Annotated in this window: 61 protein-coding genes, 2 tRNA genes and 1 pseudogene (1 of these 64 running past the window's edge); 12 read left to right on the top strand and 52 right to left on the bottom strand. The window is 32.1% G+C overall.

The genetic code is table 11. From position 1 onward, the window contains the following. The 17 genes from QZU90_RS09510 to QZU90_RS09430 all read right to left on the bottom strand — a co-directional run. On the bottom strand, window positions 1-223 hold part of the coding region annotated (locus tag QZU90_RS09510) for a 4Fe-4S dicluster domain-containing protein (protein ID WP_296856837.1) (this coding region is incomplete at its 3' end). The annotated region extends 1,006 nt beyond the left edge of the window; 223 of 1,229 annotated nt are visible. 1 nt (window position 224) lies between these two features. Further along, on the bottom strand, window positions 225-1,259 hold the full coding sequence (locus QZU90_RS09505) for a 4Fe-4S binding protein (RefSeq protein WP_296856836.1): 1,035 nt from the start codon (window positions 1,257-1,259) through the stop codon (window positions 225-227). Window position 1,260: 1 nt separating this feature from the next. Beyond that, window positions 1,261-2,388 (bottom strand): nickel-dependent hydrogenase large subunit, encoded by a 1,128-nt coding sequence (locus tag QZU90_RS09500; protein WP_296856835.1) that lies wholly within the window; start codon window positions 2,386-2,388, stop codon window positions 1,261-1,263. Between the two features lie 124 nt (window positions 2,389-2,512). After that, window positions 2,513-2,974: an NADH-quinone oxidoreductase subunit B family protein gene (locus QZU90_RS09495; protein ID WP_296856834.1), complete on the bottom strand. Its 462-nt coding sequence runs from the start codon at window positions 2,972-2,974 to the stop codon at window positions 2,513-2,515. A gap of 89 nt (window positions 2,975-3,063) precedes the next feature. Next, the gene (locus QZU90_RS09490; RefSeq protein WP_296856833.1) at window positions 3,064-3,447 is read right to left on the bottom strand and encodes a DUF1959 domain-containing protein; all 384 of its coding nucleotides are present in this window, start codon (window positions 3,445-3,447) and stop codon (window positions 3,064-3,066) included. Between the two features lie 60 nt (window positions 3,448-3,507). Continuing rightward, a complete protein-coding gene (locus QZU90_RS09485; protein WP_295607454.1) occupies window positions 3,508-3,834 on the bottom strand; it encodes a DUF2104 domain-containing protein in 327 nt (108 codons plus the stop codon). 17 nt (window positions 3,835-3,851) lie between these two features. Further along, window positions 3,852-4,109, bottom strand: a complete 258-nt coding sequence (locus QZU90_RS09480) for a hydrogenase (RefSeq protein WP_295607452.1) — start codon at window positions 4,107-4,109, stop codon at window positions 3,852-3,854. A gap of 98 nt (window positions 4,110-4,207) precedes the next feature. Continuing rightward, on the bottom strand, window positions 4,208-5,068 hold the full coding sequence (locus QZU90_RS09475; protein ID WP_295607449.1) for a respiratory chain complex I subunit 1 family protein: 861 nt from the start codon (window positions 5,066-5,068) through the stop codon (window positions 4,208-4,210). 51 nt (window positions 5,069-5,119) lie between these two features. Continuing rightward, window positions 5,120-5,335, bottom strand: a complete 216-nt coding sequence (locus QZU90_RS09470) for a DUF788 domain-containing protein (protein WP_295607447.1) — start codon at window positions 5,333-5,335, stop codon at window positions 5,120-5,122. Between the two features lie 81 nt (window positions 5,336-5,416). Beyond that, entirely contained in the window at window positions 5,417-6,085 is a 669-nt protein-coding gene (locus tag QZU90_RS09465; RefSeq protein WP_295607444.1) for a hypothetical protein, read from the bottom strand. Between the two features lie 127 nt (window positions 6,086-6,212). Beyond that, window positions 6,213-6,890 carry an EhaG family protein gene (locus tag QZU90_RS09460; protein ID WP_295607441.1) on the bottom strand — a complete coding sequence of 226 codons (678 nt, stop codon included), beginning with the start codon at window positions 6,888-6,890 and terminating at the stop codon, window positions 6,213-6,215. Between the two features lie 4 nt (window positions 6,891-6,894). Next, window positions 6,895-7,500 (bottom strand): EhaF family protein, encoded by a 606-nt coding sequence (locus QZU90_RS09455; protein ID WP_296856832.1) that lies wholly within the window; start codon window positions 7,498-7,500, stop codon window positions 6,895-6,897. A 54-nt stretch (window positions 7,501-7,554) separates the two neighbouring features. Continuing rightward, window positions 7,555-7,815, bottom strand: a complete 261-nt coding sequence (locus QZU90_RS09450; RefSeq protein ID WP_296856831.1) for an EhaE family protein — start codon at window positions 7,813-7,815, stop codon at window positions 7,555-7,557. Further along, window positions 7,815-8,141 carry a DUF2108 domain-containing protein gene (locus QZU90_RS09445; protein WP_296856830.1) on the bottom strand — a complete coding sequence of 109 codons (327 nt, stop codon included), beginning with the start codon at window positions 8,139-8,141 and terminating at the stop codon, window positions 7,815-7,817. Before QZU90_RS09445 ends, QZU90_RS09450 begins: the two co-directional genes overlap by 1 nt. Before the next feature lie 37 nt (window positions 8,142-8,178). Beyond that, window positions 8,179-8,454 carry a DUF2109 domain-containing protein gene (locus tag QZU90_RS09440; RefSeq protein ID WP_296856829.1) on the bottom strand — a complete coding sequence of 92 codons (276 nt, stop codon included), beginning with the start codon at window positions 8,452-8,454 and terminating at the stop codon, window positions 8,179-8,181. Window positions 8,455-8,567: 113 nt separating this feature from the next. Beyond that, window positions 8,568-9,068 (bottom strand): hypothetical protein, encoded by a 501-nt coding sequence (locus QZU90_RS09435; protein ID WP_296856828.1) that lies wholly within the window; start codon window positions 9,066-9,068, stop codon window positions 8,568-8,570. Further along, the gene (locus QZU90_RS09430; protein ID WP_296856827.1) at window positions 9,068-9,382 is read right to left on the bottom strand and encodes an energy-converting hydrogenase A subunit A EhaA; all 315 of its coding nucleotides are present in this window, start codon (window positions 9,380-9,382) and stop codon (window positions 9,068-9,070) included. The genes QZU90_RS09435 and QZU90_RS09430 overlap by 1 nt, the downstream gene beginning before the upstream one ends. 234 nt (window positions 9,383-9,616) lie before the next feature. Between QZU90_RS09430 and QZU90_RS09425 the strand changes: the two genes are divergently transcribed. The 4 genes from QZU90_RS09425 (at window position 9,617) to cgi121 (ending at window position 12,762) form a co-directional block, all read left to right on the top strand. Next, entirely contained in the window at window positions 9,617-10,555 is a 939-nt protein-coding gene (locus QZU90_RS09425; RefSeq protein WP_296856826.1) for an SDR family oxidoreductase, read from the top strand. 59 nt (window positions 10,556-10,614) lie between these two features. Further along, window positions 10,615-12,156, top strand: a complete 1,542-nt coding sequence (locus tag QZU90_RS09420) for a (R)-citramalate synthase (RefSeq protein ID WP_296856825.1) — start codon at window positions 10,615-10,617, stop codon at window positions 12,154-12,156. 83 nt (window positions 12,157-12,239) lie between these two features. Then, the gene (locus tag QZU90_RS09415) at window positions 12,240-12,470 is read left to right on the top strand and encodes a hypothetical protein (RefSeq protein WP_296856824.1); all 231 of its coding nucleotides are present in this window, start codon (window positions 12,240-12,242) and stop codon (window positions 12,468-12,470) included. Next, window positions 12,388-12,762 carry a KEOPS complex subunit Cgi121 gene (cgi121, locus tag QZU90_RS09410; protein WP_296856823.1) on the top strand — a complete coding sequence of 125 codons (375 nt, stop codon included), beginning with the start codon at window positions 12,388-12,390 and terminating at the stop codon, window positions 12,760-12,762. The genes QZU90_RS09415 and cgi121 overlap by 83 nt, the downstream gene beginning before the upstream one ends. A 161-nt stretch (window positions 12,763-12,923) precedes the next feature. Here the strand turns inward: cgi121 and QZU90_RS09405 are convergent, their stop codons facing one another. The 5 genes from QZU90_RS09405 to QZU90_RS09385 all read right to left on the bottom strand — a co-directional run bounded on the left by QZU90_RS09405 (window position 12,924) and on the right by QZU90_RS09385 (window position 17,190). After that, on the bottom strand, window positions 12,924-13,862 hold the full coding sequence (locus QZU90_RS09405; protein WP_296856822.1) for a DegT/DnrJ/EryC1/StrS family aminotransferase: 939 nt from the start codon (window positions 13,860-13,862) through the stop codon (window positions 12,924-12,926). A 19-nt stretch (window positions 13,863-13,881) separates the two neighbouring features. Continuing rightward, complete coding sequence (locus tag QZU90_RS09400; RefSeq protein ID WP_296856821.1) at window positions 13,882-15,078, bottom strand: Nre family DNA repair protein; 1,197 nt, start codon at window positions 15,076-15,078, stop codon at window positions 13,882-13,884. Between the two features lie 194 nt (window positions 15,079-15,272). Next, complete coding sequence (gene guaA, locus QZU90_RS09395) at window positions 15,273-16,199, bottom strand: glutamine-hydrolyzing GMP synthase (protein ID WP_295607747.1); 927 nt, start codon at window positions 16,197-16,199, stop codon at window positions 15,273-15,275. 115 nt (window positions 16,200-16,314) lie between these two features. Next, entirely contained in the window at window positions 16,315-16,557 is a 243-nt protein-coding gene (locus tag QZU90_RS09390) for a hypothetical protein (RefSeq protein WP_295607750.1), read from the bottom strand. Between the two features lie 63 nt (window positions 16,558-16,620). Continuing rightward, entirely contained in the window at window positions 16,621-17,190 is a 570-nt protein-coding gene (locus QZU90_RS09385) for a GMP synthase subunit A (RefSeq protein ID WP_295607753.1), read from the bottom strand. 215 nt (window positions 17,191-17,405) lie between these two features. On the opposite strand from QZU90_RS09385, the gene QZU90_RS09380 reads away from it, so the two are divergent. Both QZU90_RS09380 and QZU90_RS09375 read left to right on the top strand, forming a co-directional pair. Beyond that, the gene (locus QZU90_RS09380) at window positions 17,406-17,552 is read left to right on the top strand and encodes a hypothetical protein (protein WP_296856820.1); all 147 of its coding nucleotides are present in this window, start codon (window positions 17,406-17,408) and stop codon (window positions 17,550-17,552) included. A gap of 89 nt (window positions 17,553-17,641) precedes the next feature. Next, complete coding sequence (locus tag QZU90_RS09375; RefSeq protein WP_296856819.1) at window positions 17,642-19,120, top strand: Ig-like domain repeat protein; 1,479 nt, start codon at window positions 17,642-17,644, stop codon at window positions 19,118-19,120. A 156-nt stretch (window positions 19,121-19,276) separates the two neighbouring features. Here QZU90_RS09375 and QZU90_RS09370 read toward each other — a convergent pair whose 3' ends face one another. The 11 genes and pseudogenes from QZU90_RS09370 to QZU90_RS09320 all read right to left on the bottom strand — a co-directional run bounded on the left by QZU90_RS09370 (window position 19,277) and on the right by QZU90_RS09320 (window position 31,398). Then, window positions 19,277-20,215, bottom strand: coding sequence for an NAD(P)/FAD-dependent oxidoreductase (locus QZU90_RS09370; protein WP_295607759.1), 939 nt, complete (start codon window positions 20,213-20,215; stop codon window positions 19,277-19,279). 118 nt (window positions 20,216-20,333) lie between these two features. Next, complete coding sequence (gene gatE / locus QZU90_RS09365; protein ID WP_296856818.1) at window positions 20,334-22,271, bottom strand: Glu-tRNA(Gln) amidotransferase subunit GatE; 1,938 nt, start codon at window positions 22,269-22,271, stop codon at window positions 20,334-20,336. Window positions 22,272-22,282: 11 nt separating this feature from the next. Further along, window positions 22,283-23,590 carry a Glu-tRNA(Gln) amidotransferase subunit GatD gene (gatD, locus tag QZU90_RS09360; protein ID WP_296856817.1) on the bottom strand — a complete coding sequence of 436 codons (1,308 nt, stop codon included), beginning with the start codon at window positions 23,588-23,590 and terminating at the stop codon, window positions 22,283-22,285. A gap of 231 nt (window positions 23,591-23,821) precedes the next feature. Further along, window positions 23,822-23,894: transfer RNA gene (locus QZU90_RS09355), tRNA-Ala, on the bottom strand. Between the two features lie 542 nt (window positions 23,895-24,436). Then, the gene (locus QZU90_RS09350) at window positions 24,437-24,868 is read right to left on the bottom strand and encodes a very short patch repair endonuclease (protein WP_296856816.1); all 432 of its coding nucleotides are present in this window, start codon (window positions 24,866-24,868) and stop codon (window positions 24,437-24,439) included. A gap of 130 nt (window positions 24,869-24,998) precedes the next feature. Beyond that, complete coding sequence (gene nadE, locus QZU90_RS09345; RefSeq protein ID WP_296856815.1) at window positions 24,999-25,718, bottom strand: NAD(+) synthase; 720 nt, start codon at window positions 25,716-25,718, stop codon at window positions 24,999-25,001. Between the two features lie 246 nt (window positions 25,719-25,964). Further along, on the bottom strand, window positions 25,965-27,458 hold the full coding sequence (locus QZU90_RS09340; RefSeq protein ID WP_394350211.1) for a 2-oxoacid:acceptor oxidoreductase family protein: 1,494 nt from the start codon (window positions 27,456-27,458) through the stop codon (window positions 25,965-25,967). Between the two features lie 12 nt (window positions 27,459-27,470). Then, window positions 27,471-28,637: a 3-methyl-2-oxobutanoate dehydrogenase subunit VorB gene (locus tag QZU90_RS09335; protein ID WP_295607769.1), complete on the bottom strand. Its 1,167-nt coding sequence runs from the start codon at window positions 28,635-28,637 to the stop codon at window positions 27,471-27,473. Continuing rightward, window positions 28,638-28,892 (bottom strand): ferredoxin family protein, encoded by a 255-nt coding sequence (locus QZU90_RS09330; RefSeq protein WP_296856814.1) that lies wholly within the window; start codon window positions 28,890-28,892, stop codon window positions 28,638-28,640. A gap of 138 nt (window positions 28,893-29,030) precedes the next feature. Further along, window positions 29,031-30,704, bottom strand: coding sequence for an AMP-binding protein (locus QZU90_RS09325; protein ID WP_295607773.1), 1,674 nt, complete (start codon window positions 30,702-30,704; stop codon window positions 29,031-29,033). 155 nt (window positions 30,705-30,859) lie between these two features. Continuing rightward, window positions 30,860-31,398 (bottom strand): annotated as a pseudogene (locus QZU90_RS09320) (helix-turn-helix domain-containing protein). Between the two features lie 449 nt (window positions 31,399-31,847). Between QZU90_RS09320 and QZU90_RS09315 the strand changes: the two are divergent. Continuing rightward, window positions 31,848-32,216 carry a hypothetical protein gene (locus QZU90_RS09315; protein WP_296856813.1) on the top strand — a complete coding sequence of 123 codons (369 nt, stop codon included), beginning with the start codon at window positions 31,848-31,850 and terminating at the stop codon, window positions 32,214-32,216. An 83-nt stretch (window positions 32,217-32,299) separates the two neighbouring features. Here QZU90_RS09315 and QZU90_RS09310 read toward each other — a convergent pair whose 3' ends face one another. The 11 genes from QZU90_RS09310 to QZU90_RS09260 form a co-directional block, all read right to left on the bottom strand. Next, the gene (locus QZU90_RS09310) at window positions 32,300-33,673 is read right to left on the bottom strand and encodes an MATE family efflux transporter (RefSeq protein ID WP_296856812.1); all 1,374 of its coding nucleotides are present in this window, start codon (window positions 33,671-33,673) and stop codon (window positions 32,300-32,302) included. 193 nt (window positions 33,674-33,866) lie between these two features. After that, window positions 33,867-34,901: a TIGR01177 family methyltransferase gene (locus tag QZU90_RS09305; protein ID WP_295607782.1), complete on the bottom strand. Its 1,035-nt coding sequence runs from the start codon at window positions 34,899-34,901 to the stop codon at window positions 33,867-33,869. A gap of 116 nt (window positions 34,902-35,017) precedes the next feature. After that, window positions 35,018-36,253: an NAD(P)/FAD-dependent oxidoreductase gene (locus QZU90_RS09300; RefSeq protein WP_295607785.1), complete on the bottom strand. Its 1,236-nt coding sequence runs from the start codon at window positions 36,251-36,253 to the stop codon at window positions 35,018-35,020. A 109-nt stretch (window positions 36,254-36,362) separates the two neighbouring features. Continuing rightward, window positions 36,363-38,162: a PH domain-containing protein gene (locus QZU90_RS09295; RefSeq protein WP_296856811.1), complete on the bottom strand. Its 1,800-nt coding sequence runs from the start codon at window positions 38,160-38,162 to the stop codon at window positions 36,363-36,365. Between the two features lie 357 nt (window positions 38,163-38,519). Beyond that, window positions 38,520-39,794 (bottom strand): proteasome-activating nucleotidase, encoded by a 1,275-nt coding sequence (gene pan / locus QZU90_RS09290; protein ID WP_296856810.1) that lies wholly within the window; start codon window positions 39,792-39,794, stop codon window positions 38,520-38,522. A gap of 351 nt (window positions 39,795-40,145) precedes the next feature. Next, window positions 40,146-40,649: a multiprotein bridging factor aMBF1 gene (locus QZU90_RS09285; protein WP_296856809.1), complete on the bottom strand. Its 504-nt coding sequence runs from the start codon at window positions 40,647-40,649 to the stop codon at window positions 40,146-40,148. A 224-nt stretch (window positions 40,650-40,873) separates the two neighbouring features. Continuing rightward, complete coding sequence (locus QZU90_RS09280) at window positions 40,874-41,266, bottom strand: DUF356 domain-containing protein (protein WP_296856808.1); 393 nt, start codon at window positions 41,264-41,266, stop codon at window positions 40,874-40,876. A 322-nt stretch (window positions 41,267-41,588) separates the two neighbouring features. Next, entirely contained in the window at window positions 41,589-42,815 is a 1,227-nt protein-coding gene (locus QZU90_RS09275; protein ID WP_296856838.1) for a hypothetical protein, read from the bottom strand. 59 nt (window positions 42,816-42,874) lie between these two features. Beyond that, window positions 42,875-43,372 (bottom strand): hypothetical protein, encoded by a 498-nt coding sequence (locus tag QZU90_RS09270; RefSeq protein WP_296856807.1) that lies wholly within the window; start codon window positions 43,370-43,372, stop codon window positions 42,875-42,877. Window positions 43,373-43,665: 293 nt separating this feature from the next. Further along, a complete protein-coding gene (locus QZU90_RS09265) occupies window positions 43,666-44,805 on the bottom strand; it encodes a TIGR04083 family peptide-modifying radical SAM enzyme (RefSeq protein ID WP_296856806.1) in 1,140 nt (379 codons plus the stop codon). A 72-nt stretch (window positions 44,806-44,877) separates the two neighbouring features. Beyond that, window positions 44,878-45,096: a TIGR04165 family Cys-rich peptide gene (locus QZU90_RS09260; protein WP_295606213.1), complete on the bottom strand. Its 219-nt coding sequence runs from the start codon at window positions 45,094-45,096 to the stop codon at window positions 44,878-44,880. A gap of 346 nt (window positions 45,097-45,442) precedes the next feature. Here QZU90_RS09260 and QZU90_RS09255 point away from each other — a divergent pair, with 346 nt between their 5' ends. Next, entirely contained in the window at window positions 45,443-46,222 is a 780-nt protein-coding gene (locus tag QZU90_RS09255; protein WP_295606211.1) for an ABC transporter permease, read from the top strand. A gap of 39 nt (window positions 46,223-46,261) precedes the next feature. Then, window positions 46,262-47,158 (top strand): ABC transporter ATP-binding protein, encoded by an 897-nt coding sequence (locus tag QZU90_RS09250; RefSeq protein ID WP_295606207.1) that lies wholly within the window; start codon window positions 46,262-46,264, stop codon window positions 47,156-47,158. Between the two features lie 363 nt (window positions 47,159-47,521). Here QZU90_RS09250 and QZU90_RS09245 read toward each other — a convergent pair whose 3' ends face one another. The 6 genes from QZU90_RS09245 to QZU90_RS09220 all read right to left on the bottom strand — a co-directional run bounded on the left by QZU90_RS09245 (window position 47,522) and on the right by QZU90_RS09220 (window position 51,621). Beyond that, a complete protein-coding gene (locus QZU90_RS09245; protein ID WP_295606204.1) occupies window positions 47,522-48,202 on the bottom strand; it encodes a glycosyltransferase family 2 protein in 681 nt (226 codons plus the stop codon). A gap of 77 nt (window positions 48,203-48,279) precedes the next feature. Beyond that, the gene (locus QZU90_RS09240; protein ID WP_295606201.1) at window positions 48,280-49,251 is read right to left on the bottom strand and encodes an NAD(P)-dependent oxidoreductase; all 972 of its coding nucleotides are present in this window, start codon (window positions 49,249-49,251) and stop codon (window positions 48,280-48,282) included. 55 nt (window positions 49,252-49,306) lie between these two features. Then, the gene (locus tag QZU90_RS09235) at window positions 49,307-49,852 is read right to left on the bottom strand and encodes a hypothetical protein (RefSeq protein WP_295606198.1); all 546 of its coding nucleotides are present in this window, start codon (window positions 49,850-49,852) and stop codon (window positions 49,307-49,309) included. A 114-nt stretch (window positions 49,853-49,966) separates the two neighbouring features. Beyond that, a complete protein-coding gene (gene galU / locus QZU90_RS09230; RefSeq protein ID WP_295606195.1) occupies window positions 49,967-50,812 on the bottom strand; it encodes a UTP--glucose-1-phosphate uridylyltransferase GalU in 846 nt (281 codons plus the stop codon). Between the two features lie 201 nt (window positions 50,813-51,013). Next, window positions 51,014-51,100: transfer RNA gene (locus QZU90_RS09225), tRNA-Leu, on the bottom strand. Window positions 51,101-51,207: 107 nt separating this feature from the next. Beyond that, window positions 51,208-51,621 carry a DUF371 domain-containing protein gene (locus QZU90_RS09220; RefSeq protein ID WP_296856805.1) on the bottom strand — a complete coding sequence of 138 codons (414 nt, stop codon included), beginning with the start codon at window positions 51,619-51,621 and terminating at the stop codon, window positions 51,208-51,210. A gap of 108 nt (window positions 51,622-51,729) precedes the next feature. Between QZU90_RS09220 and QZU90_RS09215 the strand changes: the two genes are divergently transcribed. The 3 genes from QZU90_RS09215 (at window position 51,730) to QZU90_RS09205 (ending at window position 53,557) form a co-directional block, all read left to right on the top strand. Beyond that, window positions 51,730-52,668, top strand: a complete 939-nt coding sequence (locus QZU90_RS09215) for a DUF1848 domain-containing protein (RefSeq protein ID WP_296856804.1) — start codon at window positions 51,730-51,732, stop codon at window positions 52,666-52,668. Window positions 52,669-52,695: 27 nt separating this feature from the next. Further along, the gene (locus QZU90_RS09210; RefSeq protein ID WP_296856803.1) at window positions 52,696-53,034 is read left to right on the top strand and encodes a DUF3795 domain-containing protein; all 339 of its coding nucleotides are present in this window, start codon (window positions 52,696-52,698) and stop codon (window positions 53,032-53,034) included. 187 nt (window positions 53,035-53,221) lie between these two features. After that, window positions 53,222-53,557, top strand: coding sequence for a DUF123 domain-containing protein (locus QZU90_RS09205; protein ID WP_296856802.1), 336 nt, complete (start codon window positions 53,222-53,224; stop codon window positions 53,555-53,557). Between the two features lie 59 nt (window positions 53,558-53,616). Here the strand turns inward: QZU90_RS09205 and QZU90_RS09200 are convergent, their stop codons facing one another. Continuing rightward, window positions 53,617-56,316, bottom strand: a complete 2,700-nt coding sequence (locus QZU90_RS09200) for a right-handed parallel beta-helix repeat-containing protein (protein ID WP_296856801.1) — start codon at window positions 56,314-56,316, stop codon at window positions 53,617-53,619. A 602-nt stretch (window positions 56,317-56,918) separates the two neighbouring features. Beyond that, window positions 56,919-57,671, bottom strand: a 753-nt coding sequence (locus QZU90_RS09195) for a nitrogenase iron protein (RefSeq protein WP_296856800.1), incomplete at its 5' end; no start/stop codon positions are given.

The raw sequence follows: 57,671 nt of genomic DNA, 5'->3' as shown, positions 1-57,671 counted from the left end.
TAATGTGAATAGCATCATAAGGGCATGCGTTGGTACATAAGACACAACCAAAACAATGCTCGTCCAATTTAATGAACTTGGTATTTTCATCCTGATAAACTGCATCAATCGGACAAACATTCAAGCATGGCTTGTCAATACAATTGATACATTTCTCATTATCAATCTCATACTCTATATGAACATCCCTTAATGGTCTTGGAATTGGATCAACAGTAACCATCTTAAGCCCTCCTTTCTGCTAATTGAGAAGCCTTTACAGAAATGTGAATAACTTCCTCATCATTATCATTTGTATCAAGGTTAAATTTAGCCAAGAAATATTTGATGACACCAAATGGACAGGTTTGATAACATATACTGCATCTTAAGCATTTTTCCTTGTCCCTTACAATGGTATCGTTTTCATTATCGAAAGTGATTGCTCCAGTAGGACAGTCTGGTATGCACATTTGACATTTCTTACAATTGTCAGCGTCCCAAGTGATAATTCTAATCTTCAATCTATTGATGGCATCTTCCAAGACTTCGTGAACAACCTCTTCATCATTTAGAATGGTTAATGACTTATCAAAGATAGGCTTGAAATCCAATTCATCTAAAAATAGCTTATCAGTACCTAATTGGATTAAATCATCCTGTTTGGATTCAATGTATTCCTCTAATGTGCTTACTGCCAAATTTATAATTTTCTTTTGCTCTTCAAGATTGTTTACAAAGACCCCTCTCATTGCTCCTTTTACAGGACAGGTCTCTAAACATTTTCCACAGGAAATACATTTGGATTGATTTACAACAACCCTATCATCAATCTCTTCAATTGCTCCAACTTCACAGGCATCCATACACTTATGGCATCTTATGCATAGGTAATCATCTACAATGTATTTTCTCTTTGATGGTATGATATTGAACTCTTCACGAATGAAATGGTTTTCACCACATTCCAAGGTTTTTGGAGTTGAAGGGCAGACTTCAGCACAGAAACCACATCTTATACAAGCCGGTTTATTAATTACTGGATAAATCAAACCAATGGATTCCTCATTGTCTGAATCCCTAACCAATTTGATTGCATTTGGTGATGGGCAAGATGCAGTGCAGCTTCCACAACCAATACAATTTTCCTTGATCACTTCAGGAAAATCCCTGAATCTGTCTGGCTTGTGTGCTATGTCTTCCTTGGATTTTGCATCGAAAAATCCATCAATCCAGGTTTTTCGAGCAAATTCATAAATATACCAAATAAGTGAGGACATTTCATTTCACCTCAAAGAAGTCTTTTACAGTAGATTTGCCAGTATCAACATCAGTTATAGCCACTCTTTCAGTACATGCTATGCAAGGATCTGATGACGCATAAGTAGCTACTGCATCAGCAACTGTAGCTACATCCTTAAGCATATATTTTGCACAGGAGTCAATATTCATGATACTTGGAGTTCTGATTGAAATGCGCTTAATCAAATCTCCATTGGTTTCAGCCATATATCTTACCTCTCCACGAGGGGCTTCATTTCTCCATTCCCCATATCCTGAAGGAATGTCTACAGGAGTTCTTATATCTCCTTTAGGCATATTTTCAATAGCCTGTTTCACTAAATCAATAGATTGTTCAACCTCATAAAGCCTATTTAATGTACGGGCATAGTTATCTCCCTCTTTTCTCCAAATAGGCTTGAAGTCGAATTCATCCTTATAAGTATAATGCTCTTCTCTTAAATCATGCTTAATGCCTGAAGCTCTTCCAATAGGACCTACAGCATGTCCTTTAATAGCTTCCTCCTTAGTCATCACTCCAACGCCTTTTGCCCTTAATGCGACTATTGGAGCCTCTTCAAATAATGCAACATGCCTATCAAAGCCATCTTCAATTTTCTTTAAGTTCTCAAGTATTGCATTGAAATGGCGCTCATCAGCATCCATTCTGACTCCACCAACAACATTCCATCCTAGATTGACCCTATTTCCAGTTAACAATTCAAGAGAATCCATTGCATGTTCCCTTAAAGCCAAAACATGCATAAACAATGTCTCATGGTCAAGAGTCTTGAAGAATGTTGAATTTGCAAGCAAGTGGGATTGGATCCTGTCCAATTCATTAGTAATGACCCTTAAGTATTGAGCTCTTAAAGGCGCTTGAACTCCAGAAATTGATTCTAAAGTTTCTGCAAAGGTTTGTGTATGCTCATATGAACAGATACCACAGATTCTTTCAGATAAGTAAATGCATTTTTGCCAGGTTTTTCCTTCCATAATCTTTTCAATACCTCTATGAACATAACCATAATCAATCTCAGCTTTAATAACCTTTTCACCTTCAGTTTTGAGTTTAAGTCTTAAAGGTTCCTTTAAACCTGGATGAATTGGTCCAATTGGTAATATCATAATATCTGACTCCTATTTACTTATCTAATTCATTAATCAACAATAAATTTTTTATTTACTTATCTAATTCATTAATCAACAATAAATATAATTTAACTCTAAATTCAATTTAAATATAATATATTTAATCTTTCCTAGCGTCTTGAGCTCTTCCTTTAGCTGCAAGAGCACCTGGAGCGACAGTTAAAACTGCCTCTAAGATTTCACTTGGCCTTGGAGGACAACCTGGAATAGCTGCATCCACTGGGATGAAGTCTGAAACAGGAGCAAGAACCCTTCCTCCCTCTTGTGCAAAGACATCTCCAGACTGCGGACAGTTTCCAACAGCAACTACAATCTTAGGTTCAGGAGTTTTTGCATAAATCCTTCTTAAATTGTCTCTCCATTGTTCTGTAACTGCACCAGTCACTAAAAGAACATCAGCTTCACGAGGATTATTGTGAACATAAATTCCATACTGTTCAAGATCGTATCTTGGGGAAAGAAGTGCAACTAGCTCTACATCACAGCCATTACATCCTCCACAGTTTACAATACAAACGTGAATTGAACTTTTTCTCACAATATCTTTAAGTTTTTTAAGCATTTCAATTACCTTAAATCTCGTTCTTTATAATAATTTTATAAACATCATTCTTTTGATAATAATTCTTTCGATAATAATTCAATCGACAATTATTCTCGCAATAATTCAACTATTTGAGCCCTACCTTCTTCTATGGCATCTTCATACTTCTTGCCATGCTTTACAACATCCTTGGTTAATTGATGGCAGATTCTATCTGCATCTTCCTCAGATATTAGTTTAGCAACATCACTTAACCAATAAAGTCTTAAATCAAGATGCATTTGCCTTTTTATCTTTTCTCTATTTGCTATTTCAAAGGTAGCATGCATATTTTCCAAATCACTCATATCAAAGCGATTCATAAGAATATCTTCAAATTCATCTTTAGAAATTCCAAATTCTTCAGATAATGGAATAGTAATGTCTTTTTCCCATTTAAAGCTATGAAGAACTCTTAATTTCATCATTTCATATTTTTCTTCACTATTCATATAAATCACCATATAAATGATTTGATTTTAAATTTAACTACTTAATTTTAATATTTCTAATTAAAATAATACTCCAGATGTTGAAATCCAGACTACTGCTGCAATAAGAATGCCTATTGCAGTTTCCTTACGACCATAACCTGGCCTTCTTCCTAATGCAAGCCCTATAAAGAAGAATGCAATAGTAAGCAATATTTCAGAGCTAATATGTGGATTTAATCCATGGTTAAATAATAAAAACCATCCAATAATAGATAAAACCAAGGTCAATACATCTATTTCAGATATTATATAAGGTTCCATATGCTTTTTATAGCTTAATAAAAGACCAACTATGGATCCTATAATGAAAACCAAAATATAAATCATAATATATAATTCTTCCATAATCTCACCTAGTTTACCTAAATTGGCTTATATAAACAAATAAATGTGATACAAATAATCAAAAATGTAATGATAAAAGCTATTTTCTCTAGATTTTCAGCCAAATGAGCATATTTTTCCTTATTTTGCACCAATATGAATGGAACAAAAACAAGTCCTATTATAGCTAAAGGAAGCGCTAAAATACTTTGATAGAAAGCGGCAAGTCCTGCCACTACAAAAATGCCTAAAGCTACCAATGAAGTCAATACTCTCATTCCTTTTTCATCATTCATTTTTAAGCCTTCTTTATTCGTTTTTACTTAATTAAAAGTAATTAAGTCTTTTTAATTTTTTTAATTTATTTTTTATAAATTTAATTTTTTTAATAATTTTAAATAATAATCATGATAATTGAACCAACGGTACAGATAACTGCAATGGATATTTGAGCCATTACAGAATGGTTTGGATTTAACATAGGAGTTGTAGCATTGATAAATCCAGTAATTATACAGATTACAATCATTCCAATCAAGTATCCAACAACGGAAATCGGTCCAAAGAATATTGTTAAGAATAACCATAACAAAATATACCATGCGATTGATTCTGAAAACATTATGTATCCTCTAAGCATACCAAAGTGTTCAGTTTCAAATCCAGATATGATTTCCTTTCCTTTTGTGATTGCAAAAGGAGAATATGGAGATTTTGTAACAATCAATGTGAAGAACATAATCGCTGCAAGAGGCAATTGCAATACCAAAGGACCATTTGCTGCTTGATAAGCTATGATTCCACTGATATCCATAGTTCCAGTCAATAGGAATATGATTGCAATCACTGCAAAGAGCGGCAATTCACCAGCTGCTGAGAAAACAGCCCTTACACAACTTAACTTACCATATGGAGAACCGGATGATGATCCTGCATTATGCTCTACAATCTTATGGATTGCATAAACACCAAATATGATCATTAAGGAACCTTGAGCCACTGGCCCTACAATAACTGCAGTAACCCAAACAGCAGCTAAAATAACTGTAATACCTACATAAAACGGCATTGCAGCAGTTTTTGGAAATGAAGTTTCCTTAAAGAAAAATTTCAATGAATGCAATAAGTACTGTATAATAGGAGGTCCTGGTCTCAATTGGACTCTTGCCATAACCTTTCTATGGAAACCTAATAAAAGACTACCTGCAAGGAAAGCAATTACAACATTGATTAAAATTTGAGCCATTAAATTCATGATATCTGCAAAGAGATTCTAAATTAGTTAAATATGAATTGATAATCTTAACTAATAACCTGTAAATGGTTCTTCTCTTCTTTCCTCCTCTTCCTCTTTTATTGGTTTGGACATTGTTAAAAGTCCAAATGAAAGTACTAAAAATGGTATACAAACAATAGCTATTGCATAGACTATCCAATCAGCAGGATTAAATATTAAAGCGTAAAGGATAGCTAATACTGACACAATCAAGATAATATAACTAGCTATTTTCATTTTATTCATTTTATCGACCTTCTATTAATAATAAATTAATAAACATGATTTTTAATAATTGGATTTCAATTTAATTTCTTCTATTTTAAATTATAATATAGTTAATAAGATTTCAACAAATCTAACAATAATAAACAATGAACTTAAGTGGATAATCAATATGAATGGAGATCCAGGAGTTCTAAACATTTCTGCCTTACTTGCAAAGAAAGGTGCTATACCGCTTTCACCACAAACCCCTATTAGCATTACAAGCGCTCCAAATATCATCATTGGACTTGCAGGGATTGCTGCGAGCTCAAATAGGCTTAATGTACCGGTAGCAGCTAAAATCATAGCTGCACCACCAAAGAGTGGCAAACCGCACATCATAGCAATCAAACCGTATTGATAAGCGGAATTTAAAACCTCAACTTGCTTTACAGCAGAAACAATACCAATGTTAACAATACCAATTAATGCCATAAATAAGGTAAAGTTAAATAAATCTCCAGTAATCATAGCTCCTGCAGTAGCTATACCGCAGATAATAGCCAGGAATCTTCTATGCTTGAATTCCTTTTTGCCAACTGCAACCTTATTTTCATCAAGAGAACCAAACATTGCTTCAACTTGAGTTTCAGTTCGGCTCATGGCTATCAATGCTGTAAATACAAGTATAGTTACAAACAAGAATATGTGGAGAGGGTTTAAATAAAGAACAATATCTCCTAAAGGAATTGTTCCCATCACGTCTCCGCCTAAACTCTCTATAAGCATTTAAATCTCCTTTTTATTTTAAGTTCATTTGATTTTGAATATTTAATTTGAATACTTGATTCAAAATTTTGATTTGATAATAAATTTATAAATATAATATTTTAAATTTTAAATTCATTTGGAATAATCATTTTCTTCCGTATTCCTCTCTCATCATTATTCCAATCAATCCAATCTTGGATGACACTTTCAAGAGCAATCCTAAAGCAGCTAGGAATAAACTGAGTAACCAGTATTGAGGCAAGATAAAGAAGAATAGGAATCCAATAATCCATAAGCACCAAGAGATACCGGATATTGCTCCCACTCCATCGAGAACAACTATTGGCAATCCTCTTACCTTTCTGCTTAAAACATAAATTACAATACCTCCTCCAGCTACTGCACCACCAGTAAATCCTGATAGGAACACACCATAACCTATTAATAACAATGCAATGAAATTAGGAGCAGTAGTCATAATCTCCATATCTATATTTAATGGCATTGGTGCAAATGAGGTATCTACATCTTTCTTCCTCATTTCACGAGATATTAAAATCTCGGATATTGCCATGATCTCTGCCAATTCAACTACTAGACCAGGAAGAATCAATGCTTCAGACAAATCAGTCCCCACTGCAGCTACAACAATAAGCATAGCCAAACCGACAATGTCAGTCAATATAAGAACTTGAATATCCCTTTTCTCCATTGCAATTCCCATCAAGCCAATGAAAGCTACAATCAAACCGCCGTATAATGCAGTTGAATACATTGAGCTATAGAATGCAGGAACAAATTGTGGAATTATACTTGCAACCATATAATCACCTGAACTCCTTTTTAGCTTGCTTTTCACGAGCTTTGCGATTGCTCATCTCAACTTCACTAGCTATCTTGTCAGAACTTGCAATAGCTCTTTTTACATCTTCCTTAATGTCTCCCTTACCTTTTTTCTCCTTTCTATCCATGGTAAAGTTAATGGCAAGCCATGAGGCTATAATGAATGCCATCATAAGAATTGAGGATTCCAAGATAGTGTCAAAACCTCTTGTATAGTAAAGGATTTCATCTATCACTCCACCTGGAGATGCACATATACTTGTTCCAAAGTATGGGGAAATGCCTTTTAGCATTTCAGCAATTGGAGTCATATATGAATTGATCCAACCTAGATTTTGTGAATTATCAGGATATTGGGCTTCAGTAACACCAGGACTTTCCAAAATCTCTCCACCCCTATCATATGGAGCAATAGCCAAACCTGCATCCATTTGACTTTGAGGAGCTGGACGAGTGTAGATTTGGTCTGTATCCAATCCTACAGGAATCAGGAATCCTGCTATTAAAAGCAACCCTAAAATTAGAGCGAATAATCTAGGAATATTCTTCGGATTTGCCAATTTATTCCATAATTTAGCTATTTTAGGCATTTTGGTCTCCTCCCAGCATTAATTGAAACTGATTTTTAAATAAATTGATAAGCATTATACATCAGCCCCTATCTCTTCTAAACGAGAAATAGCTCTAAACAAGATCAAGGTTACGATAATTGTTGTTGCAATTAAAGTCAAAAGAGCTAATGTAGAATTGTAAGTAAGTAAAATCAATGAAACTCCTACAGATGCCACTTCAGTATTGATTGTTCTTATGATTGGGTCTTTCACTCCAGGACCCCAAACGGCAGCAAGGCTTCCAAAAATGGCAAGCGCTAAACCTACATAAACCCAAAGAGCAAGATTGAACATTATTTACCACCTTCAGAGTTTCTTGTTTCATTTTCATTGCTTTGAATCATTTTAGGAAGTGTGGAATAATCCTTTAATTTTGATTTGCGCACTTCATTTATCTTAATCAAGGCAAGCAAGAATACAATAATAGATAATGGATCAAGGACAGCAGTTAAAAAAGCAACATCCAAATATTTAAAGCTGACAATAGCTAAAAACAAGCCTGCTTCCAAGATTGAAACCATGATTACCTTATCTAATGGTTTCTTTAAGAGGACAACTCCAATAGCGCCTATTATCATCAAAGCAATTGATATTGTTGTCAAGTCAATAAATTCCAACATTTAAATCCCATTTTCTATTATTTGAAAAATAATAATCTTAATTTTCCTTATGCTCTTCCATATTCTTATCATAGGTTATTTCATCTTCCAAATCCTTTAAGCTGTATGCAATTGCATTTGCACCAATTGTAGAAGAGATAAAGAAAGTTGCAGCTAATACAAGACCAAATGGAGTTTGAATATACAATGCAATCAATGCAGAAACACAGAATCCTATTACATTTATGTAAAGTAATTTTTCTGCTCTATCTTTGGTTATTACAGCTCTTAAAGCCATTAAGATTGCAATAACTCCAATAATTTCAATAAACATATTTTAACCTTGTATTTCTTTAATTTTTTAATCTAATCGATTTTATTAATTTATTTTATTAATTTATTTTATTAATTTATTTTATTAATTTATTTTATTAATTTACATCTTAATTATTCATATTTAGTATATCTGCCAAAGGATTTTGCTATTTTTCCAATTAATCTGGAACTTGTAGGATGGTGAATTCCTTGAATAGTGAATATTGCAATTACCATACCGCAAATAAACATCTCTGGAGTGATTCCAATGAATGAGAATATGAATATGAGTAGTGTCATGGTCAAAGCGCCAGTTGTTCCAGCATAACCAGGATCTGCACATAATCTATTTCCAATGTATACAAGCAATGCAGCTATTAAACCGCCTTGAATTCCAAGAATGTAAACTCCTATTGAAGCAATCAATGTTCCTGCTGATGCATCTGGGGAACATAAGATGTTTCCTTGGAAGAATCCTCCTGCCAAATCCCCTTTCCTATTTTTTATGGAATATCCTACAGTTTCCGCCCCTTTAACACCTGGAGCCTCAGGAAGTCCAAGGAATGTATCCACTATCACAAAATTAAGCCAAGAGATGATGGTTGCTAAAATCAAACCAAGTATTAGATTCATTATTTGCTACCTCCTTGAGGATTTGGAAAAACATAATCGAATAGATACTTTACAAAAATAGCTGAAAACACTCCCACTATAATTGCAATTAACAATCCGTTATAAATCCAAAACACATTTAATGAATAAAAAATAGCTAGAATTCCTATAGCAAATACAGGAGTTGGAAATAGTGCGCTTTTGGTCCATGAAAACCTGATTGACTTTTCTGGAAGAAGTGGCAATTTTAAAGCTAACGCTAAAGCTACTGCTACTATGATAGCCACTATATAATTCATAAGTAATTGAAATCCATTAGCACCTATACTAATCATAATTATAATTATGTTATAATATAATATATATCTTTTATTACTTATTGCCAAGCCGAAAAAATGGCACGAATTATTGATTATTTTTAAAATTAAAAAACATTTGTCATATTGCAATTTATAGTAAATTACAAAATATTAAAATAGTATTAAAATTATAAATCTATACTAATATAGAGAATAAAATTAAAACAATGATATGATATCATTTTACATTATAAAATAAGGACTGATATAATGGAAAATAAGGAAATTGTAGTAACAGGAGGATGTGGATTCATAGGATCACATATTGTAGGAGAACTATTGGAAAACAATAAGGTCACCATTATTGACAATTTATCCTCTGGAAAAATGGAAAACTTGGAAAATCCAAATCATGAAAATTTAACTTTAATCAAAGAAGATCTTTTAGACTGTAATTTAGATGAGATTTTAAAAGGCAAGGATTATGTATTCCACCTTGCAGCAAAGGTAAGCGTACCTGGAAGCGTAGCAGAACCTTTAGAATATAATGAGACAAACATTGACGCCACCTTAAAATTGCTTATTGCATGTAAAAACAACAACATCAAAAAGATTGTCTTCTCATCATCATCTGCAGTTTATGGGGAAAATCCAAACATGCCACTAAAGGAAACTGAACTTCCTATGCCTTCATCCCCTTATGCTGCTCAAAAGGCAAGTGGCGAATTATATTTGAAATCATTCCATGAAAGCTATGGATTGAATTATGTAGCACTAAGGTATTTCAATGTCTTTGGTCCTAGACAAGATGAAAACTCACCTTATGCTGCAGTTATTCCTAAATTCATTTCTGCAATACTAAAAGGGGAAAGACCAGTCATTTATGGAGATGGAGAACAGAGCAGAGACTTTATATTTGTAAAGGAAATTGCTAAAGCAAACATTGTAGCTTGTGAATCTGACTACAATGGAATAGTCAATGTTGCATTAGGAAAATCAATGACCATAAATCAGTTATTTGATATTGTCAGCGATGTTTTGGAATCTGATTTGAAAGTGGAATATTTAGATGAACGTCCAGGAGACATTAAACACTCATTGGCAGACATAAGCAATCAAGAAAATATTAACTTTAATCCAGATAATGATAAATTTGAAGAGCAATTAAGGGAAACTGTAAAATGGTTTAAAGAAGAAATGGAAAAATAATCATCAGATAAAATAAAAAAAATTTATACTAACATTATTTAATCAAAAGAAGTGGAAAAATGAAAATAGAAGTATTAGACACCACATTAAGGGATGGAGAACAGACCCCTGGAATCTCATTAAATGCAATTAAAAAATTAAGGATAGCTACCAAATTAGATGAAATAGGAGTCAATTCCATTGAGGCAGGATCTGCAATTACATCTGAAGGTGAAAGGGAAGCAATAAAATTGATTACATCACAAGGATTGAATGCAGAGATTGTGAGCTTTTCAAGAACATTGCTTAAGGATGTGGATTACTGCCTAGAATGTGATGTTGATGCTGTAAATGTTGTAGTTCCCACTTCTGATTTGCATTTGAAATACAAGCTTAAGAAATCACAAGATGAAATGCTTGAAGATGCAGTCAAAGTGGTCGAATACGCTAAGGATCATGGACTTTCTGTAGAGCTTGCAGCTGAAGACTCAACAAGAACTGATATTGAATACTTAAGGAAAATATTCAAGGCTACAATTGATGCAGGAGCAGATAGGATCTGTCCATGTGACACTTTAGGAATGCTTACACCACTCAAATCATTTAATTTCTATAGGAAATTCACTGATTTAGGAGTTCCTGTAAGTGCACATTGCCATAATGACTTTGGTCTTGCAGTTGCTAACACATTATCAGCTATTGATGGGGGAGCTACCAGATTCCATGGAACCATCAATGGACTCGGTGAAAGAGCTGGAAATGCAGCTATTGAAGAGGTTGTAGTCTCCTTAAACACATTGTACAAATATAGTGAAGATGATGAAGAAAGCAAATACACCACTGACATTAAGATAAATCAACTTTACAGCACTTCCAAATTGGTTTCAAGATTAAGCAATGCTTATCTTGCTCCAAACAAGCCTATCGTAGGTGAAAATGCATTTGCACATGAATCAGGAATTCATGCAGATGGAGTTATAAAAAACAGTGCCACATATGAACCTATTATGCCAGAGCTTGTAGGCCATAGGCGTAAGTTTATCGTTGGAAAGCATGTTGGAACCAAAGGATTGGACAACAGATTGAAGGAATTGGGCATTGAAGTGAACAGTGCACAATTGAATGAGATCTTCCTTAAGGTAAAGGACCTTGGAGACAAGGGAAAAACCGTTACCGACACTGATTTGGAAGCTATTGCAGAGCATGTCCTAAACATCGAGCAGGAAAAGAAAATCAATCTTGATGAACTTACAATCGTTTCAGGCAATAAGATCAGACCAACTGCTTCAATTAAGATGAACATTGAGGATAAGGAAGTCATAGAGGCAGATGTAGGTATCGGTCCTGTTGATGCAGCAATCAATGCAGTGAATAAGGGAATCAAGAACTTTGCAGACATAAAGCTTGAGGAATACCATGTAGATGCAGTTACAGGTGGTACAGATGCATTGATTGAGGTAATTGTAAAGCTCTCTTCAGGAGATAAGATCATATCTGCAAGAGCAACTGAACCGGACATTATCAATGCTAGTGTTGAAGCTTATGTTGATGGTGTGAACAGATTGCTTGAAAACAATCATTTTTCCTTAGACAAAAAACAAGCCAAGAAAAATAAAAAATAAAAAATAAACTATTTTAAATTATTATTTAATTTTAATCATCTGATTATCTTAATCTTTTTAATCTAACATTATAGAGCGATAAAATGAAAGAATACAATAATGAATTAGCTAATTTGGATAATGTTGAAATATTAGGATTCACTGGAAAGATAGAAAGCATTCCTAAGACATTAGAACAAGTCGAAACCATTAGAAACAGCTGTTGTGATGTTGGCATTATTCAACTTATGAATGCTGATAGCGGGAAAGGAACACCTTCAGCAAGGAGTCATTCATGCAATCAATGCATTCAAAAGAGGGGAAAATTTAGCTAAGGATTTAGGTATTGAAATATTGATTAGAACTTCAGCCCAAAGACAAATTTCCAAGGCATTTGACATACTTGGCCTTAAGGAAGGTGAGATGAATATAGCGGTTGTTCTAATCGATTGTCCAGATTACTTTATCGATGAATTATCGGATATGTTTGTAAGAAATGATGCTGTTTTAGAAGCTGACGAATCAATATTAACAAACTTATATGATATTCCTGAAAAAGAGTTAAAGAATATGCATATAAGCGACATACTAATTGATAAAACTACTAGATTAATAGTTGATCAATGAAAAAAAATAACTAAAAAAAGTTTAAAAAAATTATAAAAAAAGTTATTGAATAAAAAATTATCTATTTTTAAATATAATCAAAAAACATTATTAAAGAATCTATTTTTAATTATTGTCAAAGCACTTTAAAGTTTTGATAATTTCATCCAAATTATCTTGATTTAGACATTCAATATCCAAATTCTTAATTTCAATCTATTGTAATTTGGACATTTTGTTATCATTCCATGACTGTCTAAAACAAATTCCTGACGTAATTTATAGGATAATGATTTAGGGTCTTCTGTTTCTAGAATGACATTGATTCCCCTTTTATCCTTGTGGAATACATTGAAACTTGTTTCATATTCAATAGCTTCCTTAAGATAGGAGCATGATTCAATTGTCTTTTTTAGGTTATCTTTAGCGAAATCCAATTCATTGTAGATTCCACATGCAGTTATATTGCTTGCCTTATTTGTTTTTAAAAGAAGCTTTGACTTATCAAAAAACCCATCATCATTTGTTGTTATGAATCCTCCATCTTCAACATTTACTATTTTTGGAGAACCTGTAGATCCAATAATGATATCTGAATAATTTCCATTTGCCAATCTGTTCTCATAGTCTCCAATAGCTCCAGATGCATCCTCTACAACAAGGATATTGTTTTCATGAGCAAAATCATAAATTGCTTTCAAGTCTTGTTCAGCAGTATAAGCTGCAAAACTTGTTAAAAATAGAGCAGATTTATTGTTTTCATCATCTAAATCAATGACATTATCATTTGATGAGGAAATAATTGATTCATTGAGCTCATTTAAATCTATCAATCCTTTATCTGTCTTTACTGTAATCAAATCCTTCTTTAAAAATATAGCTATTTGCTTAAATCCATTCCATGCTCCTTGATCTGGAATTAAAATAGCACCATCAATGGAATTCATGGCAGCAAGAATAGCGGAATTTCCACTATTTACCAATTTAGCATGACTTTGATTAGTGATTTTGACTAATTTCTCTTCAGCCAAACTGTGATAATCCTGATTATCCTCGCCCCTTGCTACATTAGACATGGCCATTTGAGTTTCCTTTGATGGTTTTTTAAATTTAAGATTCATATTTTTACCTAATATAAAGTTATTGTTGCAAATCCGGAGATTTCTTGAAGAAGGAATCCAAAGTTGTCTGCTGCGAATGCAATAATTCATTAAGCAAATTGCTTTGCTTCACATATTTGCTGATTGGAATCTTTAATTTGGTTCCACAGTAAACAAGAGACTCTTTTAGTGATTCAAACTCCTTGTACTCACCATTCATTGCATATTTAATATTCTCTCTAACATTAAACACTCCTAATGGCACATAACCTGAATAAGCTTCTCTAAGTATAATAACACCAGATTGGAGCTTAAGTTTAGCCAATTTATCCAATACTGCCATTTTAGCAGTGTAATAACATCCACCTACACAAGAATACTCAGTTTTATCAGCATTTGTTTCATAATCTGAGAAAATCATTTCCTCTTTACCAAGTATCTTAATAAATGCTTCAAACCATTCGTATTGCCATTCTGTAGGTGTTAAAATAATGGCATAATAATTTTTCAAGCTTGAAAATTCATAAACCCTATAGGAATCCATTATATCATAATGTCTGACTTCCTTCAATAGGTTGTCTGCAATTGTACTGTCACAAGCTGTAATTGACCATCTTGTTGGAACCAATCTTCGATTCTTTTTAAGACCAAATGCACCAACAGAGAACGCCTTTTGCATTGCTGAAAATGGAACATCCTTATTATGGAGATTCATCACTGCTTCACGAGCCTTTAAATCAGTGTCATAAAAGCTTTTTTCAAGTTGCTTATCCCATTTAACTGCATCAATATCGAATTTTTCAATCAAAGCGCTTGGACCATGAGGTGTGCTTTCTTCACTGAACATTGCCCCACTTGGCCTTGATCCAAAAGTGGCTTCGCTGTCAATGGATTTTGATGCAAGGGAAATGTCCTGAAGCTTTTCAACAAATGGATTCTCCAAATCCTTAATGTCAATCAATTGTTTTCCACGGACAAGATTTAATCTGTAACCAATAATGTCATCTTGAGTTTTATTTTCACCTATCCACTGCTCTGGAGAGTCCATTATATATGTATCTCCAAGTTGAGGAACCATCATAGGTCCAGCATACACTTTAGGATAGCTCCATCGACCTATAAAAACAGATGGTGGTGTACTGCCATCTAAATCCTTTCCAACATCAACTGATTTCATTTGTATATTCTCAGTTAATTTTGCTAAATAAGCATTTTTAGTAGTCTTAGATGTTCTCATAATAATACCTTAAATAAAATAAATGATGATGATTGCTAATTAAGTATGATGAAAAATAAAATAGTTAAAATTAGTTTTAAAAACTAATTTAACTTAAATTAAGAGAATTTACACTAATAGAATTCATAAGTAATTAGTTAATAATTTATAGAAAATTAATTTAATTAATCAATTAATAAATAAAAAATTAATTATTAACAGAATTCAATAGTGCTTGGTGGCTTATCACTAATGGATAAAGCAACATGAGTAACTTCAGAAACTTCAGAAGTGATTCTTCTGGAAATGGTTCTGACTACATCCCAAGGCATTTCAGGGACGGTTGCAGTCATTGCATCAATTGAACTGATCAATCTGATTACAATAAGATAGCCGAAGTCTCTTTCATCACCTTTTACACCAGTAACCTTAGTGTCGGTAAGCACTGCAAAGTATTGCCATAATTCCTTATCCAATCCAGCTTTTTCCACTTCTTCTCTTACAATAGCATCTGCAGCTCTACAAACAGCTAAATTATCTCTTGTTAAAGCTCCAACAACTCTTACACCAAGTCCAGGACCTGGGAAAGGTTGTCTTTGTACAATGCTATCTGGAAGACCTAATTCTCTACCGACTTCTCTTACTTCATCTTTGTATAAATCTCTAACAGGTTCAACTACTTTTAAAACCATACCGCTTGGCAATGCCATGTTGTGGTGAGTCTTGATTTCTCCTTCAGTTTCAATCCAATCTGGAGCAATGGTACCTTGAACCAAGTATTTAGCATCAACTGCTTGTGCTTCTCTTTCAAAGACTTCAATGAATACTCTTCCAATGATTTTCCTTTTCTCTTCAGGGTCATCTACACCTTCAAGTTCAGATAAAAATTCATCAGATGCATCAACATACTTGAAGTTAAGTCTTTCTTCAAAAACAGCACAAACCTGTTCTGCTTCTCCTTCTCTAAGCAATCCATGGTTAACGAATATTGCAGTTAAGTTGTCACCGATAGCCTCTTGAGTAAGAACTGAACAGACAGAACTGTCAACTCCACCGGATAATGCAATAATAGTTTTTTCATCACCAATTTCATCTTTGATTTTAATAATAGCATCTTCAATAAATTCTTTTGGGCTTAACATAAAAATACCTTAAAAATTATTTAAAAAAATATTTAAAAAACTATTGTTTAGTAAATTTGTTTATGAAATTTAATTTTTGAACAATATGAAAAATATTATTTAAGAATCCTTAGATTTATTCGAAATCTTCGATAAATTCCATAATGATAGCTTCTAAACCTTCGTCTTTGCCATCCATTACAGCATCCATCATATCTTCGTATTTGACATATTTTTCAATTTTAATAGCTTTTTCACCAATACCGGTGATTCTGAAATCTTGTTCTCCATCACCGATAGGAATAGTGATGTTTTTGAATTTTAAGTTAGCTTTGTTGTCAATTGCCTTTTTCTTAAAGTCATCTAAATTATCAAACATTTTATCAACCCTTTTTTTAAAATTAAAATAAAAAAATAAATATAATCTAAATCTTTATTTAATTTACTCATTTTTATAATTCTGACAAATCTCATAAAAATTCTTAAAGATGAATTCCCCTTTAGGAGTATGATGAACCTCTGGATGGAATTGAATTCCATATATCTCTTTTTCCTTATGTTTCATAGCTTCTATATCACAAAGGGATGAACTTGCAATAATGTCAAATTCTTCAGGAAGAGTGTGAACTTCATCCTTATGGGAGCTCCAAACATCAAGAGGAGATTCGAGTCCTTTAAAGAGACTGGAAGTATCTAAAAGATCAATTTTTACTTGAGCATAACTTTCAGTGTCTGAAGTGGAAACTTCACCACCAAAGGTTTTAGCTATTAACTGATGACCTAAACAAATGCCAAGAATTGGAATATCAAAGTGCTTAATGAATTCTGCAGCATTTCCAACATCATCAATAGAAGGACCTCCACCTAAAATCAAGCCTATAGGCTCTTTTGCTTCAATCTCTTCAATGGATAAATCATTGCTGACCAATTGAGAAGGAATCTTAAGATATTGTAAGCTTCTTTGGATTCTATGGTTGTATTGTCCCTTGTTATTAATAACTAAAATTGTCATATAATCTCTCAAAATCATTTTTTTTTTCGAATAAATTCCTAGTATAATATTACAATTAAAGCAAAAAAATTAAATGCTTTATATATAGTATAATATTATATTAATTTAATATATATTTAATATAATATATAAATTTAATACATTTTTCACTATATTTTAAAATTAAATAACAACTTAAATAAATATAAATACTATTAAAAGATATATAAAAGATTATGAAAATCGATGAATTAATTACTTATTTGATAATTATTATTGTAGTAGCAGTTTTAATTAAATTATTTGCATGGCTACTGCCTATCCTTGTTGTTTTAGCAATAGCTTATGTCTTATATATTTTTATAACTGAAAAAGAATATTAATTTTTAACTAAAATAACAATGTTTTATTTGCTATTTTAATTAATACATTTAATACAGAATATTATTAAAACTCCTGAAGGGGGTATTAAATGAATAAAAAAATGTTCAGATTCTTATGTGCTATCTCAATTATACTTTTTATAATTAACATTGGCATCATATCTGCAAGTGAAATAGATCAAAGCACATGTTCTTTTTCAAATCAAATTCTGAGTGATGGCTCTGGAATGGATGAAATCCACACTGTTGAACCTGATGGATGCTCTACAGACACAACTCCTGAAGAGACAGAAGTCCAAGGGGGCAATGCAAATCCAACACCTGAAGAGACAGAGGTCCAAGAGGGCAATGCAAATCCAACACCTGAAGAGACAGATTCAACTGACTCAACAGGCGATGAACCTCAAGAAGTGATATTGGAAAAAACATCATTAAGCTCTGCAGATTATGTCATAAAGAACAATTATTTAAATGTTTATTTGAAAGACAGCTCCAATAATGCTATTTTAAATCAGAAAGTTACACTTACCATAAACGGAAAAACCCTTTCTGCAATTACCAACAATAAGGGAATAGCTAGATTCAATATAACAAATGCTGCTAAAAAATATCAGATTACATTGAATTTTAAAGGAAATGACAAATACGAGTCTTCATCAAAAACATTGAATTTAAGAGTTATTGCAAAACCAATCTATACAAAAATAACCATTGCACAATATGGTATCTTTAGAGGCAATTACTTGAATGTATACTTGAAAACAACTGCTGGCAAGGCAATAGCAAATCAAACCATTAAAATAACAATCAATGGAAAAACCTATACAAAAATAACCAATAAGAACGGTTTAGCTAAATTAAAAATTAGCTTAAAATCTAACATTTATAGCGTTAGCATTAAGTATGCTGGGAAAGGCAATTACATACCTGTAAGCAAAAGCACTAAAGTCAATGTTCTTTCAAGCAAACTTATAGGAAAAACCAATTATGGGAAAGTATATTTCATTGGAGTTATTGGAAACCGCAGCTCTAATATAAAAATAGCTTATGTTGTAGGATTGCATTCCATGGAACATAAAATTCATGATTCACTTTATAAACAGATGATCAATAAAGTGAATATGAAATATAAATATTATATTTATAGAATCATCCTAACCAATAAAAAAGGATCATATTCCACATTAAGAATGAGGGGTCAAAAGCTTGCTAAAAACTATATTGTTCCTCATGCTAAAAATAAAAACTATGATTTAGTGGTTGATATTCATTCTACATCTGGAATAAGTTATAAGCAAACTTACTTCATACATGTTCCTAAGAATCAACATGCTCCTTCAATGAAATTAGCTAAAAAGACCATTAAAATAATTAAATCAATTGAGAGTAAGTCTAAAATGTTATATTGGTCTCCTCCAACTCAAACAAGTCCTCCTTATATTCATTTACCTCTTATTAAGGCAGGAACACCTACATTTGTATTTGAGACTTGGAGTTATGAGAAAAAATCTCAAACTGATAAAAGGGCAAAAATCTTAATTCAAGCAATAGATAAGGTATTTGACTAAAACAATTAAATATCTTATTTTATTTTTTTTTTGGATAGAAATAATTATTCGTTAAAAGACGAATGAAAAAAAGAATTTAAAAAATTGAAAATCACCCTATTAAAATAAAAAAAAATGAAAATAAAAAATAAAAAGAAATTAATAAAAAAATATCTTTCAAAGATTTATATAATTATAAGCGGAAATAGCAGCTACTGCACCTTCTCCACAAGCTACAATCCACTGTTTAACACCACCAGTTATATCACCTGCAGAAAAAACTCCTTCTACATTGGTAGCCTGATTCTTGTCAGTAATTATGTAACCGTTCTCATCCAAATCCACTCCTAATTCCTTAGCCAATTCATTGGAAGGATCATCACCAATAGCTACAAAGACAGCATCTGTTTTATAATCCTCTTCTTTGCCATTTCTTAAAAGAGTAACTGAATCAACAGCCATATCTCCTTTAATCTCTTCGATAGTTGAATTCCAAAGAACTTCAATATCATTTTCCTTCAAAGCATTTTGGAGGTGATGCTCACATCTCAATTCATCTCTTCTGTGAACCAATTTAACATTGCAACCAAGGTTATTAAGGTATAATGCCTCTTGAGCAGCACTGTTTCCTCCACCTACCATAAGAACATCCCTTCCAATGAAAAACATTCCATCACAGGTTGCACAGTATGCCACTCCACGACCTAAAAACTCTTCCTCACCAGGAACATTCAAATGCCTATGGCTTGATCCAGTTGCAAAAATGATTGTTTTAGTGAAGAATTCATTTTCACCGGCATCATCAGATGTCATCAATAAAGGAGAATTTTTAGTCTTTAAATTAAAGCCATCATCTGTTTTTTCAATTGATTCAATTACAGTATTTTCCAGAATTTCACAATAATTTTCACTTTGGGCCTTCATCTTTTGAATGAGTTCCATTCCAGCAATCAAGTCAAAACCAGGATAATTCTGCATCATAGGAACTTCCAAACCTAATCCTCCAGCCATTCCTTTATCAATGACTAAAGTTTTTGAGTTTTGTCTTCCAGCATACATTCCTGCAGTCAATCCTGCTGGACCTGCACCAATAATTACAATGTCATAATTCTCCATATTACACACCTAAATAAATATGAATTTAAATTTTTTTAAAATTGACTATTTTAAAATATGAATTTGAAGTTTTTAAAACTGACAAGAATTTATTTAAAAGAATAAATTAGGTCAAAATCTATAATAGATTTTGAATCTCTTCTCTAACAATCTTATTCACTAAACTACCATCAGCCTTTCCTTTAAGCTTTTTCATGCTCATTCCCATTAAAGGACCCATAGCACCCATTTGACGTTCCTTAATCATGGATTCGTTTTGGGTAGCGATCTCATGGATAATGTCTCTAACTGCATCTTCACTTAAAAGAGTTAAATTTGATTCATCAGCAATATCTGCTACATCAGCATCTGGCTTTTTGCTAACTGCAACCATCAAGTCCTTAATAGCATCCTTAGAGATTTTTCCTTCCTCAAGAAGTGAGAAGACTTCAACCAATTTATCTTCATCGAAGATTGAAACATCTATTCCCTCTCTTCTTAAATCCCTTAAATCTGAAACAAGGACAGAAGCAACAGTTGTTGGATCCACTTTAACCTTGCTTAATAATGATTCAAAAGTGTCTCCAAGCAATCTTCTAACGATTTGGCTAGCTAAATCTTCACTTAGCTTGTACTCTTTCTTGATTCTTTCCTTCTTCTCATCAGGAAGTTCCGGAAGGTTGTTTTTAATAGGTTCAACCATATCATTAGTGATTTGGAACAATGGAATGTCAGTTTCAAGATACATTCTGTTTGCAGTTGGAAGTGGTCTCATGTATTCAGTGTTTCCATCATCCAATGCCTTTCTTGTCTCTTCAACTACACCATCAAATGCCATGTTTGCTCTTCTTATGACCTCATTCAATGCATTAACTGTAACATCCTCATCGTGAGCTACAATGATGATTGCATCTTGAGGACCTATTTTCAAGAACTCTTTCATAGCATCCACTTCTTCAGCACCGATACCATATGCAGGCAATTCATCTGTGTGGAAAAGTCCTGAAACACCCATTTTCTTAGCATAGCTGGACAATTCAGTACCGAATCTTCTTCCAGGCTGAATCTCTTTACCGATAAGACCATCAAATCCTCTTAAGATAATACCCTTAATGCATTTTGCAGAGGACAATATTTTTGAGGAAGTGTCTTTAAATACTTCATCAAGGTCATAAATGGTATCTTCAACACTGGCATTTCTTTTAATGAGTTCATCTTTAATGTCTGCAAGAGCCAATTGTCTTTGAACCTCTCTTTCCACAATTTCAGGCATTAAATCAAGGTCTTGCACACCTTTGATTTCCACTCTTGCACCTCTAGTAATAGAGATGTTTACATCCTGACGGATTGTACCGATTCCTCTTTTTACATTAGTGCTTCTCAATACCTGACCAATCATATAAGCAACTTCTTTTATTTGCTCTGGATGGTGCATGGAAGGATCTGTAGTAATTTCTGCAAGAGGAATTCCTAATCTGTCAAGACGGAATTCTGTAAATTCATCATCGGAATCTATTCTTCTTGCTGCATCCTCTTCAAGCCCTAATGATTCAATAGCCACTCTACCGTATGGAGTGTCCAAGTAACCGTCAGTTGCTGCAAGACCGGTTCTTTGGAAACCACCAGTGTTACTACCATCAATTACCTGTTTTCTCATGGTATGGAATTCATCTACCATTTTCATGTTTAAGAGGGAAGCGATTGTAATACAAATGTCCAATGCTTCTCTATTCAATGCATGAGGTGGCTCATCATCAGTTTCAACAAGACAAGTGTGGCTATTGAATGATTCATATTTAAAGGTCATGTCCCTTAATGACTCTTGCAATGCAGCTCTGTCTATTTGACCTAATTCACTTTGAGTCGGCCTTAAGTTTCTTATGATTCCATCATCAAATTCATCATCAATAAGTTCAGTTGAACATGGACAGAAAAGCTTATGCTTAGTATTCAATTGTTGGTGAATTTCCAAACCCATCATAAGTCCAAGCTCTTCCCAATTTCTTTCAATCTTAGGAGTTTTAGACTTATCATTTTTGTTTCCTTTGTTTCCTTTTTTAGATTTGTTTTTAGCCATTTTCTACCCTCCTAATTCAAGAAATATTTAAGTGAAGAACTTTCATTCAATTCTCCAGCAACATTGGTTTGAATAATATCTTTAACTTCATTTACATCTTCAGTCTGTCCTAAAGCCCAAGCCAATTTCACATAAGCGGTTTCAGGAGTCATATCCATACCTGAAATTACACCTGCATCCTGCAATAGCCTTCCTGTACTGTAAACATTCATGTTTATTGTACCGTATAAGCATTGGGAAGTCATTACAACTGGAATGTCCTCATCGTTAGCTCTTTGAAGAGCATCAACCATGTAATCAGGAACATGTCCAAGACCGGTTCCTTCTATAAGCAATCCTTTGTATCCTTTGTCAATATGATAATCAATGATATCAGAACTGATTCCAGGGAAAGATTTTATCAAAGCAACCTTGCTTTCAATAGCTGTATTCAATTCCAACTCATTTTCTCCACGTTTTGTATATGGGAGATTGACTGATTTCACTTTTCCATCTCTTAAAAGAGCAATTGGCTCACTATCAATGCTTCTGAAGGTGTCTCTTCTGCTTGTGTGCATCTTACGTACCTTAGTACCTTTATGAAGTGCACAGTCACCATCATTCAATGTATTATGCATCAAGACAGTAACTTCTGCAATGTCAGACAATGCTGCACCACAGGAGTTGTAAATATTTAGGAATGCATCAGTAGAAGGTCTGTCTGAACTTCTTTGTGCACCTGTAATTACAATAGGAACAGGTGTTTTAATCATAAAGCTCAATGCAGCAGAGGTATAATGCATAGTGTCTGTACCATGAGCAATCACTATTCCATCAGCACCATTATTGATGTCATCAGCGATGGACTCTGCTGCCTTAACCCAGTATTCAGGTTGCATATTTTCAGATAAAATATTATACAAAGCTTTTACATCATAATTTGCAAGATCCAAAAGCTCAGGGTTTGCCCTTAACAAGTCTTCTGCAGTGAATTTAGGGTGTACAGCCCCAGTCTTGTAATCAATAATGGAGGACACAGTACCACCAGTGGATATGATGGAGATGTTTTGCTTATTAGGGTCTTTTTCTATTTTATCTCCTTCAAAACCTATCTTTGGCTTGTCTCCCTTTTCAATAAGTTCTATGTTTGCAGATTCAATGTTTACTCCAACATTATATCCGCTGTCAAGTTTAATTACAATATAAGCATCTTTCGCATCTTCAGATCTGTCAAGCAATATTCCCTCATAGGAAATATCTTCCTTTGTTACCTTTATTGTATCACCAATGGTAACATTGGCCTTATCTAAAAACTCTTTGGAAATTTCTTTATAAGTCATTTAATTCCTCTTAATCTTTTTGAATTATAATAATTAGTATCATTAAAATAGATTTCAAATCGTTTAAAAATCTATATTATATTAAATTATATTTATTAAAGTATATAATATTTAGTTATATTAAAAAAATAGTTAAAAATTTTTAAAAAAGAAAAATTAGTAGAAAATTTTTGAAAATTGTGGGAAATTTACAAAAATTCTAGAAAAATTAAAATAATAAAAATAAATAAGTGGACTGACCGGGATTTGAACCCGGGGCCTCCGCCATGCCAAGGCGACGATCTCCCATCTGAGCTACCAGCCCACAATAGTTAATTAAATTAAAATTAATTAATTAAAAAAAGAATTAAAGAATTAAGTTTTTAAAAAACTTAATTGAAAAACAAAATAAAAATAACAGTTACATCTATTATTTTATTGAATACATTGCACATTGTGCAAGAAAGTATCATTATATATAGCTCATATATAATCGAGGATAATATCGCCCTCGTTTAGGAATATTAACATTCCTAAAAATACTAGGAAACTAAAAAATACAGTCATAAACATTTAGCGACTCCATTTTTAAAGTTCTATATTTAAATAGAACATAAGAATTCTATATGATTTTGAAAAATAAAAAAATCATATATTATTTACTATTATAAAAAAACTGATATATAAATACATACTATTTTATCCTCAGATTGTTCGTATTTTCCAATATAAACTACAAACAATCTTTTATTTTAGAAAAAAATCGTGTTAAATCATTATAAATAATTATAAATCGTTATAAATTATTATGAATCATTATAAATTATTACAAAAGATAAAAAATTAGATTAAATTGTAATACTATTTTTATTCATCATTAACCTGGGAGGTTATCTTATCATACAAGATCTCAAGTGTCTCCTCACGCTTGTCCTTTTTCAATTCGCACTCCCACACAGTGAGAACAGTCCATCCCATAGCTTTAAGCTCTTCCTGATTGCGTGCATCACGTTCTCTATTTTTATAGAGTTTCTCCTCCCAATATTCAACATTGGACTTTGGCATTTTTGCATACTTGCATCCCTCATGAAGATGCCAAAAACAGCCATGAACAAAGACAGCAGTCTTGTATTTTGGAAGCACAACATCAGGACGTCCAGGATATCTTTTATCATTCTTTCGAAATCTAAGCCCTCTAGCGAAGAGATACTTACGAACAAGAATCTCTGGCTTAGTGTCCTTTCCCCTGATCCTTGACATGATGTAACTGCGTGTCTCCTTGCTAAATTTATCCGCCATGAAATCATCTCTAAAAAACATCACAATGGATGAAATTCAAATTATTATTAGTATTATTAGTATAATTAGTATTTTTAGTATTATTAGTATTCAGTTTAAAAAAAAAAAAATAATTTTTTTAAAATAAGAATTATTTATATTCAAAACTTGGCATCAATTCCAACTTGAATTTATTCAATTCATGGAGGTAATCAATTCTCTCTTTTGTCTTTTTATCACTAATTTCACCAGTCCGTATATACTTATCCAATACAGCATAAGTAAATCCAAGCTTCTCTTCATCAGATTGATTGGAGAGTCCATCAGTTGGTACTTTATCCACTAACTCCCCAGGTAAATTAAGGCTTCTTCCTATTTCCTTAACTTCAGTTACTGTGAGGTTTGAAAGTGGTGAAAAGTCACCAGCACCATCCCCATATCTTGTGGAATATCCCACCCAATCTTCAGACAAATTGCAATTGTTTGCTACCCTACCATTATTGGATTGGGAAACAGCATATAAAACAGACATTCGGATTCTAGGTGGAAGATTTATCTTGGTTTGCTCACTGATTTCTATGCCAGATAAGGACAATTGATCTAAAACTCCATTTACTGCATCCTTTACATTGATTATATGATACTTTATGCCTAAATGATTTACAAGAAGCTTAGCGAAATCAATGTCTGATTGAACATCATTAGGCATAAGAACTCCAATAACCCTGTCTTTACCTAAAGATTCTACACATAAGGCAGCAACTACAGCGCTATCCTTACCTCCAGAGATGCCTACAACAGCATTGCAACCTTTTCCATTTTCTTCAAAAAAGTCCTGAATCCATTTAACACATTGATCTTTAACATCCAATGCATCAAATTCGTAATTTTTAGTGATAATATCTCCTCTCTTAAAATTTTAAAAATAGGTTCTTTTCAAATAATAATTTCAATTTTTTATATAATAAACTTTTTTAAAAAAATTAAAATCATAAAAATAAGTTAAATTGAAAGAAATAGTGATAAAAATAGAAAAATGGATAAAATGAAAAAATAGAATAAAAATTAGTGAAAAAATAGAAATATTAATTTAAAAAAAAGAAAAAGAGTTAAGAGATTATCGGTTTTCTCTTAACCAAGTTGCTCCAGCTTCCAAAACCTTTAAGTTTAAATCAATGAGTTTTGGTTTTGCTGCAAAGGTATCCTTAATACCGTTTTCAAATGCCTCTTTAGATAAGATAGGGCTATCTGCACCTAATTCCATTAAAGCACCTAAAATTGCAGTGTTCATTGCCTTTGCATTACCTACTTCAGTTGCAATGGCTCTTGCTGGAATAGCAATGATCTCCACATCATCCTTTACATGAAGATTATCCTTATTGTAATCTCCTGCACGGGAATCATATAAGATTATTCCTTTTTCCTTAACATCTATTGAGTATTTTTCTAAAGCAGGCTTGTTCATTGCGATTAAGATATCACATTCTTCCACAACTGGAGAACCGATGGTTTTAGCTGAAATGGTTACAGAACAGTTGGAAGTTCCTCCTCTTTGTTCTGGTCCGTAACTTGGGTACCATGACACTTCCTTACCTTCACTACATGCTGCTTGAGCAAGGGTGAGACCGGTACTTAAAACTCCTTGACCACCGAAACCTACTATTTTAACTTTAATGTCATCAAAGTCCTCTTCGATTTCCTTGATTTCCTTGCTTCGGTCAATTCCAAAGACTTTATCAAGAGTTTCAATGGAGAAATCACTTACAGGTCTTTCCTTAGGTTCTCTTTCTTTGGATAAATCCCTAAATCTTTTTACAGGGAATTCCTTACCCATTTCATTAATCAAGAAGTCTTCAACACCTTCCACATCTCTTCTAATATTGGTTGGACAAGGTGATAAAACTTCAACGAAAGCATAACCTTTACCTTCCTTTTGAATCATTAAAGCTTTATTAATAGCTATTTTAGCTTTTCTAATAAGCTTTGGATTTGCTAAGGACACTCTTTCAATGAATACAGGTGCCTTTAGGTTATCCAATAATTCACATAAGTGCAATGGATATCCTGCAAAGTTAGCGTCTCTTCCATTTTGACAGGTTACAGTCTTTTCACCAATCAAGGTTGTTGGTGCCATTTGACCACCAGTCATTCCATAAACAGTGTTGTTTACAAAGAAAACCGCTAATTTCTCTCCACGGTTAGCAGCTTGCAATGTTTCATTCAATCCAATGGAAGCCAAATCCCCATCTCCTTGATAGCTCATTACAATAGCATTGTCTTCAGCTCTTGAAATACCTGTAGCAACTGCAGGAGCTCTTCCGTGTGCAGTCTGTACATTTCCACAATTGAAGTAGTAATAACCGAATACAGCACATCCTACAGGAGAAATCATTACGGATCTTTCTTGGATATCCAATTCATCCATCACTTCTGCAATCAATTTATGTAAAATACCATGACCGCAACCAGCGCAGTAATGAGTATTGTAAATGTCATTTCCTTTTCTAGGGAAGCTGTCATATAAGGATTCTGGCTTTTTAATAACTTTTTCTTCGATTTCAGTCATTTGAACTTTTTCAGTGTTTTCATCAGTTACTTTAATATTATCCATACTTTCACCTCCCTAATCTACAACCCTATGATTATAATAGTTATCATTGTCTAATTCTTCCTGATATTCCTTATCATTTAGGTAGCTTGCATCATAATCCTTTTCGTCACTTTGAACCTTGTGACGTTCATCACTTCCTACCATCTTATAGATTTCATTAAGAATATCCTTAAGCTCAATTACATTTCCACCCATTCTGTTTACCAAATGGACATCATCGTAATTAGCTGCTGCCTTAACATCTTCTCTTAATTGACCGTTACTCATTTCAACAGAAACAAATTGAACACCTTTATCTGCCAATTCCTTAATTCTTTTCTCTGGGAATGGGAATAAGGTGATTGGTCTTAAGAGACCTAATTTAATGCCTTTTTCTCTTGCAACATCAACAGCAGTTCTGGATAATCTGCTGCTTGTTCCGTAAGCTACAATTACAATTTCAGCATCTTCAACCATATACTCCTCATAGACAACTTCATTTTGCCTGATGGTTTCATACTTTTCTTGAATTTGGAAGTTGAAATCCTCTAATTGATTGAAGTCAAGGAAAATGGAAGTTACTAAATTGTTCATGGTTTCCTTATTTCCCCTTACAGCCCATGATTCATCAATCTTAGGTTCAATTGCCTCCTTAGGGAATCTTAAAGGTTCAGCCATTTGACCTAATACAGCATCAGCAAGCACTACAACAGGGTTTCTGTATTTGTTTGAAAGCTCAAATGCCTTCATGGTGAAGTCACACATTTCCTGAACGCTGTTAGGTGCCAATACTATATTCCTATAGTTTCCATGACCTCCACCTTTTACTATTTGATTATAATCTCCTTGTTCAGGACCGATATTACCTAAACCAGGACCTGCTCTCATTACATCTACAATAACTGCAGGCAATTCTGCACCAGCTAAAAAGGTGAATCCTTCTTGCATTAAGCTGATTCCAGGCCCAGATGATGCACTCATAACTCTGTGACCAGTTGAAGCTCCACCATAGATCATGTTTACAGAAGCCTCTTCACTTTCAGCCTGTACAAATTTTCTTCCTACCATTGGGAAATATTTGGATGCCTCATGGAGAATCTCACTTGCAGGGGTGATTGGATAGCCAAAGAAACAATCACAACCAGCATATAATGCTCCAATGATTACAGCGGTATTTCCTTTTACAATTTGGTTACTCATTTAAGCATCTCCTTTAGGTTTTCTAGTCCTTCTAGGAATATGAACTTCAATAGCTAATGGTTCAGGACAAGTGTAATAACAATCTCCACAACCAATACAGCCTTCTCCAGTATATTCTGCATATTGATATCCACTATCATTAATCTCTTCACTTAATTTAAGGCATTCCTCTTTGCAAGCGCTTATACATCTTAAACATGCCTTACAATTGTTTTTGCTAATGACAGGATATGGTTTAATTTGATTTACATTCATTTATTCACTATCCTATAATAAATTTAATTTTTTAATTTTTTGAAATTGTATAATTTAATAAGATTGATTATTGATTTTTAAACTTAATCTGATTATTAATTGAAAAGTTTAAAAAAAATAATAAGAAGAGAAAAATAATTATTTAAGTTTATTCTCATCTTCAGTTCTGATTATCTTTCTTTGAATCTTACCACTGATTGTTTTAGGCAATTCTTCAACAAACTCAATCATTCTTGGATACTTATAAGGAGCGGTTTCATGCTTTACATGATTCTGAATGTCCTTTTTAAGCTCTTCACTTGGCTCGAATCCCTTTGCAAGAACGATTGTTGCCTTAACAATTTGGCCTCTCAATTCATCAGGAACACCAGTAATTGCACATTCCAATACTGAAGGGTGGGAAATTACTGCATTTTCCACTTCGTACGGTCCAATACGATAACCTGAAGACTTGATTATATCATCATTTCTACCAACAAATGTGTAATAACCGTCTTCATCAACATATGCAGTGTCTCCACAGTGGTAATAACCATCATGGCACACTTCATCAGTCTTCTCTTGGTTTCTGTAATATTCCTTAAATAAACCTACAGATCTTTCGCCAGTTATATCAAAACAGATTTCTCCTTCAGAACCGATATCTACAGTATTGTGGTCAGAGTCTAAAAGGGTTACTTTAAATGCAGGGGATGGTTTTCCTACAGAACCTGTTTTAGATTCCATCCAAATGAATGTAGCCAATGAAAGAGTGGTTTCAGTTTGACCGAATCCTTCTTTAATTTCCAATCCAGTGAATTCCTTGAATCTTTTAAATACTTCCGGAGGCAATGGCTCTCCAGCAGTAGTTGCATATTGGACATTTGAAAAGTCAAATTGGGATAAGTCTTCCTTAATCAAGAATCTGTAGATTGTTGGAGGTGCACAGAAAGTGTTTACATTGTTTTCAATGATCTTTTCCATTAAATCCAAACCATTGAATCTTACATAATCGTAAACAAATACTGCAGAACCTGAAATCCATTGACCGTAGTAGTTACCCCATACTGCTTTACCCCATCCGGTATCAGCAGATGTGTGGTGAACACCGTCTTCTACAACATTATGCCAGTATTTAGCAGTAATTAAGTGTCCAATTGCATAAGTGTGAGCATGTGCAACCATTTTAGGGTTTCCAGTAGTACCGCTTGAGAAATAAATGAGGAAAGTCTCATCCTCGTGAGTTGCATCTTCTCCAGTTGGCCTTTCAAACTCATCACTCATTTTAGCAAGTTCCTCATCAAAGTTTAACCAACCTTCCTTATTGATATTTCCTACGAGAGCCTTCTTAAGCTCAATGCCTAACTCTTGTTCACAAGCTTCATAATCTGGAATCAATTGGTCCTCTTCAACAGAGACAACCATCTTAATGCTTGCATTTTCCACTCTATATATAATATCATGAAGCTTTACCATGTGAGTGGTTGGAATAGCTATTGCACCGATTTTGTGAAGTGCAGTCATGCAGATCCAGAATTCATACCTGTTTTTCAAGGTAAGCAATACTGCATCCCCTTTGTTAATTCCTTGTGATTTGAAGAGGTTTGCAGCCTTATTGGATAATTTTTTCATATCCAAAAAGGTAAACACCCTTTTCTCGTTATCATCACACCAGATTAATGCAAGCTTTTCTGGGTCTATTCTTGCATATTCGTCCACTACATCAAAACCAAAGTTAAAGTCCTTTGGTACATTAAATTCAAAATTATCGTAAAAATCCTTGTACGATTTAAAATCAACTCTGTTTACAAAGTTTCCTATTAAAGATGTCATTTTATCACTCTATTTTAATCTAAGCTAATATTCCCCTTGAATATAGCCATTAATCCTTCTTATTTTATTGTAAATTTTTCTGTCAAATATTCATTATTTAAATATAATTTTTTTCAATATGCTCAGTCAAATATTCATTAAATATTCTATTTCAATTACATGATTACAGCTAAAAATTTAGCTTTTTCATCATTTAAAGCAATCATTGCATGTTCACAAGTTGCATCAAAGAATATAGAATCTCCTTCGTTTAAAATAATCTCATTGTCTTTAATGAATATTTTAACGGTTCCTTCAAGAATATAGTTAAATTCCTGACCGGCATGTGAATTCAAAGAAGGAATAGCATCTTCTTTAGGATCAACAGTTACAATAAACATTTCAGCTTTTTTATGAACAAATTTCTTACATAAGTTTTCATACTTATATTCTTTCCTTCTGTCAACAGCAAAACCTTTATCTGCTCTTGTTACATCAAAATAAGTCATACGAGTTTCTTCACCAGTAAGAATCAAAGCTAAATCAACATTGAAAATCTGTGCAATTTGGTATAAGAAACTAGCTGGAATGTCAATAATACCATTTTCATATGAAATATAAGTTTCTTCGTCTACATCAATTCTTCTGTTGTAATATCGGACAATTCTCTTAATTCTCTAATCCTCATTCCGATATCTTTGTTTACGTCACTCATTTTAACCATCTTTTGATTTTTGTTTTTTAAATAAATTCAATTTGTACATTAATTTTTTTCTAAATGCCATATTTATATAAATTTTACATAATCTCTTTAATTTCATATTATTATATAAATAATTATATAATACATAGCATTCAATAGATTTGTAATTAAACTAATATAAATATTATGGTAAAAACCACTTAGAAACTATAAAAAAATAATAAAATTAAGAGATTTTGCTTTATTAACTAAATTAAGAATATTATTCAAGCGATATTGAAATAAAGACTTGATATGGTTATATTTTTTGAAAATAAAGGAAAATTTCATGGAATTTCAACAAGAAAATTAAAATTTAAAATGATTTTTATAAAAAAGTTTATATTAAATAAAACAATAATAATAAACTAATTAATAAAAACTTTAATTTACATTATACTGAAATAAATGGAGGGACTAGTATGGTAAATAGAGAAGACTGCGTAATATTTAAACAAGAATACGGAAACGAATTATTAGTTAATCAAGCACACGTTGGAATCAGAACAAAAGAAGATGGAATGATGTCTTTTAACCTCAGAGTTCCTAAAGATCAAATCAACGAAATTGAATCATACTTTAAAGGATTTAAAATCCCTGAACCAATTCTCATTGACATTGCATGCACTGGAAATATCCACTGCTACTTTAAGGGAATTTCTCCAATCATTGAAAAACCTGAATATTCCTTTATTTCAGTGACTGTTCAAGAATTAAAACAAGAAATAGTCGATGAAGAACAGGAAATCGGTATTCCTGCACATGAATGTGTTGGCTGTGGTTTACACTAGTTCAAGCTTTTGAACTTTTTGTAAAACATTTACCAACTTTTACTTTTTTTACTTTTTTTATATTTTAAATAAATTTTCTATTTTTACACAACTGTTTTTTCACACACTTTTTTAAAGCTTCTCTCATAGAGTTTTATGCACACAAATCCAATGAAAGAACCTAAGACCATACCTATTATTGCACCTAAATAAACTCCAAATATTCCCATTTTAAGCGGAATTGCAAAGATATAAGCAAAGAAAACGCTTAAAATCAATTCTCTTAAAATTGTCAATGCCAATGACTTGAATCCAGAACCTACACCCTGATAAACATATGCTGCAGTTGCTCCAAATGGAATGAAAAGATTATAGAAAACCATTATCCTAAGAACCTCTGCAGTTCTTGAAATCATTTGAGGATTTCCATTTATGAAATTGAATCCCTCTGAAATCGGATATGCAAAGACAAAGAATATAGCGCAAATTATCAAGGTTATAATAAAACTGATGAAAGTTGAATAGTTTATTGTTGTCTTGAAGTTTTCATAATTTCTAGCCCCATATGCAATTCCTGAAACTGTTATTGTAGAGACCCCAATAGCTATGCATGGCAGGAATCCAATGGAAACAAATCTCCATACAACTGTAAAAATAGCAACTTCCATTGTACCAGCAGTTATGAAAATCAAATAATTGAAGCAAATAGCTACAATTGAATAAATCACCTCTTCACAGCTTGCAGGCAAGCTTACCAAAAGGATTTCCTTATATATTTCCATTTTTCTATGATAATACTTTAAGCTTAATTTTATGAAAGTGTCCCTTTTAATAAAATACCAATAAAGCATCATAAGCAAGTTTGCAAGTGTAGACAACACTGTTGCAATAGCTGCTCCCTTAATGCCCCAATTAAAGTAATAAATAAAAATAGGATCCATTACCATATTCAATATTGCATTGACAACCAAAGGCACCGCCGATCTTCTAATATCCCCTTCTGCTCTAAAAAGACTTGAAACCACTGCTGGAAAGAGTATAATATAACTAGTTAAAAAGATAATCATCCCATAGTCCATTGCAAAATCAATTACTTCACTGGCTCCAAAGAGAATAAGCAAATCCCTTAAAAAGAAAACTCCAATCAACAAAATAAGAATGGATACTATTGATGCAAGTACAATACTGTGAATAGCTGCATTATTGGATTCCCCATATTGTTTGGCACCAATCAATCGTGAAATCAAAGAATTGGCACCTGCACCAATCCCCACACCAAAACCAATAATAACCAAGTACAATGGAGACATGAATCCTAAAGCGGCAAGTGGTCCAGAGCCAAGTCCACTTACCCACATACTGTCAATTAGGTTATTTGCATACATCAATAGCATAGACAATATTGTAGGATAAGCCAGCCTATTAATTGCTTTTTTCGGATCTCCGATTATTGACTCAATATTCTTATTGATTTCCATAAGAATATATTGTGTTCTTATAGTATAAAAAATTAAAAATAAAAAATAAAACTAAAAAAATAAAAATAAAATTTGAAAGAAAAAATAATTAAAAATTTAGGAAAAAAAGAAAAAATAGAATAAAATAAAAAATGTTTACTATGTTATCTACATAGTAAACTAATTATTAATTAAAAAAATAAAATGATTCAATTTAATGAATTTTAGCTATCACAGAAATGATACGAGTTAAACTTCTATGCATTTTAATCTCATACCTTTCCAATAATATGAAACCTACATCATTGAGCAGTGAATCGATATCTAATGTATGTGGACTAGCCATCACTAAAAGTGCATCTTTCTTCATACTGTGTTCAATTGATTGCAAGAATTCACTGAAAATACCAGAGGCACCTTCACCACAAGTGGTTGTGGAAATTCCATAAGGAGGATCTGTTACAACTGCATCAACCTCTTCATACATTTCAAGTTCACGGACATCAACTACATGAGTCTTATAGTCTGTGATTCCTGCATATTCCAAATTGGTTGCAGTTCCTTTTTTCATCTTCCAATCAATGTCACAACCGATTACCTTACATCCAATAAGACCTGCTTCAATAAGGATTCCTCCAGTACCACAGAAAGGATCAAGCACAACATCCCCCTCTTTAACCCTAGCTAAATTAGCCATACATCTAGCAAGTTTAGGGCTCATGCAACCTGGATGGAAAAATGGTCTTTTATGAGGTTTCATTTCTTCAAAATACTTCTTATTAAGTTGATATTTTCCAAAGCAAAGATAAACATGACTTTGATGAGCTACAACTCTGATAAATGATTTTGGGTTTGATAGGTTAACTGAAATATTTTCAGTGTTTGTTAGAATCAAATGACCTACTCTTCTTTCAGTAGCCACCGTATCTATTTCAGTATTGAATCTTTTTACTCTAACTGCAAAGTTCTCATCAACAAATTCTGACCAGTCAATAGCTTTAACAGCACTGTCCAAATCTTCATAATCACATTCATCAATCAATTGATGAACCTCATGAGTATAACCTAACCTTCTAACGAAGATTCTATAATAATCATCAAAAACATCTTCTTCAAGATTTCTTAAAATAACCAATCCCGGACAAACAATTTCCATTTCTGTCTCTATTTCCTCAATTTCCAATACGGCTCTAAGTTCAGCCAATGGTAATTTGTCATGTTCCTGTGATAAGATTAACAATAAATCCATTTTTTATCTCCAATTTTAAATCAAATAATACATATTTTAATAATCATAGATTAATTTTTAATCAAATAATAAATTTTTTAATAATCATACATTAATTTTTAATCAAATAATAAGCATTATAATAACCAAATCTTAGCCAATTCCTTTTTATGAATGGCTGGTAACAATGATAGAACCAAACCTCTTTTCAAGAATTCCTTAACAAGTATTGATTGATTATCCATATCTCCATATTCAGATATCAATTTATCGGCTTCCTTTTCTTTTAGCTTTTCAAAGAAATAATCCAAATCTTCATCTGATAATGTGCATAATGTCTTTTGAACCTTAAACTGATATGAAAATTCCTTTAGGAATCTTTTTTCAAAATCCTTTTGATAAGATTTGAGACTATCCTGTAATATCTTGCTGTCATCATTAGTCTCCTTTTCATGGTTTATGGAATTGAAATCTTCTGAATTCAACGCTTTAACAATAGCCTTTTTAGCCATCTCAACCGCTTCAAAACCTATCAAAAGCCCTCCACCAGTAGTTGGCTTAATCTGTGAAGCAGCATCACCAATAAGCAAACCCCTATTTTTAAACAATTTATTATTCTTATTGTAAATAGGAATCTTGCCCTTGTACTTTTCAATTATTTCATAATCATTGTATCTGAAATCATTTTCTAAGAAATCATCTAAAATCTCATTTTGCCTTTTATAATCATATGTGGAGAACATACCTATCCTATAAGTATTTTTATTCACTGGAATTTGCCATATGAAACCGGGAAATAAATCTCCATAGGCATATAAATCTACAAATGACATTTGATCATTATCCTCATCAACCTTCACCAAATATTGGCTTGCACAATAAAATTTCAAATCATTGCCAAATGCAGAAGAAACAATGGAAAGAGGCCCATCTGCACCAACAATAATCTTTGATTTAATGGTTTTTTCAGTTGATTCCCTTTGAAATGAAACTTTTCCTTCATTAAAATCAATAGCTAGAACCTTAGAGGACAAATAGGAATGAGCACCATTATCAATAGCCCTGTTGTATAAGAATTGATCCAATGCAACCCTATCAATAATTATTGCTTGGTCTTCCTCTTTAGATACAGATAATGAATGAGTTTTACTGTGTAAAATAGCACCTTTGACTTTATTTAATATTAATTCCTCTGGAAATTGATTGATGTCCAACACTTTTTTATTGATTATGCCGGCACATTGCAATGGCAATCCTATTACTTTCTTCTTATCTATTAGACAGACGTTAATATCTTCTTTAGATAATTCATATGCTAAAGTTGAACCAATCGGACCTGCTCCAATGATAGTGACATCATAATCAAAACTCATAGTTAACCCACATAGTTGAAATAAAAGAGCTTAATAAAAGATAAAATAAAAAATATTAAAAATGAAATGAATTAATTAAATTAATTAAAAATTGATAATTAATGGAAAATTATCTCCTGAATTTTCTGGAATGCTTTTCAAAGAGATCATCTGAAGTTTTATTCTTTTTATCCTTTCCAGATGCTTCCCCCTCAGATTCATCCCTATAATGATTATAATTATCATAGTGAGAACTTGAATTACGTCCAGATCTTTTTCTTGATTCTCTAGGACTTCTATATTTATAATCTATCTCACCATCACCAGAGTATGACCTGGTATGATTTGCATCATAATGTGGGGAATTGGAACCATAATTTGGATTTCTTGAATTAGATCCCCTATAATTATCATTAAAATTCTCATTTTGCCTATAATCCCTTTGATTAAAGCTCTCATGACGATTATCATAATGATTGGAATTATTGTAATCATCTCTTAAAGGTCTAGAATCATGGAATCTTTGAGAATTATCATTATAATGGCTATCAGAGAAGTCATCATAGAATCTATCATCATAACCATCATAATTCATATCATAATTCCTGCCTTGCCCATTTTCATAGCCCCTATCATATCCCCTAGAGCCATAAGATTGATTATGATTATCTCTAAAGCGATTATCATTAGATGGTTTGAATTTAAGGTTATCTCCCATATCCTGCATAGCCTGATTTATAGTGGTATCAAACTCTGCATCAGATATATTTCCATAAACATCCTCATCATTCTTATTGCTTGAAAATGGATTGAATCTGGAAAGACCTTTGGACTTCTGTTCTGTCTTTGGAGCCTCTTGATTATAATCCTTAGCATATTGATTTCCACCTTGAATGTGGTCATTATAATCCCTTTGGGCATCTAAATTATTTTGATGGAATTCCTCATAATTATTTGCAAAGTATTTATCAGGATTTCTTGAATAGGAATCTTTAATAGCTCCTGAATACTGATGATGATGTGAATCAGGCCTTCTTCTTGAATCATATTGATTATTGAAATTATCCCTAGGAGCCCTGCTTTCTCTATAGTTCCTATCTCTTGAATAATTATCATAATCATAGCTACCATAATCATTATAACTATTATAATCATCAAAATAGGAATCATTGGAACCATAAGGAGAATTATAATTGGAATTATAATTTGAGTTATAATTTGGATTGTTTCTGGATTGTTTAGCTTGGCGTCTTATTTCTCTAAGTTGTCTTTTACGCTCTTTCGCATCGACCAATTCCAAATCATCCAAATCCTCCATACGCCTATAATGGCCAGGTTCCTGATTTGGCCTTATTGGATTGAAATTGGAATTAAAATCATCATCATAAAAATTGCGAGATCTTAAATGGGTTCCCCTTATATTCTCAAATATGATATCTTCAATCTTTTTAGGGCTGGAAACATCCTTCAATTCCAAATCCTTTCCATCATAAGCACTGTATAATGTTATAGTGCCTACTGAAAATATTTTTCCTAAAAGACTTTGGGAACGGCTAACATCCTGAATAGTGTTAAAAGGCATGTAGTTTTTCTTTTGCAATAGTATGCCCTTCTCAACAATCACTCTGCTTTCAGTGATTGTATACTTGATTGAAGTCCAGATTAAAAGCTTTAATATGATGTATAGCAATACAATCATTATTAAGATAAACACAGCTATTGCAAAATAACGTGTCATTGGAACTTTAGTTGATTCAATCAAATAGACATTCATGTTCCCAATGTATTGAATACCCGCAGAATACAAGAAAAATAAAAATCCGAGAACAAACATTGATATTAAAATTCCTTTTGAATAGACAAAAATATTAGGTTGTGCCTCATATAATATTTTTTCATGAAATTCTTCTTTTTTATCTTTACCAAACATTAGTTTATATTTATAATTTTTATTTTAAATATAGTTTATGTAAAAGAATAGGTTAAAATTGAATAAATCAAGAGAAAATAAGTTAGATAAACTTAAAAAAAGTGAAATAAATTAAAAGAATAATAATAAAAAATAAAAAAAGAAGAATAAAAATATAAAAAAATAAAAAAAGAAGAATTAAAAAAAGAAATAAAAATAATTTAAAAAAAATAAGAATAAAATGGCCTCAGATCGCCCATCATTCATCACGTATCAGAGCTCATAGGGTTCATCACAGGCCATTTAATGAGTATGAAAATATAAAAAATAGAATTAAAATAAATAAAAAAATTAAAAAAATGAAAAGTAAGTTCGAAATTATCCGAACATTACTCCGCCATTGTCATCTAATTGGCCTTCCTTATTTTTACCTAAAATCTTGTTAATAGCATCCTCAAAGTCTGCCATAATGATATGGTCTCTTTCTTCACGGATAGCAAACATACCTGCTTCTGTACAGATAGCCTTTAAGTCTGCACCAGCGAATCCTTCTGTAAGAGCTACAATATCATTTAAATCAATATCAGAAGACAAGTTCATTCTCTTGGTATGGATTTTGAGAATCTCAAGTCTTCCTTCTTCATTTGGAGCTGGAACTTCAATGAATCTGTCGAATCTTCCAGGTCTGAGCAATGCTGGGTCCAATATATCCGGTCTGTTGGTAGCACCAATGATACCAATATCCCCACGGGATTCAAATCCATCCAATTCTGCAAGCAATTGCATGAGAGTTCTTTGAACTTCTCTATCTCCACTGGTGGAACTTTTAAGTCTTTGTGCAGCCACTGCATCAAGCTCGTCAATGAAGATGATACTTGGTGCCTTTTCCTTAGCAAGCTCAAACACTTCTCTAACCATTCTTGCTCCTTCACCAATATATTTCTTTACGAATTCAGAAGCAACAACCTTAATGAATGTTGCATTTGTTTCGTTAGCCACTGCCTTAGCAAGCAAGGTCTTACCAGTTCCTGGAGGACCATACAATAGAATACCTTTAGGTGGGTCAATACCTACCTTTTCAAACAATTCAGGATGTTTTAAAGGTAATTCCACTGTTTCCTTAACTTCAATGATTTGATCATCCAAACCACCAATCACATCATAGGTTACATCAGGTTTGGTGTCAATTTCCATACCTGAAACATTTGCATCCTTTTCAGAAGGCAATACTTCAACAACACCAAAGGTTTGTTGATTTAAAGCTACTCTTGAACCTGGTTTCAATAATTTCTCATCCAAGAACTTTGAATAGTTAATGAGGAAACTTGGTCCAGTACTGCTTTTAACAGTCAATCTTGAATCATCAATGACTTCAGTAATGGTAGCCAATATAAGTGGAGGTGATCTGAATCTTTCAACTTCACCTCTTAATGATTTTAACTCTCTTTCTAAACGTATCTTTTCATTTTCAGTTAGAATCTTATCTTTTTCAAGCTTTCTAACCTTCCACATGAGATTACGTTTGGTTTTTGTATTTTCTGCTTTTAGCAAGTCTAGTTTTTTTTGAAGTTCTTCAACGGTTTTTGGCTCATCCACTTCATCTATTTTAGTGGGACTAGCGATATTTTGAACTTCATTTGGAGAATCTTCCATATTATACTCCTCCTTTAAGATTATGAATTATCAATATAATTTTCAATTAATTTTTAAATTTGTTTTAGAATACTCTAAGATATTCTAAATTAATTTTACAACAATTTTACATTTTAAGATAGATTTAGGATTATAATAATTGTTATATATTATAATTCTATTAAAATCTAAATATTCGTAGATTATAAAATAATTTATACATAGTAATATATAAAGTTTTTCTTAATTTTAGTAAGAAAAATAATTTCGAAAAATAGTTTCATGAAAAATTATCGAATCAATAGTAAAAAAATAGAACAATAATCATGAAAAAATGAAATTGAAAATATTGTAAAATACATTGTGAAAGGATTATTTCCTTTTGATCTTTACAATACTTCCTAATGTATTTGGACCTGATGCAGAACTTTTAAATGATTCCAAATCCATTTCATCATATTTTTCAATTATAGTGATGCCCAAAGTCTTTTCGAACTTTTTAGCTAATTTAATGTCAGGTTCCATCTTGCCAGATTCAATCCTGTTAATTACTGAAACCTTTTCATACATCTTAGCGCCTAATTCTTCTCTAGTCCAACCTTTAGATTCTCTAGCCTTTCTGATTAATACATTATAATCTTCAACCAATTCATCCATAGGTTCTTCTCTGCGTCTTCTTTGAACATTCTGTTTGTTTGCTTGAGGTCTTTGAGGATTTCCCTTTTTGTTTCTAGAAACAAATTTCCTCTCAAGAGGAGTGTCCTTTTGTACTCTACCAAATTTAGAACATTCCTTGCAAACTTCTAAAACTGAACCATCTATTTTTGTTCTTATAGGTCTGCCTTCTATAGGTTTACCACATATTTCACAATTCATGTTTAAATATATGATTTTTGAATTATATAATACTTTTTAAATAATTCTAATAAGGCATTTACCAAGTTAACTGAAAACTAGATAAGATAAGTGAAAAATAGACATTGAAATTGGGATTAGAAAATAAATTAAAATAGAAATAGCCATAAAATAGTAGAGAATATTAAAATAGAAATAGCCATAAAAAGTAGAAAAATTAAAAAAAGTAAAGGGATTATACTAATTTATTCACTCTTATTAGCTTTATAATCCTTCATTTGGGTTGATTGCTTTTTGCCAGAGTAATATCCTCTGAATACTTTTGCATCATTTAATGATCTATTTAAATCTTTATAATCTTCATAATCATTGCTGATTACAACAATATGAGCAGGGGGATGGATCTTTTTGATTTGAACAATTGCAGTTGCAGTGTCTTCCTTTATTCGAAATGCAGTAGCAACTTTTGATTTGGTTCTTAATGGAGCCTTTAAAATGTTTTCAACAATTTTATCTGCATATTTTGCATCAATCTTTTTAGGTTTTGTAGTTAAATTTAAATTCGCATGTCTTTCAACATCTGCAATTGCATTAAGAATTTTTGAATTGTTTTCTCCTCTAATTAATACCAAAGCCATATTATCCCTATAATCATATAATAAAAAAATAAAATAAATGATTTACATTATTTAAAAATCTATATATTAATTTATATTTTTTTATTTAAATATATTACTATTAAAAACTTATTAAATTAAAAAATAAACAATAAGACTTAAAATATTGAATAAAAACAAATAAAGATTTAAAAAAATTGAATAATAAATAATTATAATTAAATAAATAGAAAAATAGATAAAAAACAGTATAATTAATGAACAAAAAATTTAAAAAATAATTGTTATGAAGAAAAATGAAAAGTTAAAAAAATAAAAAAATAAAAATTGATTAAAAACCAATTTATGAAATACGGTCTCTGAATGATTTCAATAATCTTGTTCTAAATACAACTAAGACTATTAAAACAAACCCGATTGCTGTTTGAATAGAACCTAAAATAGTAAGCACTATGGAATTGATAGGCAAATTCCATGCAGGAGAAGTTCTACCATTAGGCAATGGATTATAATATACACCTACAGCACGGACATCAGGTTTAACGTTTAAATCGCTAGGCTCAACATAATCTACACCAACGATAAGACCATTATTGATACCCTTATTAATTGAACCCGCTATAGTCGATGCATTATAACCATACTTCTTAACTGATGCTTTTACTACCTCCCGGGTAATATCCGCCAGACCGGCTTTTTCACTTCCGTAAACTGAAACAGAAACAGAATCCTTGGATATTGTAATCTCATTAATCAAAACATCTGTAGCAGAACGTACTTCCAGTTCATGATTACAGATTGGACAGACATTATAGTTTTCCGCATCAGGGTATCCAGTAGCCCAACCACAGTCAAGACATACTTTAGAGTAATTTTCATCCATAGGATAACCTGTGGTGTTAACTTCTTTAGGTACGAACATGTCTCCAGTACTGATTAATGATACAAGGTTAACTGCACCTCCACCATATTTCTCACCAGAATCTCTAGCTACTTCTTCCATAGCTTTTCCAACGATATAGGTAGCAGGATATCCATCCCTAATCATTTTTCCGATGTTTACTGCAGTTTCTCTACGTACACGGTCTGCAGTACCCATCTTAGGGTTACCTTGACTGTTCCTTAAGTGAATAATAGCTCCTTTAGAGCCTTGTGGCAATTGCACTACACCACCTTCATGGTGGGTGATTCTGACTGTTCCATCATTATCCACCACTACAAGATATGCATTATAGTCCCCACCAATAGCTGCACCCATTGAAGGTCCACCAATAACAAGACGAATACCATCAAAACCGCTTGCTAAAGCAGCAGCCGCTGCTGGGCTGGAACCATGTTGCATAGCTCCAAGTGCATCAATAATCGCATAGTTCCTTTCTGTACCGTTACCTTCCCCCCCGGAAAGCATAGCATATCCATCATTCTTTGACATGATGAATGAAGATTGGAACATGTTGTTTGCAAAGGACATACTTCCTGCAGCAGCACCATTTGGGTCTTCACCGGTTGGATCAGTAATAACAATTACGTTACAAGTAGCTGAAGCAGCAGCCATTACTGAAAAGAGCATTAAAACTAAAAATATTAAACCTATGATTTTATAAGACTTTTTACTCAAATTTTAACCTCCTATCCAGCAATACTATAATTATAAACACTTGTTGATTTTTCTAGATTTGAATTATCAGCAGCTGTAGTCTTATTACCTGTAATATTAATGGTTGAGAAATCTTCAATAACAGTAACTGTAACAATACCAGTGTCTCTATTTACACTAACATCCGCACCAGCAATAGGGGCGATTTTTGTACCTGGAATTGTTGATCTTCGAACAAATTTCTCCGCATTTGCCTCGGCCTCAGTCACGGGCAGCTCCCGTATGGATGTCTTAAGGATATCTCCATCAATATAACTGCCTTCTCTTAAACCAGAGTTCTGAACATTATAACGAATACTGTCAATAGGAACTATATCATTTCCTTTAACGATAATACCTGCAATAGGTACACCTTCAGCGACTTCAGCAGAGGATGCATATGCTACATAGATAATCAATCTACCACAAACAATTAAGATAAAAGCTAATAATAGAATTATTAAAGTATCTCTCCTAATTTTAAAAAACATAACATGCCTCTATAAATATAAATTATTATTTAAAAAATTTTTAAAAAGCTTTTAAATAAATCTTTTTAAATAAATCTATAAATAATTAAGATTATATTAACTCTACAATTCAATAGAATCGTAAATAAAGTATAATATAAATATTTATTTAATTTACATATTATTAATAGTTATCTATAAAAAGAGTTTGTACAATTATAGAAAGAGTTAAAATAAGTTAATATAAGAAAAGAAAATAGAAAATAAAATAAAGAAAATGAAAATAATAAAAAAATAGAAAAAGTAATTAGAAATTACATTTTAGTCATTAAATCCATGATTGAAAATGGGTCTCCTTCTTTTCTAACTCTTGGAGCTCCACCAAATGCGACCATAGCATGTTTCTTAAAGTCTTCATTAGCTTTTTTAGAAACTTCACCAAAAATCATCTTATAAGCTTCACATTGTGGATCTACAGCTCTTGGAGATTGGGTTGCCACTATTCCATTATATGGGCATCCTCCTCTGCAGAATTTAATGAACTTGCAATCTGCACAGTCCTCATCAACAAAATTCTTGAATTCCATTAGTTTTTCCCATGCCTCAGATTTCTCCAAGTCTTCCATGGAAGGCTCATCGTATACATTTCCCATTACGTATTCATCCATTCCAACAAAACGATAGCAAGGGTAAATTGAACCGTCATGACCTACAGCAAGAGTAGTACCCATACAATCATTAAAAGTACATAAAGTTCCCACTCTTCTAAGACTGCTTTTTGCAATATGATCCAAGTCCATTATAACAAACTTATCCAAGTCGTACAAGTACTTATCTAACCAATCGATTAACAGTTTTCCATGTTCCTCTTGAGGAAGTGCCCATGGATCTGCATTATCCCCACGCAAGGACGGCAAAGCAGCATGAATTTTTAAGTTCAATCCATTTTGCTTAAAGAAATCATAAATCTCATCGGAGAAATCCTTGGAATATGAAGTGAAAGTGCAAACAAAGTTGATTTGTATGCCATTATCAGTAGCTAATTTAACTGATTTCATAGTTTTATCAAAGTATCCTTCACCTCTTTGATAATCATTAATCTCTTTAGGACCATCAATACTTGTACTGATAGCTATATTATATTTTGAGAATAATTTAGCCATATCTTCATCTAAAAGCCATAAATTACTTTGTAGGGAAAAACCTTCAGTTTCATGAGTGGTTGCATCATTAAGCAATGGAAGTGCCTTTTCATAGAATTCATAACCTGCAAGCAATGGCTCTCCACCATGGAAAGTAAAATGTACAGGTTCATCCCTGAAATTAGCTAGCCATTTGACAATTTGATTTATAACATCAATATCCATTAATTCTGCATTTTCTTCAGAACCCCAACAATAGGCACAGTTAGATGGGCATCCTAAAGTTGGTATGATCATTACATGAAAAGTCATTTAATCCCTCAAAAAATAAATTTAAAAAGATATAGCAAATGAAAGCACTTGCTTTTATCCTTTAAAGAAATATTACAATTTTTTATTTAATTCACCTATGAGGTCTTTTTTAATTGTTTCCTCTTCTGATTTTTCCACATCATTACCAGTTTCAAAAACATATCCGCAATTGTCACATTTAAATTCCTTTAATTCAGCATGTGCATGATGATTATCAATGAATCTCCTGTGAGCAGTCTTATCAGTAGAACCGCATTTAGGACATTTTGCAATTAAATCTTCAAATTTCATTTTTATCTCTCCTTAATTTTTAAAAATAAAATTATATTTTATTATTATAATATTGTTTGTCATTATTAATATAATTTAATTAATTTAAATAATTTAGATAATTCAATTAATTTAAATAATTTAATGATTTTAAATAATTAATTAATTTAGATATTCAATTATTTATTTTTCATATAGGTTTTCCCTAAAAAAACATACCAAGATTTGTAAAATTTAATCATAACTTAAATCCAAAAGATTATATAATCTTTTACTAAATAAATATTATAAAAGATTATAAATAATTTTATATACTTATAAAAGATATATTTAATATATTATTATTCTACTTAATAAGGTAAACATTATGACATTAGAACTTTTGAAAAAAGGAACAAGCGAAAATTTTTTATTAAGACAATTAATTAAAAAGAATTTTACTTCCAAATATAAAGATTCAGTACTGGGAATTCTTTGGAGTTTTCTAAATCCTTTAATACAAATGGCTATTTTAACAGCAATATTTTCTACAATATTTGCTAAAAGTATTGAAAATTTCCCAGTTTACTTTATGGCAGGAAGATGTACTCTTGACTTTTTCAATGCAGGTACAAAATCCGCAATGACTTCAATAAAAAGGAATAGAAGCATTTTACAAAAAATTTATGTTCCTAGATACATATTTGCTTTAGGTAACATTTGCTCTGAATTTCTTAATTTCCTAATGTCATTGATAGTAATGATAGCAATTATGATCGCTACAAAATCCCCTTTTTATTTTATGTCCCTATTTGCAATAATCCCTATTGCAACTTTATTTATATTAATTACAGGGGTAGGGTTAATTTTAGCAATTGTATGTACCAAATTTACTGATATGGAATACTTATACAAGATTTTTACAAGTTTACTTACTTATGCCTGTGCAATATTTTACCCAATGAGCATCGTCCCACAACCAGTTAGAGGATATATGGAACTTAACCCTATTTATGGTATTATTGCACAATTTAGAGAATTTATAATGTTTGGAAGATTCCCTTCACAAAAAATAATGATTACTACTTTTGTTTTCTCTATAGTAATATTCATTATAGGAATCATCTTATTCAGAAAGTATCAAGATAAGCTTACTCTAGAACTCTAAACATTGAAATTTTAATAATTATAATCATGGAGAGATAATATGAACAAAGAAAAAGAAAAAGAAAAAGATAATGCATTAAAAAGAATTATCAATTTTTTTAAGAATATTATCTCACCTAAAAAAGAAGAAAAACTTTTAGAAAGCAGTGCTGAGGATAATGTCTCAATTGAATTAAGACATGTATCCTTAAGTTTTAAAATAGGCAATGATAAGATTGATAACCTAAAGGAATATGTCATTAGGACATTAAATAGGACTAAAGAGAAAAAAACTATTTTTAAAGCTACTGATGACGTGTCATTTAAAATCTATAAAGGTGAAAAAATCGGAATTATAGGTTTTAATGGTGCTGGAAAAAGTACTTTACTTAAAATTATTTCTGGAGTATACACTCCTGATGAAGGAGAAGTAATCATTAATGGAAACATAGCTCCTCTTTTATCATTAGGGGCAGGATTTGATAAAAACTATTCTGGAAGAGAGAATATTTTCTTAAATGGAGCAATCCTCGGATATGATGAAGAATTTCTAAAATCAAAATATGATGAAATACTTGAATTTTCAGAACTTGGAGAATTTATCAATCTTCCTGTAAAAAATTATTCTTCTGGAATGCTATCAAAACTTGGATTTTCAATAGCAACAATTGTTGATCCGGATATTCTAATTCTTGATGAAGTTCTTGGTGTTGGAGACATTAATTTTAAAAAGAAAAGTAAAGAAAAAATTAAATCATTGATGGAATCAAATACAACAGTTTTACTTGTTTCACATTCAATTAAAGAGATTAGAAACATATGCGATAAGGCAATTTGGATTGATAAAGGAAAAGTAGTGGATATTGGTGAAGTAAATTCTGTTTGTGACAAATATGAAGAAGCTGCAAAAAATGCAAGCAAAGAAAAAACCAAAAAACTGAAACCTAAACGTTTCTAATTTTTTTAGTTTATTCATAAAAAGATTTCATTTAGCTTATTTTTTAAGCTAAATCTTTTTTTATTATCAAAAAATTAATTAATTTTAAATTTATTATAACACCCCTATTTTTTATTATTCGAAAAAATTAATTAATTTTAAATTTATTATAACACCCCTATTTTTTATTATTCGAAAAAATTAATTAATTTTAAATTTATTATACACCCCTATTTTTTATTATTCGAAAAAATTAATTAATTTTAAATTTATTATACACCCCTATTTTTTATTATTCGAAAAAATTAATTATCTTAAATTTTTTTGGGAATCTATTTTTTCTTTCAAAATAATTAAATTATTTAAAAAAAAAGAATGAATCAACTATCTTTTAAATGTTCTGAGAACTTTATCTTTAGTTATATTGAATAAAACACCTACTCCATGAGTTATAGGGTCTTTAGTTGATCCATCAACATCATAACGAACTGTAATAGGAACTTCAACTATTTTTAAACCGGCTTCTGCAGCATCAACAAGCATTTCACTTTCAATTCCAAAACCAGTATCTTTAAATCTGAAACAATCTTTAGCGCTTGAAGAAAATGCTCTGAAACCACTTTGAGAATCTGTGATCTTAATTCCTGCAGAGATGTTGGTTGCAATATCCAAAACCTTTTGTCCAACTCTCCTATATGCAGGAGTGTTTTCCTCAGGGCCATTCATATACCGGCTACCATTAACCAAATCCACACCATCTTCAATAATTGGCATTATCAAATCAGGAATCTCATCAGGATTATGCTGACCGTCACCATCAATTGTAACAATGATAGAATCATCATCCACAGCTTTAAAACCTGATTTCAATGCTTCACCCTTGCCTAAATTAATGCTATGGCTAATCACACGAGCCCCTGCTCCAATAGCTACTTCAGCAGTCTTATCACTGCTTCCATCATTAACAACAATAACCTCATCTACATGCCTTAAAGTTCCACCTATGACATCAGGTAAAGCATCTTCCTCATTGTAAGCCGGTATGATAGCCACTATCCTTTCCATTTTATCACTTAAAAATGTATTAATTAAAAAATTAAAAAAATAGTAAAAAAATTTGATTATAAAATTGAGATTAAGAATTAATCTTCAATCCTATAATACCATTTCATCCATTCAACAGTTCTTCTGATTCCTTCTTTAGGATCAACTTTAGGATCATGTTTTAAGTCACGGATAGCTTTAGAAAAGTCAATAGTTTTGACTTTAGTGGTGAAAGCTTCAGCAGGAGTGTAAGTCACTAATGAATCATCAATTCCTACAGCTTCTAAAACTAAGTCAGAATACTCTTCAATAGTCATTTCCCATTCCTGTTTGCTTCCAACATTGTAGACTTCCCCTGGAATGAAATTATCAACTATATTTGCAAAGGTATTTGCAGTATCTTCAACATAATCAATAATTCTTTTATGACCTTTATGAACAGAATAAGGTAATCCATGAAGTGCTTTATAAATGAAAATAGGAATGAAGCCTTTGTAAGGAGAATAAGCTTCATGAGGACCGTAACAATTTACAGGACGAACTCTTACAGTTTCAGTTCCAAACATGGTTGCAGAGTTCATGCACATCAATTCTCCAGCCCATTTGGAAATAGCATAATCATTCATTTGATAGGTATCCTTAATCGGCCTGTTTTCCATAACATCTTCAGTCATGATTCCTTCATAATCACCATAAACTTCTGCAGATGAAAATGAAATCATTCTAAATCCTAATTTCTCTTGAAGACGGATCATGTTCTTTAAACCTATTACATTGGTTTCCCAAAGGTTTTCATAATATCCTTCACCATTCCATCTTCCATATTCTGCAGCTAAGTTGTAAACATAATCAAACTTTTCATTATCATCAAAGATTCTTTCCATTTGACGATAGTTACGAATATCTCCTCTTACATAGTCAGAATAAGAATCAGAGTATAAATCCGCCTCATCCTCATGATGCAATAAATCAACAGATAAAACTTCATGTCCTCTATTTCTAAGTTCATTTACAAGATTAGTTCCTATAAATCCGCTTCCACCAGTAACCATAATTCTTTGAGTTTCCATAAAAAACACCTTTAACAATAAATATTATAAAATTCCAATTCAAATAAACAAAAAACTAAATGTCATTTTTCTCTAAGCTTTTAGGTTTTTTACCTCTTACCCTTTCAAAAAATCCTAATTCATCAAATTCATTTAAAGTGTATTTCATCTCAGCCAATTTTGTATACGCTATGTCCAAACGGTTTTCCAAAAAGAATGTCCTTTGATTCTGACGAATCCGTGATTTCCTCAAGTCTCTTTCCAGATTAGCAATTTCATAATTGGCATCATTCAATTCTTTAGTCAATTTATTAATCAATTCATTTAATTTTTCATTATCCTCCCTTTCAGACTTAAGATATCTTCTAAGTACATCTACCCTATGATTCAATTTTTTAGTCTCTAGAGCCAACTCTTCAATATCATATTGTCTTACTTCCAATTCCAATGATTCAAAATGCATTATATCCCTTGAAAGATTTTCTCTTTCAATGGCAAAATGCTCTATCCTATCTTCATAAGATTCACACCTTTCCTTAAGAATACGGTTTTCCTTGCGATAATTGGAAAGTTGTATCTTTAATTCTTCAATCTCTTCCTGAGGACTTTTTTCATTAATCATTGAATCACTTTAATTAAGGATATCTTAAATAAATTAATTAAAAAATTTATCCAATATTAAAAAAATATTGAAATAAAAATTATCCAATATTACTAAAATTCATTCAATAAACAATTACATAATTTCATTCTTTATGAAATTTAAAATATCTTCTTTAGCTTTTTCATCTTCTAAAGCAAATTTTAAAGAAGTTTTTAACCAATCAATACGATTACCAATATCATAAGATTGGCCTTTAAATACTTGACCATAAATTTCATCTAATTTAGACAATGCATCAGTCAATTGAATTTCTCCACCATAACCTGGCTCTACATTCTCAATGCAATCAAAAATATCAGGAGTGAGAACATATCTTCCCATAATTGCCAAATTACTTGGTGCAACTCTTAAAGGTGGCTTTTCAACCAATTTATCGATTTTATAGATATTAGGTTCAATCTCTTCACCACCAATAATACCATATCTTTCTACCTTTTCATCAGGAACCTCTTCTAATGCAATAACTGATTTGCCATATTTTTCATAGATATCAATTAATTGCTTTGTGCATGGGACAGCATCTTTAGTGATTGTATCCCCTAACATAACTACAAAAGGATCATTTCCAATATGTTTTTTTGCACAATAAATAGCATCTCCAAGACCTTTTTGCTTTTTTTGTCTTATGAAATGAATATCTGCCAATTCGGAGATATATTCAATTTCCTTTAAAAAATCCTCTTTGCCTTTAGTTTTTAAATGATGTTCCAATTCAAAGGATCTGTCAAAATGATCCTCAATTGACCTTTTACCTTTACCTGTAACAATTAATATATCGTCTACACCAGAGTTTACGGATTCCTCTATTACATATTGAATGGTTGGTTTATCATAAACAGGCAACATTTCTTTTGGTTGAGCTTTAGTGGCAGGCAAGAATCTTGTTCCTAAACCTGCTGCTGGAATTACTGCCTTCATCATTACACCTCAAATAAATTAGAATTTAAAATTCTTAAACATTAAAGAATTTATATATTATTAATTTTATTAATAAAAATATATAAATATGATGAAAAAATAGCATTTTAAAAAAATAAGCAATCATATTAATGCAAAATTAATAATGAAAAGAATAAAAAGAATAAAAAGAATTAAAATAGTCATGAATAATTATAAAAATGGTGCAGGGGACGGGAATCGAACCCGCGAAGGGACTAACCCACTAGGCCCTCAACCTAGCGCCTTTGACCGCTCGACCACCCCTGCATTAAAAATAGAATAAAATTAACCATATTAATAATACAGTACTATATAATATATTTATTATCTTATTTAAATCTTACTACAAAATAAAAGAAAAAATAAGATTATAGTTAATATAATATTATATTAACCTCCATAGATTCACCATTAGCCAAATCCTTAATCAAATCCCTATTTAAATCAATAGCTGCCTTATTAGATTTTATCATTAAGGTTCTAGAGCATACAAAAGTGCTTTTTCTGCAAACGATATCTGTTGGATGAGACAGGGTTAAATCATGATGACCATAGCCCTCTATAGTATCAGATGCATTGGGAGTCTTTAATTCGACTATGACTTTAGTATCATCATTAGCCAGCTTTTCCTTGAATTCATCAGGAAAATCCTCCATTGACTTGTCAATATCCAATCCGATAATGCAATCTCCAGCAAGGCTCAAGTCCTTATCCTTTGTTATTTCAAATGTGGATTTATGCAAAGACAATACGTTTTCATGTCCCTTTGCCATAATCTTAAAATTCATAATAAGAGTTATGCAAATTATTTTATAAAAATATTTTTAAAAAACCAAATCCAAATAGATATATGAAAACTAATAAATATATTGAATTATCATAAAATGGAGCTTCAAATGATATTAAATACTGGCTTAAGAACAGACATTCCTGGATTTTTTAGCGAATGGTTCTATAATAGGATAGATGATGGATTCGTTTATGTAAGGAATCCATATGCAAAGAACCAAATATATTCCTATAGATTAGATCCGGAACTTATAGATTGCATAATCTTCTGTACTAAAAATCCAAAGCCAATGTTTGAAAATCTTGAAAAGATAGACAAATTCAATCAGTATTGGCATATAACAATCACTCCTTATGAAAAGGAGATAGAGCCAAATATCCCTCCAATGAATGATGTTTTAGAAAGCTTCAAATACCTTTCTAAAAAATTAGGAAAGGAAAATGTGACATTAAGGTATGATCCAATCTTCATCAATGAGAAATACACTTTGGAAAAGCACATTGAATCATTTGAATATATAATAAATTCATTATCAGATTATACAACTGAAGCAATCATAAGCTTTATTGACCTATATGAAAAGACAAAACGAAATTTTCCTAAAGCCAAAGAAGTGACTAAAGACGAAAGATTAAAGATAGGGAAAGAATTTGCTCGAATAGGAAATGAAAATAACATAAGAATTAAAACATGCGTAGAAGGAACTGAATTAGACAAATTCGGCATAGATTCAAGCGGCTGCATGACAAAAGAGGTAATTGAAAGGGCAATAAATAAAAATCTGAATATTCCTAAACAAAAGGCAAGAAATGGAGAGTGCTATTGCCTTTTGAATAATGATATAGGGGAATACAACACATGTGGTCATGGTTGCCTATACTGCTATGCAAATTCAAATAAGAGATTGGTTAAAAGAAACTTGAAACTTCATGATCCAAAATCTCCGATTCTAATAGGAGAAATCAAGGAAGATGACATCATTAAAGAGATGAATCAAAAAAGTCTTATAATAAATGACAGCACTAGACAAACAAAATTATTCTAAAAATAAAAAATCAATAAGGGGATTATTATGAATGAATACATTGCATATTGCGGATTGGATTGTGAGAGCTGTGAAGCTCGCATAGCAACAGTGAATGATGATAATGAACTACGTGAAAAAGTTTCAAAGCTTTGGAGCGAATTAAATGAAGTGAAAATAAGTCCAGAAATGATCAATTGTGTAGGTTGTCGTATCGATGGAGTGAAAACTCCCTTCTGTGATTCAATCTGCCCTATAAGGAAATGCGCTTCAGCAAGAAAATATGAAACATGTGCAGATTGCGTGGAACTTGGTGAATGTGAAAAAGTTGGAATGATTCATAAAAACAATAGTGATGCACTAAAAAATTTAAAAAACCTAAAATAGCTAAACATGTACACATAATAATTTATGGACAAAAACATTCCATTAATTTAAAAAAAATAACGATTAATATTATTAAAAATAAAATTAAAAGTTGTTAAATTATGAAAGGAACATATTGTTTAATCATATCTATGAAAAAAAGTGAGAAACTTGACATAGGACATCTACATAACATGCATAATCAGCAATGAATTCATTAGTTCCCCGCCTAAACAGGCACTTATCAGATGAGAAGAAGATGCACTGGCATATCGATTACCTCTTGAAAAGCCCCGATTGCCATATCCGAGACATTTTATTCAATATTTCAGAGGAAAGAATCGAATGCGACCTTGCAGAATCCATATCAAAAGACGGAGAGGAAATTCCAGGCTTTGGATGCTCAGACTGTAGCTGCAGTTCACATTTGATTTATTTTAAAAGAAAAAGAGATGCTTTAGCAAGCACTAGAAATGCTTATGAAAAAATCGATAAGGATTATCACAACTTAAGCTATTTAAAAAAAAAGCATAAAGTAAAATAAAAAAAAGCAAAAATAAAAAGAAATTGTTATGTGAAAAAGCACATAACATCAATCATAATCTATTTTCTACGTCTTAACGGCATGCCAAATAATATAACTAAAACAGCCACCAATGCAAATAGAGGATTACCTGTAGCATTTGCTACTCCTACATTTTTTGAAATATTTGCTATCTTCTTTGGAGTATCCTTTTCAGGAGTTTCATCCTCAGGAGTCTCATTTACTTCAGTTTGATTAGTGCTGTTGGTCTCATTTGTAATATCAGATCCTGCAATAGCTGTATTGACTTTCACACCGGCAGTCAATGCTTCAAATACGATATCAAAACTTGCGGTCTCTCCAGGAGCAAGTTCTCCATTGTAAGTCCATGTGTCAACACCATCAAAGGTCCATTTACCGGACTCATCTATGAAACTATCATATTTCAAGCCATCAGAATACGAATTATCCTTAACATAAACTCCAGTGAGATTGCAGTCACCAGTGTTAGTTAACAATATGGTAAAACTGATTTTTTCACCAACCTTGACTGTTTTATTATTGCTGATTTTCTCCACAGTCAAATTAGGTGCATAAGCAGTCAGATTAGTGGTATTGTTGGCAAGAACAATTCCATCAACACCTGCTGAAACATTATTCTCCAAAGTTCCATTATTCAAAACTTTAAAGAACAAAATAATGGATGCTGTTTGATCTTGTTCCAATGGATCCAATAATACCCATGTATTGCTATCGTCGTCATATTTCCAATTTCCCACATCTGCTTTCCAGCCATTGTATTCAAGATTGTCACTGTAGTTTTTATCGCTGATGAATGCATTGTTGATAATGGTTTCACCAGTATTTGTTACATTCACGCGGAATTCCACAATATCTCCGACATAAGGAGTCTTGTTGAGACATTCCTTGCTTACAGATTCATTATAATCCTTATAAGTCACCTTGAACAATATGAAATTCTGAACTGCAGATGGAGTCACCATGGTTGAGAATTCATAGTATATGAAAGTACCATTCTCAAGCTGTCTGCATGTGCCATTGTCTTTTACTCTGAATCCGGCATCATATAAATCCACTATTGATTTAACAGTTGTGCTGGAGGAAGATCTGAAGTCCTCGTCAGTAAATTTCCATACAAAACTGCGTAAATTATAAGCCTCATTTTCAGGATAATATTTGAATACGAGTATTTTAAGATAATCGCTGACATCCTCTCCTGAAATGCTGTTTCTTATAATAGACATGTCATTATTTTCCACACCACGAAGGGATTCAAGGAAGCCTTTTTCAATACAAAGACCAGTATAGCCATCTTCAGTTTCAATATATGCTATTTCTTCATTTGAATCATAATAACGGTCAAATTTCAACAGATTGCCTAAAGACTTGACTTCCTTATTTTCATCAGGAATCTCTGTACCCTCTAAAGCAAGAGTGTTTAATGCATAAACATCATTTCCCTCGACATTGGCTGTGTTGCCTGAGAAAGTGGAATCTGAAATCTTACCATTTACTGTATAAAGCGCACCTCCAAAAGAGCCGTTTGCCTTGTTATTAGTAAATGTTGATGCCCTGATATTTGGAGCGTTGAGACTTAAAGCGCCTCCGTAATTCTTCGCAGTATTTCCATCAAATTTGGAATTATTAACTGTAACATTGTTTGCAGTATATTTCCATTCTTGTCCTTGAAAGATACCGCTGATAGCACTTATGGCTCCGCCATTGTAACGGGTTGCTGCATTGTCAATAAAGACATCATTATCTATAAGAGCATTGCTTGCATCAATAAGGATTGCACCAGCCGCTTCGGCATGGTTTTCCTTGAAAGTGCTGTCCCTTATAACAACATTGTCTTTATATATTGCTATAGCCCCACCTCTAGTAGCGGAGTTCTTATTGAAAGTGTTGTTTTCAAATATACAATCCGCTTGAATGATGGCTATGGCACCACCTTCACCGTTACCTACCTTATTATTATTAAAAGTACAGTTGGCAATAGTGGTTTTTTTAGCTGCAACAAGAATAGCACCGCCGAACTGATTAGCATAATTGTCATTGAATGTGCAATTGAAAATTGTAATGTTTGAACCTGAAAGTGTTTGAATAGCTCCTCCCATAGAAGAGATTCCCTCTTTATCAGCCACATTACCATTGAATGTACAATTTGCAATTAATCCATTGCTGCCAGACCAGCGTACTGCGCCAGCATATGTAGCACTACTATCTGAAACAGTACAATTATTCATTACACCGTTAGATCCAGACCATACAAGAGCTCCGCCATAATTATGAGTACAATTAACGATATTCAAATCGTTCAGTATGAAATTTTTAGCGGAGATCTGCATATATGATTGATTATTTCCATTTATTGTATGTCCGTTACCATTAATAGTCAATGTCTTGCCTATAGAAAGAAAACTGTCCCCTTCGGAAAATATGTAGTCCTTGTCCAATTCAATTACATTTTCACTTGTAGAGCTTATAAGATTTTTTAAATCAGTGAATGTTCCGCTGTCCCCATCAGATAGTTTATCGGAATAATCATCACTGCCAATAGCATCTGATGAAGCTTGTTCATCATCGCTTGCTTCTGCAATAGCTTGGCTTTCACAAAGACCTAAGTTATTTTCATCTAAGACATCAACATTATCAATAGCACATGAATTTTCTGTATCAATATTTGCTGAGATTGCATCACTGAAATCAGAGCTGTCTGCTGCGCAAACAGATCCAATGGATACAATGAATACAAGCAATATTAATACTTTGTTAATTTTATTTTTAAGAATAATATCACCTTTGAATTTTTATTAAATATCTCTTTAATAAAAAAATCAGGACAATATCAATGAAAAAATAAAATAATTCATGTGTTTAATAAATAATTATTAAACTAAATACAAAATGAAAATTTTATTTATAATCATTAAATTCCTATTTCTTATCTAGGATATAGGAAGAACACTAAAAATAATTTTAATATTCTCCTTTCTATTCCTGAAAGAATATGATTATAAACGTTACCCATTAATTTTTAAAAAAAATTAATAATTTAAAAGATTAATAATTTAAAAGATTAATAATTTACAAGATTAATAATTTAAAAAATTAACGAGCAATTTAAAGTCTATTCAAAGCAGTATATAAAATTAACTAAAATTTGGATAACCTAAAAATTATAGTTTAAATCAAAATAAACACTATTTTAGCAATTTAAAAAAAAAGCGTTATTAAAAATTTTTTATAAAAAAGTAATGAAATAGATGATTATAAGTAAAAAAGTAATAAAGTCCAGAACAAAATTAAAAAAATTAGAAAAAGATAAAATTAAAAAAATTAGATTAGATCAAGAGTAAAATCAATCCAGAAAAGACTTGAAAAAGTCTTCAAATTCATCATTGTCCATTGGCTCTGGTATGGAATAATTCTCATTTTCAAATATGTCATCAGCCAGCCCATAATAAGCTTCAGCCTCAACAGAATCCGAAGCATACTCCACCACTGTTTTTGCATCCAATTCGCTTCTTTGAATCAAATTGCTTCGCTCTATTATTCCTATGACCTTGGTTCCGATTTTTTCAGCAAATGACTCCACAATCTCTATTTCATTATCTGTTCCACGGCGATTGCAGATTATTCCTCCAAGGTTGCCCTTGAGCTTGTTTATTCCCTTTGTGATATTATTTGCAGCATACAAAGACATGTACTCTCCTGAAGATACAATGAATACCTCATCTGCATAATCCTCTCTTAATGGAACTGAAAAGCCTCCGCAGACAACATCTCCAAGCACATCATAAAGTATGACATCAAACTGCTCGTCAAATGCATGAAGCTGTTCCAAACGTTTCATGGCAACGATGACTCCACGGCCTGCACATCCTACACCAGGCTCCGGTCCTCCGCTTTCCACACATTTGATGCCGTTGAAGCCTTCATATACAAGGTCTCCTAGCTCAGGCTTCTTATTGTCTTTTAAAGTGTCGATGATAGTTGATATCCTCCTGCCGCAGAGAGTCCTTGTAGTGTCTGCCTTTGGATCGCATCCAATAACCATGACCTTCTTTCCTGCCCTGCTGTATGCGGCGGCAATATTGGCTACTGTGGTACT

Source organism: uncultured Methanobrevibacter sp. (assembly GCF_902784195.1).
GTDB lineage: Archaea > Methanobacteriota > Methanobacteria > Methanobacteriales > Methanobacteriaceae > Methanobrevibacter.
Note: the sequence above shows the minus strand (reverse complement) of the source record. Positions and strands in the feature narration are given on the sequence as shown.

What these genes read in the sequence shown, in the direction of transcription:
- QZU90_RS09505 (WP_296856836.1), bottom strand. Translation starts at nt 1,259, where the DNA reads ATGTCCTCACTTATTTGGTATATTTATGAATTTGCTCGAAAAACCTGG.
- QZU90_RS09500 (WP_296856835.1), bottom strand. Translation starts at nt 2,388, where the DNA reads ATGATATTACCAATTGGACCAATTCATCCAGGTTTAAAGGAACCTTTA.
- QZU90_RS09495 (WP_296856834.1), bottom strand. Translation starts at nt 2,974, where the DNA reads ATGCTTAAAAAACTTAAAGATATTGTGAGAAAAAGTTCAATTCACGTT.
- QZU90_RS09490 (WP_296856833.1), bottom strand. Translation starts at nt 3,447, where the DNA reads ATGAATAGTGAAGAAAAATATGAAATGATGAAATTAAGAGTTCTTCAT.
- QZU90_RS09485 (WP_295607454.1), bottom strand. Translation starts at nt 3,834, where the DNA reads ATGGAAGAATTATATATTATGATTTATATTTTGGTTTTCATTATAGGA.
- QZU90_RS09480 (WP_295607452.1), bottom strand. Translation starts at nt 4,109, where the DNA reads ATGAATGATGAAAAAGGAATGAGAGTATTGACTTCATTGGTAGCTTTA.
- QZU90_RS09475 (WP_295607449.1), bottom strand. Translation starts at nt 5,068, where the DNA reads ATGAATTTAATGGCTCAAATTTTAATCAATGTTGTAATTGCTTTCCTT.
- QZU90_RS09470 (WP_295607447.1), bottom strand. Translation starts at nt 5,335, where the DNA reads ATGAATAAAATGAAAATAGCTAGTTATATTATCTTGATTGTGTCAGTA.
- QZU90_RS09465 (WP_295607444.1), bottom strand. Translation starts at nt 6,085, where the DNA reads ATGCTTATAGAGAGTTTAGGCGGAGACGTGATGGGAACAATTCCTTTA.
- QZU90_RS09460 (WP_295607441.1), bottom strand. Translation starts at nt 6,890, where the DNA reads ATGGTTGCAAGTATAATTCCACAATTTGTTCCTGCATTCTATAGCTCA.
- QZU90_RS09455 (WP_296856832.1), bottom strand. Translation starts at nt 7,500, where the DNA reads ATGCCTAAAATAGCTAAATTATGGAATAAATTGGCAAATCCGAAGAAT.
- QZU90_RS09450 (WP_296856831.1), bottom strand. Translation starts at nt 7,815, where the DNA reads ATGTTCAATCTTGCTCTTTGGGTTTATGTAGGTTTAGCGCTTGCCATT.
- QZU90_RS09445 (WP_296856830.1), bottom strand. Translation starts at nt 8,141, where the DNA reads ATGTTGGAATTTATTGACTTGACAACAATATCAATTGCTTTGATGATA.
- QZU90_RS09440 (WP_296856829.1), bottom strand. Translation starts at nt 8,454, where the DNA reads ATGTTTATTGAAATTATTGGAGTTATTGCAATCTTAATGGCTTTAAGA.
- QZU90_RS09435 (WP_296856828.1), bottom strand. Translation starts at nt 9,068, where the DNA reads ATGAATCTAATACTTGGTTTGATTTTAGCAACCATCATCTCTTGGCTT.
- QZU90_RS09430 (WP_296856827.1), bottom strand. Translation starts at nt 9,382, where the DNA reads ATGATTAGTATAGGTGCTAATGGATTTCAATTACTTATGAATTATATA.
- QZU90_RS09425 (WP_296856826.1), top strand. Translation starts at nt 9,617, where the DNA reads ATGGAAAATAAGGAAATTGTAGTAACAGGAGGATGTGGATTCATAGGA.
- QZU90_RS09420 (WP_296856825.1), top strand. Translation starts at nt 10,615, where the DNA reads ATGAAAATAGAAGTATTAGACACCACATTAAGGGATGGAGAACAGACC.
- QZU90_RS09415 (WP_296856824.1), top strand. Translation starts at nt 12,240, where the DNA reads ATGAAAGAATACAATAATGAATTAGCTAATTTGGATAATGTTGAAATA.
- cgi121 (WP_296856823.1), top strand. Translation starts at nt 12,388, where the DNA reads ATGCTGATAGCGGGAAAGGAACACCTTCAGCAAGGAGTCATTCATGCA.
- QZU90_RS09405 (WP_296856822.1), bottom strand. Translation starts at nt 13,862, where the DNA reads ATGAATCTTAAATTTAAAAAACCATCAAAGGAAACTCAAATGGCCATG.
- QZU90_RS09400 (WP_296856821.1), bottom strand. Translation starts at nt 15,078, where the DNA reads ATGAGAACATCTAAGACTACTAAAAATGCTTATTTAGCAAAATTAACT.
- guaA (WP_295607747.1), bottom strand. Translation starts at nt 16,199, where the DNA reads ATGTTAAGCCCAAAAGAATTTATTGAAGATGCTATTATTAAAATCAAA.
- QZU90_RS09390 (WP_295607750.1), bottom strand. Translation starts at nt 16,557, where the DNA reads ATGTTTGATAATTTAGATGACTTTAAGAAAAAGGCAATTGACAACAAA.
- QZU90_RS09385 (WP_295607753.1), bottom strand. Translation starts at nt 17,190, where the DNA reads ATGACAATTTTAGTTATTAATAACAAGGGACAATACAACCATAGAATC.
- QZU90_RS09380 (WP_296856820.1), top strand. Translation starts at nt 17,406, where the DNA reads ATGAAAATCGATGAATTAATTACTTATTTGATAATTATTATTGTAGTA.
- QZU90_RS09375 (WP_296856819.1), top strand. Translation starts at nt 17,642, where the DNA reads ATGAATAAAAAAATGTTCAGATTCTTATGTGCTATCTCAATTATACTT.
- QZU90_RS09370 (WP_295607759.1), bottom strand. Translation starts at nt 20,215, where the DNA reads ATGGAGAATTATGACATTGTAATTATTGGTGCAGGTCCAGCAGGATTG.
- gatE (WP_296856818.1), bottom strand. Translation starts at nt 22,271, where the DNA reads ATGGCTAAAAACAAATCTAAAAAAGGAAACAAAGGAAACAAAAATGAT.
- gatD (WP_296856817.1), bottom strand. Translation starts at nt 23,590, where the DNA reads ATGACTTATAAAGAAATTTCCAAAGAGTTTTTAGATAAGGCCAATGTT.
- QZU90_RS09350 (WP_296856816.1), bottom strand. Translation starts at nt 24,868, where the DNA reads ATGGCGGATAAATTTAGCAAGGAGACACGCAGTTACATCATGTCAAGG.
- QZU90_RS09340 (WP_394350211.1), bottom strand. Translation starts at nt 27,458, where the DNA reads ATGGATAATATTAAAGTAACTGATGAAAACACTGAAAAAGTTCAAATG.
- QZU90_RS09335 (WP_295607769.1), bottom strand. Translation starts at nt 28,637, where the DNA reads ATGAGTAACCAAATTGTAAAAGGAAATACCGCTGTAATCATTGGAGCA.
- QZU90_RS09330 (WP_296856814.1), bottom strand. Translation starts at nt 28,892, where the DNA reads ATGAATGTAAATCAAATTAAACCATATCCTGTCATTAGCAAAAACAAT.
- QZU90_RS09325 (WP_295607773.1), bottom strand. Translation starts at nt 30,704, where the DNA reads ATGACATCTTTAATAGGAAACTTTGTAAACAGAGTTGATTTTAAATCG.
- QZU90_RS09315 (WP_296856813.1), top strand. Translation starts at nt 31,848, where the DNA reads ATGGTAAATAGAGAAGACTGCGTAATATTTAAACAAGAATACGGAAAC.
- QZU90_RS09310 (WP_296856812.1), bottom strand. Translation starts at nt 33,673, where the DNA reads ATGGAAATCAATAAGAATATTGAGTCAATAATCGGAGATCCGAAAAAA.
- QZU90_RS09305 (WP_295607782.1), bottom strand. Translation starts at nt 34,901, where the DNA reads ATGGATTTATTGTTAATCTTATCACAGGAACATGACAAATTACCATTG.
- QZU90_RS09300 (WP_295607785.1), bottom strand. Translation starts at nt 36,253, where the DNA reads ATGAGTTTTGATTATGATGTCACTATCATTGGAGCAGGTCCGATTGGT.
- QZU90_RS09295 (WP_296856811.1), bottom strand. Translation starts at nt 38,162, where the DNA reads ATGTTTGGTAAAGATAAAAAAGAAGAATTTCATGAAAAAATATTATAT.
- pan (WP_296856810.1), bottom strand. Translation starts at nt 39,794, where the DNA reads ATGGAAGATTCTCCAAATGAAGTTCAAAATATCGCTAGTCCCACTAAA.
- QZU90_RS09285 (WP_296856809.1), bottom strand. Translation starts at nt 40,649, where the DNA reads ATGAATTGTGAAATATGTGGTAAACCTATAGAAGGCAGACCTATAAGA.
- QZU90_RS09280 (WP_296856808.1), bottom strand. Translation starts at nt 41,266, where the DNA reads ATGGCTTTGGTATTAATTAGAGGAGAAAACAATTCAAAAATTCTTAAT.
- QZU90_RS09275 (WP_296856838.1), bottom strand. Translation starts at nt 42,815, where the DNA reads ATGCTCTTTTCAGTAATGGCTGCTGCTTCAGCTACTTGTAACGTAATT.
- QZU90_RS09270 (WP_296856807.1), bottom strand. Translation starts at nt 43,372, where the DNA reads ATGTTTTTTAAAATTAGGAGAGATACTTTAATAATTCTATTATTAGCT.
- QZU90_RS09265 (WP_296856806.1), bottom strand. Translation starts at nt 44,805, where the DNA reads ATGACTTTTCATGTAATGATCATACCAACTTTAGGATGCCCATCTAAC.
- QZU90_RS09260 (WP_295606213.1), bottom strand. Translation starts at nt 45,096, where the DNA reads ATGAAATTTGAAGATTTAATTGCAAAATGTCCTAAATGCGGTTCTACT.
- QZU90_RS09255 (WP_295606211.1), top strand. Translation starts at nt 45,443, where the DNA reads ATGACATTAGAACTTTTGAAAAAAGGAACAAGCGAAAATTTTTTATTA.
- QZU90_RS09250 (WP_295606207.1), top strand. Translation starts at nt 46,262, where the DNA reads ATGAACAAAGAAAAAGAAAAAGAAAAAGATAATGCATTAAAAAGAATT.
- QZU90_RS09245 (WP_295606204.1), bottom strand. Translation starts at nt 48,202, where the DNA reads ATGGAAAGGATAGTGGCTATCATACCGGCTTACAATGAGGAAGATGCT.
- QZU90_RS09240 (WP_295606201.1), bottom strand. Translation starts at nt 49,251, where the DNA reads ATGGAAACTCAAAGAATTATGGTTACTGGTGGAAGCGGATTTATAGGA.
- QZU90_RS09235 (WP_295606198.1), bottom strand. Translation starts at nt 49,852, where the DNA reads ATGATTAATGAAAAAAGTCCTCAGGAAGAGATTGAAGAATTAAAGATA.
- galU (WP_295606195.1), bottom strand. Translation starts at nt 50,812, where the DNA reads ATGAAGGCAGTAATTCCAGCAGCAGGTTTAGGAACAAGATTCTTGCCT.
- QZU90_RS09220 (WP_296856805.1), bottom strand. Translation starts at nt 51,621, where the DNA reads ATGAATTTTAAGATTATGGCAAAGGGACATGAAAACGTATTGTCTTTG.
- QZU90_RS09215 (WP_296856804.1), top strand. Translation starts at nt 51,730, where the DNA reads ATGATATTAAATACTGGCTTAAGAACAGACATTCCTGGATTTTTTAGC.
- QZU90_RS09210 (WP_296856803.1), top strand. Translation starts at nt 52,696, where the DNA reads ATGAATGAATACATTGCATATTGCGGATTGGATTGTGAGAGCTGTGAA.
- QZU90_RS09205 (WP_296856802.1), top strand. Translation starts at nt 53,222, where the DNA reads ATGAATTCATTAGTTCCCCGCCTAAACAGGCACTTATCAGATGAGAAG.